General features: G+C 72.1%; 53 protein-coding genes and 1 pseudogene (1 of these 54 only partly in view). 29 read left to right on the top strand and 25 right to left on the bottom strand.

All coding sequences use genetic code 11. The annotated features are described in order from the left end of the window. The 14 genes from ACIQU6_RS14000 to ACIQU6_RS13935 all read left to right on the top strand — a co-directional run. Positions 1 to 161, top strand: partial view of a hypothetical protein gene (locus tag ACIQU6_RS14000; RefSeq protein WP_403481851.1) — the end only. It extends 1192 nt beyond the left edge of the window; 161 of the gene's 1353 nt are visible here — the last part of the coding sequence; its start codon lies off the left edge, out of view; the stop codon is at positions 159 to 161. A 122-nt stretch (positions 162 to 283) separates the two neighbouring features. Further along, positions 284 to 1003 carry a Flp pilus assembly protein CpaB gene (cpaB, locus tag ACIQU6_RS13995; protein ID WP_403481850.1) on the top strand — a complete coding sequence of 240 codons (720 nt, stop codon included), beginning with the start codon at positions 284 to 286 and terminating at the stop codon, positions 1001 to 1003. 13 nt (positions 1004 to 1016) lie between these two features. Then, positions 1017 to 2459 carry a CpaE family protein gene (locus ACIQU6_RS13990; protein WP_403481849.1) on the top strand — a complete coding sequence of 481 codons (1443 nt, stop codon included), beginning with the start codon at positions 1017 to 1019 and terminating at the stop codon, positions 2457 to 2459. A 3-nt stretch (positions 2460 to 2462) separates the two neighbouring features. After that, a complete protein-coding gene (locus tag ACIQU6_RS13985; protein ID WP_403481848.1) occupies positions 2463 to 2885 on the top strand; it encodes a TadE family protein in 423 nt (140 codons plus the stop codon). Next, entirely contained in the window at positions 2882 to 3325 is a 444-nt protein-coding gene (locus ACIQU6_RS13980; RefSeq protein ID WP_403481847.1) for a TadE family protein, read from the top strand. The genes ACIQU6_RS13985 and ACIQU6_RS13980 overlap by 4 nt, the downstream gene beginning before the upstream one ends. Beyond that, the gene (locus ACIQU6_RS13975) at positions 3322 to 4662 is read left to right on the top strand and encodes a CpaF family protein (RefSeq protein ID WP_403481846.1); all 1341 of its coding nucleotides are present in this window, start codon (positions 3322 to 3324) and stop codon (positions 4660 to 4662) included. Before ACIQU6_RS13980 ends, ACIQU6_RS13975 begins: the two co-directional genes overlap by 4 nt. Then, positions 4659 to 5606 (top strand): type II secretion system F family protein, encoded by a 948-nt coding sequence (locus tag ACIQU6_RS13970; RefSeq protein WP_403481845.1) that lies wholly within the window; start codon positions 4659 to 4661, stop codon positions 5604 to 5606. Before ACIQU6_RS13975 ends, ACIQU6_RS13970 begins: the two co-directional genes overlap by 4 nt. 72 nt (positions 5607 to 5678) lie before the next feature. Beyond that, the gene (locus ACIQU6_RS13965; protein ID WP_403481844.1) at positions 5679 to 6572 is read left to right on the top strand and encodes a DUF5936 domain-containing protein; all 894 of its coding nucleotides are present in this window, start codon (positions 5679 to 5681) and stop codon (positions 6570 to 6572) included. Between the two features lie 421 nt (positions 6573 to 6993). Then, positions 6994 to 7161: a hypothetical protein gene (locus tag ACIQU6_RS13960; RefSeq protein ID WP_274913598.1), complete on the top strand. Its 168-nt coding sequence runs from the start codon at positions 6994 to 6996 to the stop codon at positions 7159 to 7161. Positions 7162 to 7178: 17 nt separating this feature from the next. After that, positions 7179 to 7862 carry a pilus assembly protein TadG-related protein gene (locus tag ACIQU6_RS13955; RefSeq protein ID WP_403481843.1) on the top strand — a complete coding sequence of 228 codons (684 nt, stop codon included), beginning with the start codon at positions 7179 to 7181 and terminating at the stop codon, positions 7860 to 7862. An 88-nt stretch (positions 7863 to 7950) separates the two neighbouring features. Next, positions 7951 to 8535 carry a hypothetical protein gene (locus tag ACIQU6_RS13950; protein WP_403481842.1) on the top strand — a complete coding sequence of 195 codons (585 nt, stop codon included), beginning with the start codon at positions 7951 to 7953 and terminating at the stop codon, positions 8533 to 8535. A 10-nt stretch (positions 8536 to 8545) separates the two neighbouring features. Continuing rightward, on the top strand, positions 8546 to 9148 hold the full coding sequence (locus tag ACIQU6_RS13945) for an OmpA family protein (RefSeq protein WP_403481841.1): 603 nt from the start codon (positions 8546 to 8548) through the stop codon (positions 9146 to 9148). Between the two features lie 93 nt (positions 9149 to 9241). Next, entirely contained in the window at positions 9242 to 9826 is a 585-nt protein-coding gene (locus tag ACIQU6_RS13940; protein ID WP_403481840.1) for a TetR/AcrR family transcriptional regulator, read from the top strand. 193 nt (positions 9827 to 10019) lie between these two features. Further along, positions 10020 to 11228: a Cmx/CmrA family chloramphenicol efflux MFS transporter gene (locus ACIQU6_RS13935; protein WP_403481839.1), complete on the top strand. Its 1209-nt coding sequence runs from the start codon at positions 10020 to 10022 to the stop codon at positions 11226 to 11228. A gap of 30 nt (positions 11229 to 11258) precedes the next feature. Here the strand turns inward: ACIQU6_RS13935 and ACIQU6_RS13930 are convergent, their stop codons facing one another. Then, positions 11259 to 11645, bottom strand: a complete 387-nt coding sequence (locus ACIQU6_RS13930) for a DUF192 domain-containing protein (RefSeq protein WP_403481838.1) — start codon at positions 11643 to 11645, stop codon at positions 11259 to 11261. Between the two features lie 40 nt (positions 11646 to 11685). Between ACIQU6_RS13930 and ACIQU6_RS13925 the strand changes: the two genes are divergently transcribed. Next, on the top strand, positions 11686 to 12423 hold the full coding sequence (locus ACIQU6_RS13925) for a prepilin peptidase (RefSeq protein WP_403481837.1): 738 nt from the start codon (positions 11686 to 11688) through the stop codon (positions 12421 to 12423). A gap of 339 nt (positions 12424 to 12762) precedes the next feature. Here ACIQU6_RS13925 and mgrA read toward each other — a convergent pair whose 3' ends face one another. Further along, the gene (gene mgrA, locus ACIQU6_RS13920; protein ID WP_403481836.1) at positions 12763 to 13797 is read right to left on the bottom strand and encodes an L-glyceraldehyde 3-phosphate reductase; all 1035 of its coding nucleotides are present in this window, start codon (positions 13795 to 13797) and stop codon (positions 12763 to 12765) included. 138 nt (positions 13798 to 13935) lie between these two features. Here mgrA and ACIQU6_RS13915 point away from each other — a divergent pair, with 138 nt between their 5' ends. The 4 genes from ACIQU6_RS13915 (at position 13936) to ACIQU6_RS13900 (ending at position 19593) form a co-directional block, all read left to right on the top strand. Further along, complete coding sequence (locus tag ACIQU6_RS13915; protein ID WP_403481835.1) at positions 13936 to 14715, top strand: isoprenyl transferase; 780 nt, start codon at positions 13936 to 13938, stop codon at positions 14713 to 14715. A 704-nt stretch (positions 14716 to 15419) separates the two neighbouring features. Then, positions 15420 to 16757: a PhoH family protein gene (locus tag ACIQU6_RS13910; protein WP_376564548.1), complete on the top strand. Its 1338-nt coding sequence runs from the start codon at positions 15420 to 15422 to the stop codon at positions 16755 to 16757. 409 nt (positions 16758 to 17166) lie between these two features. Further along, entirely contained in the window at positions 17167 to 17862 is a 696-nt protein-coding gene (locus ACIQU6_RS13905; RefSeq protein WP_403481834.1) for a transglycosylase SLT domain-containing protein, read from the top strand. Between the two features lie 126 nt (positions 17863 to 17988). Then, positions 17989 to 19593 carry an AI-2E family transporter gene (locus ACIQU6_RS13900; RefSeq protein ID WP_403481833.1) on the top strand — a complete coding sequence of 535 codons (1605 nt, stop codon included), beginning with the start codon at positions 17989 to 17991 and terminating at the stop codon, positions 19591 to 19593. 132 nt (positions 19594 to 19725) lie between these two features. Here ACIQU6_RS13900 and ACIQU6_RS13895 read toward each other — a convergent pair whose 3' ends face one another. Further along, positions 19726 to 20259: an alkyl hydroperoxide reductase gene (locus ACIQU6_RS13895; RefSeq protein ID WP_383420386.1), complete on the bottom strand. Its 534-nt coding sequence runs from the start codon at positions 20257 to 20259 to the stop codon at positions 19726 to 19728. A gap of 5 nt (positions 20260 to 20264) precedes the next feature. Further along, positions 20265 to 20819, bottom strand: a complete 555-nt coding sequence (locus ACIQU6_RS13890; RefSeq protein ID WP_274913583.1) for a peroxiredoxin — start codon at positions 20817 to 20819, stop codon at positions 20265 to 20267. 140 nt (positions 20820 to 20959) lie between these two features. Here ACIQU6_RS13890 and ACIQU6_RS13885 point away from each other — a divergent pair, with 140 nt between their 5' ends. Continuing rightward, positions 20960 to 21919 carry a LysR substrate-binding domain-containing protein gene (locus ACIQU6_RS13885; RefSeq protein ID WP_403481832.1) on the top strand — a complete coding sequence of 320 codons (960 nt, stop codon included), beginning with the start codon at positions 20960 to 20962 and terminating at the stop codon, positions 21917 to 21919. A gap of 224 nt (positions 21920 to 22143) precedes the next feature. On the opposite strand, the gene ACIQU6_RS13880 is transcribed toward ACIQU6_RS13885, so the two are convergent. The 7 genes from ACIQU6_RS13880 to ACIQU6_RS13850 form a co-directional block, all read right to left on the bottom strand. Beyond that, entirely contained in the window at positions 22144 to 24561 is a 2418-nt protein-coding gene (locus tag ACIQU6_RS13880) for an FtsX-like permease family protein (RefSeq protein ID WP_403481831.1), read from the bottom strand. After that, positions 24558 to 25244, bottom strand: a complete 687-nt coding sequence (locus ACIQU6_RS13875) for an ABC transporter ATP-binding protein (protein ID WP_403481830.1) — start codon at positions 25242 to 25244, stop codon at positions 24558 to 24560. The genes ACIQU6_RS13880 and ACIQU6_RS13875 overlap by 4 nt, the downstream gene beginning before the upstream one ends. Beyond that, positions 25241 to 25762 (bottom strand): PadR family transcriptional regulator, encoded by a 522-nt coding sequence (locus ACIQU6_RS13870; protein ID WP_403481829.1) that lies wholly within the window; start codon positions 25760 to 25762, stop codon positions 25241 to 25243. Before ACIQU6_RS13870 ends, ACIQU6_RS13875 begins: the two co-directional genes overlap by 4 nt. 144 nt (positions 25763 to 25906) lie before the next feature. After that, the gene (locus tag ACIQU6_RS13865) at positions 25907 to 28279 is read right to left on the bottom strand and encodes an FtsX-like permease family protein (protein ID WP_403481828.1); all 2373 of its coding nucleotides are present in this window, start codon (positions 28277 to 28279) and stop codon (positions 25907 to 25909) included. Then, entirely contained in the window at positions 28276 to 28962 is a 687-nt protein-coding gene (locus ACIQU6_RS13860) for an ABC transporter ATP-binding protein (RefSeq protein WP_403481827.1), read from the bottom strand. The genes ACIQU6_RS13865 and ACIQU6_RS13860 overlap by 4 nt, the downstream gene beginning before the upstream one ends. Before the next feature lie 169 nt (positions 28963 to 29131). Continuing rightward, positions 29132 to 29422, bottom strand: a complete 291-nt coding sequence (locus tag ACIQU6_RS13855) for a hypothetical protein (RefSeq protein WP_403481826.1) — start codon at positions 29420 to 29422, stop codon at positions 29132 to 29134. Then, positions 29419 to 30369, bottom strand: a complete 951-nt coding sequence (locus ACIQU6_RS13850) for an SPFH domain-containing protein (RefSeq protein WP_403481825.1) — start codon at positions 30367 to 30369, stop codon at positions 29419 to 29421. The genes ACIQU6_RS13855 and ACIQU6_RS13850 overlap by 4 nt, the downstream gene beginning before the upstream one ends. A gap of 274 nt (positions 30370 to 30643) precedes the next feature. Here ACIQU6_RS13850 and ACIQU6_RS13845 point away from each other — a divergent pair, with 274 nt between their 5' ends. Further along, a complete protein-coding gene (locus ACIQU6_RS13845) occupies positions 30644 to 32953 on the top strand; it encodes a transglycosylase domain-containing protein (protein ID WP_403481824.1) in 2310 nt (769 codons plus the stop codon). Positions 32954 to 33026: 73 nt separating this feature from the next. Here ACIQU6_RS13845 and ACIQU6_RS13840 read toward each other — a convergent pair whose 3' ends face one another. The 5 genes from ACIQU6_RS13840 to ACIQU6_RS13820 all read right to left on the bottom strand — a co-directional run bounded on the left by ACIQU6_RS13840 (position 33027) and on the right by ACIQU6_RS13820 (position 40443). Further along, positions 33027 to 34490, bottom strand: a complete 1464-nt coding sequence (locus ACIQU6_RS13840) for a catalase (RefSeq protein ID WP_403481823.1) — start codon at positions 34488 to 34490, stop codon at positions 33027 to 33029. Between the two features lie 239 nt (positions 34491 to 34729). Beyond that, positions 34730 to 37240 (bottom strand): SpoIIE family protein phosphatase, encoded by a 2511-nt coding sequence (locus ACIQU6_RS13835; RefSeq protein ID WP_403481822.1) that lies wholly within the window; start codon positions 37238 to 37240, stop codon positions 34730 to 34732. Positions 37241 to 37327: 87 nt separating this feature from the next. Then, a complete protein-coding gene (locus ACIQU6_RS13830) occupies positions 37328 to 38011 on the bottom strand; it encodes a class I SAM-dependent DNA methyltransferase (protein WP_403481821.1) in 684 nt (227 codons plus the stop codon). 243 nt (positions 38012 to 38254) lie between these two features. Continuing rightward, positions 38255 to 38992, bottom strand: coding sequence for a DUF402 domain-containing protein (locus ACIQU6_RS13825; protein WP_403481820.1), 738 nt, complete (start codon positions 38990 to 38992; stop codon positions 38255 to 38257). A 56-nt stretch (positions 38993 to 39048) separates the two neighbouring features. Next, the gene (locus ACIQU6_RS13820) at positions 39049 to 40443 is read right to left on the bottom strand and encodes a class II fumarate hydratase (RefSeq protein WP_403481819.1); all 1395 of its coding nucleotides are present in this window, start codon (positions 40441 to 40443) and stop codon (positions 39049 to 39051) included. A gap of 493 nt (positions 40444 to 40936) precedes the next feature. Between ACIQU6_RS13820 and ACIQU6_RS13815 the strand changes: the two genes are divergently transcribed. Continuing rightward, on the top strand, positions 40937 to 41140 hold the full coding sequence (locus ACIQU6_RS13815; RefSeq protein WP_403481818.1) for a hypothetical protein: 204 nt from the start codon (positions 40937 to 40939) through the stop codon (positions 41138 to 41140). A 699-nt stretch (positions 41141 to 41839) separates the two neighbouring features. Here the strand turns inward: ACIQU6_RS13815 and ACIQU6_RS13810 are convergent. After that, positions 41840 to 43516 (bottom strand): fumarate hydratase, encoded by a 1677-nt coding sequence (locus ACIQU6_RS13810; protein WP_403481817.1) that lies wholly within the window; start codon positions 43514 to 43516, stop codon positions 41840 to 41842. Positions 43517 to 43683: 167 nt separating this feature from the next. On the opposite strand from ACIQU6_RS13810, the gene ACIQU6_RS13805 reads away from it, so the two are divergent. Both ACIQU6_RS13805 and ACIQU6_RS13800 read left to right on the top strand, forming a co-directional pair. Beyond that, positions 43684 to 44595: a DUF1707 domain-containing protein gene (locus tag ACIQU6_RS13805; protein ID WP_403481816.1), complete on the top strand. Its 912-nt coding sequence runs from the start codon at positions 43684 to 43686 to the stop codon at positions 44593 to 44595. Positions 44596 to 44790: 195 nt separating this feature from the next. Beyond that, on the top strand, positions 44791 to 45153 hold the full coding sequence (locus ACIQU6_RS13800; RefSeq protein ID WP_274913561.1) for a WhiB family transcriptional regulator: 363 nt from the start codon (positions 44791 to 44793) through the stop codon (positions 45151 to 45153). A gap of 106 nt (positions 45154 to 45259) precedes the next feature. Here ACIQU6_RS13800 and glpX read toward each other — a convergent pair whose 3' ends face one another. Beyond that, positions 45260 to 46291 (bottom strand): class II fructose-bisphosphatase, encoded by a 1032-nt coding sequence (glpX, locus tag ACIQU6_RS13795; RefSeq protein WP_274913559.1) that lies wholly within the window; start codon positions 46289 to 46291, stop codon positions 45260 to 45262. Between the two features lie 228 nt (positions 46292 to 46519). On the opposite strand from glpX, the gene ACIQU6_RS13790 reads away from it, so the two are divergent. Beyond that, complete coding sequence (locus tag ACIQU6_RS13790) at positions 46520 to 47056, top strand: DUF4245 domain-containing protein (RefSeq protein ID WP_403481923.1); 537 nt, start codon at positions 46520 to 46522, stop codon at positions 47054 to 47056. A gap of 109 nt (positions 47057 to 47165) precedes the next feature. Here ACIQU6_RS13790 and ACIQU6_RS13785 read toward each other — a convergent pair whose 3' ends face one another. From ACIQU6_RS13785 to ACIQU6_RS13770, 4 genes are all read right to left on the bottom strand, one after another. Continuing rightward, positions 47166 to 47759, bottom strand: coding sequence for a malonic semialdehyde reductase (locus ACIQU6_RS13785; protein WP_403481815.1), 594 nt, complete (start codon positions 47757 to 47759; stop codon positions 47166 to 47168). A 228-nt stretch (positions 47760 to 47987) separates the two neighbouring features. Beyond that, positions 47988 to 48248, bottom strand: a complete 261-nt coding sequence (locus ACIQU6_RS13780; protein WP_403481814.1) for an exodeoxyribonuclease VII small subunit — start codon at positions 48246 to 48248, stop codon at positions 47988 to 47990. Positions 48249 to 48258: 10 nt separating this feature from the next. Continuing rightward, positions 48259 to 49515, bottom strand: a complete 1257-nt coding sequence (gene xseA / locus ACIQU6_RS13775; RefSeq protein WP_403481813.1) for an exodeoxyribonuclease VII large subunit — start codon at positions 49513 to 49515, stop codon at positions 48259 to 48261. 60 nt (positions 49516 to 49575) lie between these two features. Continuing rightward, a complete protein-coding gene (locus tag ACIQU6_RS13770) occupies positions 49576 to 50964 on the bottom strand; it encodes an APC family permease (RefSeq protein ID WP_403481812.1) in 1389 nt (462 codons plus the stop codon). Between the two features lie 71 nt (positions 50965 to 51035). Here ACIQU6_RS13770 and ACIQU6_RS13765 point away from each other — a divergent pair, with 71 nt between their 5' ends. Both ACIQU6_RS13765 and ppgK read left to right on the top strand, forming a co-directional pair. Beyond that, on the top strand, positions 51036 to 52037 hold the full coding sequence (locus tag ACIQU6_RS13765) for a 4-hydroxy-3-methylbut-2-enyl diphosphate reductase (RefSeq protein ID WP_403481811.1): 1002 nt from the start codon (positions 51036 to 51038) through the stop codon (positions 52035 to 52037). A 66-nt stretch (positions 52038 to 52103) separates the two neighbouring features. Continuing rightward, positions 52104 to 53030, top strand: a complete 927-nt coding sequence (gene ppgK, locus ACIQU6_RS13760; RefSeq protein WP_403481810.1) for a polyphosphate--glucose phosphotransferase — start codon at positions 52104 to 52106, stop codon at positions 53028 to 53030. Between the two features lie 10 nt (positions 53031 to 53040). Here the strand turns inward: ppgK and ACIQU6_RS13755 are convergent. Next, positions 53041 to 53493 (bottom strand): annotated as a pseudogene (locus tag ACIQU6_RS13755) (DUF6542 domain-containing protein); the annotation flags it as partial. A 542-nt stretch (positions 53494 to 54035) separates the two neighbouring features. On the opposite strand from ACIQU6_RS13755, the gene ychF reads away from it, so the two are divergent. Continuing rightward, positions 54036 to 55124: a redox-regulated ATPase YchF gene (gene ychF, locus ACIQU6_RS13750; protein WP_403481809.1), complete on the top strand. Its 1089-nt coding sequence runs from the start codon at positions 54036 to 54038 to the stop codon at positions 55122 to 55124. A 299-nt stretch (positions 55125 to 55423) separates the two neighbouring features. On the opposite strand, the gene ACIQU6_RS13745 is transcribed toward ychF, so the two are convergent. Further along, entirely contained in the window at positions 55424 to 55642 is a 219-nt protein-coding gene (locus tag ACIQU6_RS13745) for a hypothetical protein (protein ID WP_403481808.1), read from the bottom strand. Positions 55643 to 55731: 89 nt separating this feature from the next. After that, positions 55732 to 55914, bottom strand: a complete 183-nt coding sequence (locus ACIQU6_RS13740; protein ID WP_403481807.1) for a hypothetical protein — start codon at positions 55912 to 55914, stop codon at positions 55732 to 55734. Between the two features lie 238 nt (positions 55915 to 56152). Between ACIQU6_RS13740 and ACIQU6_RS13735 the strand changes: the two genes are divergently transcribed. Continuing rightward, positions 56153 to 56520, top strand: a 368-nt coding sequence (locus ACIQU6_RS13735; protein WP_403481922.1) for a transposase, incomplete at its 3' end; no start/stop codon positions are given.

Genomic DNA, 56520 nt, shown 5'->3' with positions numbered 1-56520 from the left:
TCGACGTCCGCGGACCGGCGTTCGCGCCCGGCGGCGTCCCCCGCCCGGCCGGCCTCCCGCCCGTCGGCCCGCGCGGCCTGCCCGGCCACCCGGACGTGCCCGGCCACCCCGACCTGCGCCCCCGGCCCGGCGGCGCGCGGACGGCGGCCCCCGTGCGCTGACCCGGTCGACCCCCGAGCCCCCTCGACGCCCCCGGAGCGGGCGGGCCCCGCAGCCCCGCCCGCTCCCGTTCCGCACCCCACCCCGACCGCCCCGCCCCCGTCCCGATCGAGGTCCCCCACCCATGAACTCACGCCAGCGCCGCGGAGTGATCCTGCTGCTCCTGTCCGTCCTCTGTGCGGTCGGCGCCTTCATCGGCGTGCTGTCGGTGATCCGGAACGTCGAGTCCAAGGTCGGGCCGGAGAAGACCGCCTACCGGCTCAAAACGGATGTGGCGGCCTATAAAACGCTGGATCCGGGGCAGTTCGAAGAGGTGAAGATCCCGCAGCGGTGGCTGCCGCCCACCGCCGTGACCCATCTCGACGCGGTCAGCGGCAAGATCGCGGTCACCCCGCTGAAGAAGGGCTCGCTGCTCCAGGACGACATGATCGTCGACCGGCCGGCACTCCAGCCCGGCCAGCAGGAGATCGCCATCATGATCGACGCCGCCACCGGTGTGGCCGGCAAGATCAACCCCGGCTCCCGGGTGAACATCTACGCCACCTTCGACGGCCGCCGCCCCGAGGACAAGCCGGTCTCCAAGGTCATCGTGGCCGGCGCCCAGGTCATCGACGTCGGCAGGCTGACGCCCCTGGAGGCCAAGGACCCCGGCAGCACCTCCGCGACCAGCCGCCAGCCCGGCCAGGCCGTCCCGATCACCTTCGCGCTCGACACCCAGGACGCCCAACGGGTCGCCTACGCCGAGTCGTTCGCCTCCCACGTGCGGCTCGCCCTGCTCGCCCCCGGCACCCAGACCACCATCCCGCCCGGCGAGCGCACCTACACCCTCGACGGCGACAAGTGACCCGGAGGCCCAGGTGACCATCCGCATCCTCCCGGCAGTCGGCGACCCGGAAGCCGCCCGGGCCCTGACCGCCCTCCTCGGCCAACTCCCCGACGCCGAACCGGCGCCCGCCGTCCCCGACTCCACCGCCCTGTTGTCCGTCCTCGCCGGCGCCGCCGCACCGGGCGCTGCCCCGCCGCCGGCCCCCAACGGGCCCGCGCCGGCCGGGCCGGCCGCCGCCGTCCAGGCGCTGCCCGAAGTCGTCCTGGTCCACGAGCGGATCGGCCCGCTGCCCGCCCTGGAGCTGATCCGCGAGGTGGCGCTCCGCTTCCCCGCCGTCGGCGTCGTCCTGATCACCGCCGACGCCGGCCCGGCCCTGTTCTCCGCCGCGATGGACGCCGGCGCCCGCGGCATCGTCGGACTGCCGCTGGGCCAGGAGGAGTTGGCCGCCCGGGTGCGGGCCGCCGCCCAATGGGCCACCGGCGTGCGCGTCCACCTAGGGGGGAACCCGGACGCGCTGCCCGCGCCCGCCGGCACGCTCGTCACCGTCACCGGCGCCAAGGGCGGCGTCGGCACCACCGTCACCGCCGTCCACCTGGCCCTCGCCGCCCGGGCCGCCGGTCGCCGGGTCGCCCTGGTCGACCTCGACCTCCAGTCCGGCGACGTCGGCTCCTACCTGGACGTCCAGTTCCGCCGCTCTGTCGTCGACCTCGCCGGCATCCAGGACCTCTCCGCCCGGGTCCTCAACGACGCGGTGCACGCCCACCACACCGGCCTGGGGCTGCTGTTGGCGCCCGAGGAGGGCGAGCGCGGCGAGGAGGTCGACGACCGGGCCGCCCGCCAGATCCTCACCGCGCTGCGCTCCCGCTACGACGTGGTGATCGCCGACTGCGGCTCCCAGATGCAGTCCGCCAACGCCGCCGCCGTCGAACTCGCCGACACCGCCCTGCTGGTGACCACCCCCGACGTGGTCTGCGTGCGCGCCGCCAAACGGCAGGTCCGGCTCTGGGACCGGCTGCGGATCCGCAAGGCCGAGGACACCACCACCGTCGTCAACCGCCTCACCCGCCACACCGAGATCCAGCCGTCGCTGGTCGCCAAGGCCACCGGCACCCGCGTCGCCCGCACCCCGGTCCCGGCCGCCTTCAAGGAACTCCAACCCTGTGTCGACGCCGGCCGGATGCAGGACCTCGACGCCCGCTCCACCGTCAAGGCCGCCCTGTGGGCGCTCGCCGGCGAACTGGGCCTGTCCGGTGCGCCGGCCGAGCCCCCGCCCCGCGGCGGCCACCGCGCCCGCCCGATGCTCACCGGGCGCAAGCGCAAGGCCCTCACCACCGGGGCGGCTACCGGACCCGGGACGGTTCAGGGTCCGACCCCGACCCCACCCCCGGGCTCCGGCGCCCCCGCCGCCGGCCGGTTCGGCGCCCCCGCGGCCCCCGGCCCGTACGACCCGGCCGCCCCTTACGAGGAGGGCTGAGCGATGCGGCGTCCCGCACGGCCCGGCCGGACGCCGGGCGACCGCGGCCGCGACGGCGGTCGCGACCGCGGCCAGGTCACGGTCGAGTTCCTCGGGCTGCTCCCGCTTATCCTCGGCGTCCTCGTGCTGCTCTGGCAGTGCGCCCTGGTCGGCTACACCTACGTGCTGGCCGCGCACGCCGCCGACCGGGGCGCCCGGGCCGCCACCGCCACCGAGGCCGGCGGCCCCGGCGCCTGCACCACCGCCGTCACCCGCCAACTCCCGCGCGCCTGGCACGACGGCGCCAGTACCGCCTGCACCACCGAGGCGGGCCTGTGGAAGGCCACCGTGCACCTCAGGGTCCCGGTGCTCTTCCCCGGCGCCGGCGCCTTCCCGTGGACGGTCACCGGCACCGCCGGAGCCGCCGAGGAGGCACCCGCCCCATGACCCGTCGAACCCCCACCCGCCCCCGGGCGCGCGACCGCGGCTCCGCCTCCCTGGAGTTCCTCGGCGTCCTCCCGATCCTCCTGCTCGTCGCCCTCGCCGTCGTCCAACTGGGCCTGGCCGCCTACGCCGTCCAACAGGCCGGCACCGCCGCCCGGGCCGCCGCCCGCACCGCCGCCATGGACTCCGTCGACCAGCGGACCGACCCGGCGTCCGCGGGCCGGGCCGCGATCAGCGGGTGGGTCGCCGACCGCGCCGCCATCACCGTCGGCGGCTCCGGCGACACCGTCAGCGCCACCGCCACCGTCCACATCCCCTCGATCCTCCCCGGCGCCGACTTCGGCTCCGCACGCCGCAGCGCCACCATGCCCCGCCCCGAGACATCAGCCCTCGGAGCGTCGGCGCAGTCTCCGCGAACAGCACCAGGAGCGCCTCCGCGATGAGCCTCAAAGCCCGCATCGTCGCACCCGAACCGGCCGGCGAGGACCGCCAGGACGGCCACCTCGTCGCCGTCTACCGCGCCAAGCTGCTGGAGGAGATCGACCTCGCGGAGATGTCCGCGCTGACCGCCGCCGAGCGCCGCTCCCGGCTGGAGCGCGTCCTGGGCCACCTCATCAGCCGCGAGGGCCCGGTCCTGTCCACCGCCGAACGCGCCCAGCTCATCCGCCGGGTCGTCGACGAGGCCCTCGGCCTCGGCGTCCTCGAACCGCTCCTGGAGGACGCCTCGGTCACCGAGATCATGGTCAACGGCCCCGACCGGGTCTACGTCGAACGGCACGGCCGGGTCGAGCCGGTCCCCGTCCGCTTCGCCTCCCACGAGCAGCTCATGCAGACCATCGAGCGGATCGTCTCCACCGTCAACCGCCGCGTGGACGAGTCCCATCCGATGGTCGACGCCCGCCTCCCCACCGGCGAGCGCGTCAACGTCATCATCCCGCCGCTGGCCCTCGACGGCGCCACCCTCACCATCCGCCGGTTCCCCCGCGCCTACACCCTCGGCGAACTCATCGGCATCGGCACCCTCGACGAGCAGTTGCTGATGCTGCTGGCGGGGCTGGTGCGGGCGAGGTTCAACGTGGTGGTCTCCGGTGCCACCGGCGCCGGCAAGACCACCCTCCTCAACGCCCTCTCCGGGCTGATCCCCGACGGCGAGCGCATCATCACCGTCGAGGACGCCGCCGAGCTCCAGCTCCAGCAGAGCCACGTCATCCGCCTCGAATCCCGCCCGCCCAACGTCGAGGGCAAGGGCCGGATCACCATCCGCGACCTGGTCCGCAACTCCCTGCGGATGCGCCCCGACCGGATCATCGTCGGGGAGGTCCGCGGCGGCGAGACGCTCGACATGCTCCAGGCGATGTCCACCGGCCACGACGGCTCGCTGGCCACCGTCCACGCCAACAGCGCCGAGGACGCCCTGATGCGCCTCCAGACCCTCGCCTCCATGTCCGACGTCGCCATCCCCTTCGAGGCGCTCCGCGACCAGATCAACAGCGCCGTCGACTGCCTGGTCCAACTCACCCGGCACGCCGACGGCACCCGCCGGGTCAGCGAGGTCGCCCTGCTGGACTCCCGCGGCCACCAGGACTACCGCCTGGTCACCGTCGGCCGTTTCGAGGCCGAACCGATGGGCGCCGACCGCGTCGTGCACGGCGCCTTCCGCTACTTCCCGCTGCCCCGCCGGGTCGCCGAACGCCTCTTCATGGCCGGCGAACCGGTCCCGCCCGCCTACGGCGTGGCCACCACCGACGACCAACTCGCCACCCGGAAGGCCACGTCATGACCGGCGGGAACCTCCTCGCCCTGCTCGCCCTCGCCGCCACCCTCGCGTGCGGCGCGCTCGCCGTCGCGGGCGTCCGCGCCTACGCCTCCGGGCGCGCCCAGCACCAGGCCATCGTCGACCGGCTCGACGACACCGGCGCCCTCCCCACCCCCGGCCGGCGCCGCCGCTTCCCCTCCGTCGACCGCACCCTGCGCACCACCCGCTTCGGCCGCCGTCTGGAACTCCGGCTGGCCGCCACCGGGTTGGACGTCACCCCCGGCGAGTTCTTCGTCGCCATGGTCGCCGCGGTGATCGGCCTGTGGGTGGCCGCCCAGGCGGTCCTCGCGCCGTTCTTCGGGCCGATCGCCGCCGTCATCGCCGTCTGGGCCGCGTTCGCCTTCCTCAACTGGCAGCGGCAGAAGCGGATCGAGAGGTTCATCAACCAACTCCCCGAACTCTCCCGCATCCTCGCCAACGCCACCCAGGCCGGCCTCGCCCTGCGCACCGCCCTGGCCATGGCCGCCGAGGAGCTGGAGGCCCCGGCCGGCGAGGAGCTGTCCAAGGTCGCCGGCAAACTGGCCGTCGGCCACTCCGTCGACGAGGCCCTCGGCGAGCTCGCCGAACGCCTCCCCTCCCGCGAACTGGTCGTCCTGGTCACCACGTTGGTCCTCGCCAACCGCGCCGGCGGCACCGTCGTCGGCTCGCTGCGCAACCTCACCAGGACCCTGGAGGAGCGCAAGGAGACCCGCCGCGAGGTCCGCACCCAGCTCTCCCAGGTGCAGGTCACCGCCTACGTCGTCCCGCTGCTCGGCATCGGCACCCTGCTGCTGATGAACCGCATCGCCCCCGGCGCCATCGACCGGATGACCTCCTCCTTCCTCGGCCAACTCGCCGTCGTGGCGGCCTTCGTCCTCTACGGGCTCGGCTTCTTCCTCATCCGCCGGCTCTCCAAGATCGACGTCTAGCACGACGCCCGGGCGGGCCCCCGGGCCCGCCGGAGACCGCCCCGACGTCCAGGTACAGGTGATCGGTAACCCATGGCAATCGCAATCGTGCTGGCCCTCGCCCTCGCCCTGTCGGTCGTCGGCGTCGCGTGCGGCATCGCCCTCTACCGCCGCGAGGCCCGCCTCCCGCCCGACCTCACGCTGTCCCTGGAGGTCGGCGCCACCCGGACCACCGCCGTCGGCTCCGCCGTCGACCGCACCGGCATGCGCTACGCCCCGCTCGTGCTGCGGCTGATGGGCGACAGGCGGGTGGCGAAGGTCCGCCGCCGGATCGACCTGGCGGGCAACCCCGCCGGCCTCACCGTCGACCGCTACGCCGCCCGCCGCGCCGTCTACGGCGCCCTGGGGTTCTTCGGCGCGCTGGTGATGTTCCTCAGGGGGCAGCCGCTCCTCGGCGTCCTGATGGTCCTCTTCGGCCTCTTCTGGACGGAAGTGGGCATCTGGGCCGCCATCCGGCAACGCAAGGACACCATCGAGCGCACCCTTCCGGACTTTCTCGACGTGCTGGCCGTCGTGGTGAGCGCCGGACTCGGCTTCCGCCAGGCCCTGGACCGGGTCGCCGAGAAGTACGAGGGCCCCTGGGCCGACGAACTCCGCATCACCCTGCGCCAGATGGACATGGGCGTCAGCCGCCGCACCGCCTTCGAGGAACTGCGCAAACGCAACGACTCCGAACAGGTCGCCCAGTTCGTCACCGCCCTCCAGCAGGGCGAGGAACTCGGCGCGCCGATCGTCGAGACGCTGATCCAGATCGCCAACGACATGCGCCGCACCGACGCCCAGAACGCCCGCCGCCGGGCCGCCCGCGCGGTCCCCAAGGCCACCATGGTCGTCACCACGTTCATGGTCCCGGCCACGATGATCCTGCTCATCGCCGGCTTCTTCCTCGGCTCCGGCACCGACTTCGGCTCCCTGATGGGCAGATGACCCCGGGGCCTCGGCGCGCCTCCGGCCCGGACCGCCGGCGCCGCCCGGCCGGATGCGACCGGTCCAAGTCCCGGCAATCCCGCCAACGCCTTCGCAGGCGCAACGAGTTGTGCCACAGTGGGTGCGCCGACCGGCCCGCCGCACCGCACCGCGGCCGACGGTCGGACCGCATGGGCAGGCCGCCCCCGCAAGGGGCGGCGATCCGGGGGGAGTCGGAAGGGGCGGGCGGTGGTCGAGATGGCGTGCGATGGCCGAAACGCGGTGCCCGATCCCTCGTTGGTGGTTTCGGATGAGGTTCGGAATCCCTGTTCCGGGAAGGCCGTTCCGGCGTACTTTTCTCGTGTCCCGCGCGCGGACGGGCGCACCACGGGGACCAACCGGCCGGACCAGAGCGGAACGGCGGCCCACGGAGGGGAAGACCATGGCGAAGCGGATCGTGCGGAACGACGATCGGGGACAGACCTCGATCGAGTACCTCGGCATCATCGCGGTGGTCGTGGCGATCGTCCTGGTCCTGTCGACCACGGACTTCGGCAGCCAGATCGCCAACGCGATCGCCAACAAGATCTCCGACGTCGTCGGGATCTGACCCCCCACACCCCGCCCGTGCCGGCCCCCACCGTCACGCGCCGCCACCGGCGCGATGCCGGGCAGACCCTGCCGATCTACCTCGTCGCGATCGGCGGCCTGCTCTTCCTCGCGCTCGCCTTCTTCGCCGTCGGCCAGGCGGCCGCCACCCGCAACGGCGCCCAGACCGCCGCCGACGCGGCCGCCCTCGCCGCCGGCCAGAAGTACCGCGACGAGCTGCGCAAGGGCGTCCTCGCCGGGCTGCGCGACGGCACCGACGCCACCGACCCGGCCGCCTGGGCGGCGCTCCTGGACGGCCGCGGCGCGCCCTCCGACACCGCCTGCCGGAGCGCCACCTGGTTCGCCGGGCGCAACGACGCCGCGGTGACGTCCTGCACCCCGGACTCCTGGCCGACCTCCTTCGCGGTCACCGTCACCTCCCGCCACGCCGTGGGCGATTCGGTCATCCCCGGTACCGGACGCACCCACGCCGCGGCCCGGGCGACGGCGATCGTCACCCCCCGCTGCACCCTCGCCCCGCCCGACGGCACCCCCTCGCCCCACCCCACCCCCACCCCCACCACGGGGTCCGGCGACGGCAAGGACCACGCGCCCGCACCGCACACCCTCACCTGCGACGGCAAGGGCTTCCCGCTCGACCTCGACCACCTCCCGGAACTCCCCCCGGCCGCCGCCCTGTTCTCCGTACGCCTGGCCCGGTGACCCCCACCCCCTCCCGGCCACCGCACCCCACCGGACCCGCCGCCCCCCGACCGACCTTCCGACCCCTCTCACCGAAGGAACGCATCCAATGAGCATTCGGCGCACCACGAAGGCCGCCAGGGGAGCGGCGGTCACGGCGAGCGCGGTCGGCCTGGCCCTCCTGGTGGCCGGCTGCGGAGGCGGCGACGGCGGGGCCCCCGCACCGGACCACGACAAACCCGCGGCCCACAGCGCCACCCCCGACGGCAACGACCCCGGCACCCCCGCCGCCGACGCCGACAAGGTCATCGGCGAGATGAAGGGCCCCGACGGCGTCGACGTCACCCTGCACTCCGCCACCCGCGACTCCGGCGGCTTCGTCACCGTCGAGGGCACCGTCACCAACCACGGCACCCGCGCCTTCAACGCCATCGACTGGCGCTCCAACGAGACCGAGCTGAAGTCCCGTTCGTCCATCTCCGGCGCCACCCTCGTCGACGAGGCCGGCAAGAAGCGCTACCTGGTGCTCCGCGACACCAACGGCGAATGCCTCTGCACGACGGGCCTGAGCGGACTGCTGCCGGGCCAGAGCCGGCCCCTCTTCGCGCAGTTCCCGGCCCCGCCCGCCAAGGTGACCGAGGTCGACTTCCAGTTGCCCACCATGGCGCCGGTCGCCGTCAAGATCACCGATTGAGCCGCCCGCGATGACCGCTTCCCGAACGGCCGCCACGGCCACCGCCGCACTGCTGCTGACCGTCGCCCTCACCGCCCCCGCCGCCCACGCCGACCCGCCGGGCATCACCGAGGACACCTCCGCGCCGGTCCACATCGACCCCACCAACCCCCGGCTGCGGATGGTGCAGGGCGCCAAGCTGGCCCCGCCCAAGGTCCTCAACATCAAGTCCATCGTGGAGACCGACGACGGCTCCGAGCGCCGCCAGGACACCAACGACAACGTCACCTTCGCGCTCCAGGCCGAGGTGCTCTTCGGCAAGGACAGCGCCGCGCTCTCCACCGACGCGCTGGGCCGGATCAGCGCCATCGCCGACGAGGTCCGCAAGCAGCACGCCACCACCCTCAAGGTCTTCGGCTTCACCGACAACCTCGGCTCCACCGCGCACGGCCTGGTCCTCTCCAAGCAGCGCGCCAACGCCGTCCAACACGAACTCGCCGTCGACCTCGGCTCGTCGGTCGGCTTCCAGACCCGCGGCTACGGCGAGCAGTACCCGATCGCCGACAACAGCACCGAGGCCGGCCGCCGCAAGAACCGCCGCGTCGAGGTCAGCTTCCCCCGCAACGGCGGCTGACCGGACCCCACCACCCGCCCACGGAACCGGTACCGCACCGGACCGGACCGACAGTATTGGACTGAGCGATCCAATAAGTGTTAGCGTTCTCCCATGGCCCGACCCAGGAAGTTCGACGAGGGGCGGGCGGTCGACGCCGCGATGGAGGCGTTCTGGGCCGCCGGCTACGAAGCCACCTCCACCCAGGACCTGTGCGAGGCCACCGGTCTGGGGCGCAGCAGCATCTACAACACCTTCAAGAGCAAGCACGACCTCTTCGAGCGCGCCCTGTCCCGCTACATGGAGCGCAAGAACGCCGAGCTCACCGAGCTCCTCGACGACGACACCCGCACCGCCCGCCAGCGGCTCCGCGCCCTCCTTCAGCGCATCATCGACGAGGAGTTCACCCACCACGCCGACGGCCGCGGCTGCCTCGTCGTCAACACCGCCGTCGAGGTCTCCGCCCACGACCCCTCGGTGGCCACCACCCTCGAACGGGACTACGGCGTCCGCCTGGAGGCGATCCGCGCGGTGATCGAATCCGGCCAGCGCGACGGCGACATCGCCCCCGACAAGGACGCCCGCACCCTCGCCCACCTCCTGATCGCCGCCGTCGGCGGCCTCCGCGTCTCGGCCCGCGCCGGCGTCGACCGTCCCGCTCTGGAGCGTGTCGCCGACGCCACCCTCACGGCGTTCTAGGCCGCCGGCTCGGCGACTCAACTCCGCACCGCCGGACCGCGGTTGGCGGCGCGCCTCATTCCGCCCGCATTTTGAACTGATCCATCCAAAACGTGCCGCGACAAGACCCCGCAGACAACACCACGGACACCCGCCGGCGGTCCCCGGCAGCCGCGGGTGTCACCAGGCATCCCTCAAGGAAACCCAGGAACCCATGCCCCTCGCCGTCCATCTGCTCGGCCTGGCGATCTTCGCCCAGGGCACCTCCGAGTTCATGCTCTCCGGCCTGCTCCCCAACATCGCCACCGACCTCGGCGTCTCCATCCCCGACGCCGGCCTCCTGGTCTCCGCGTTCGCCGTCGGCATGGTCCTCGGCGCCCCCGCGCTCGCCGTCGCCACCCTCCGCGTCCCGCGCCGCACCGCCCTCATCGCCTTCCAACTGGCCTTCGTCGCCGGCCATGTGATCGGCGCCCTCGCCCCCGGCTACGGCGTCCTGTTCGCCACCCGCGTCGTCAGCGCCGTCGCCTACGCCGGCTTCTGGGCCGTGGCCGCCGCCACCGCCGTCACCCTCGCCCCGCCCGAGGCCAGGGGCCGCGCGCTCTCCGTCGTCGGCACCGGCCTCACCCTCGCCACCGTCGTCGGCGTGCCCGCCGGCACGGTCCTCAGCCAACACGCCGGCTGGCGCGCCGCGTTCTGGGCGGTCGCCGGCCTCACCGTCCTCAGCGCGCTCTCCCTCCTCGCCGTCCTCCCCGCCACCCGCACCGCCCCCGCCGCCACCCCAACACCCGCCATCCGCACCGAGTTGACCGGCCTGGCCCGCCCCCGACTCTGGCTCTCCTACCTCATCACCGCACTGACCTTCGGCGCGGGTGTGGTCACCTTCAGCTACCTCGCCCCGCTCCTCACCGAGGTCACCGGACTGCCCGCCGCCTGGGTCCCGGTCGTCCTCTCCCTCTACGGCGTCGGCGGCCTCGTCGGCGTCACCGTCGGCGGCCGCTACGCCGACACCGCACCCCTGCGCACCCTCGCCCTGGGCGCCGCCGTCCTCACCCTCGCCTCCGCCGCCCTGGCCCTCACCGCCGCCCAACTCCCCGCCACCGTCGCCCTGGTCGTCGTCCTCGGCTTCACCGCCTACGTCACCAACCCGGTCCTCCAGTCCCGGGTCTTCCGCCTCGCCCCCGACGCCCCCACCCTCGTCCCCGCCGTCAACACCTCGGCCTTCAACGTCGGCATCACCCTCACCCCCATGCTCGGCGGCCTCACCATCAACGCCGGCCTCGGCCTCCCCTCCGTGGCCTGGGTAGGCGCCGTCACCGGCCTCCTCGCCCTCCTGGCCACCGCCTACGCCGCAACCCTCCAACGCCCCACCCGCATCCCACCCCCCACTTCCACGCCCCCCACCCCCACCCCGGTCGACGCCTAAGAGCCGCCCACCCACCCCCCAACCCTCCCCTCACCCACCTGTGTTGACGTCCCCCACCCCGTTCCGCCCCAGCTCCCGCACCCGAACCCGCACACCCCGCCGAACCCCCCACCGCGCCAACGCCCCGGCCTCCGCCTCCACCACGTGCCGGGCCCGCCACCGCGGACGCCCCAGCCGCCCGGGCCGCAGGGTGCACACGTCCACCACCACCAACTCCCGGTCCAGATACGCCACATCGATCGCGAACCGCATCCCGAACGTGTGCACCCCGCTCGCCGGCGTCAGCAACAACGCCCCCACGATCCCGTCCCGGCCCAACAGCCCCCGCGTCCGCGCCCGGTACGACGCCGCGACCTCCACCGGAACCTCGACGCCCGCGACCGCCAGAACCCCTCGCCCGTCCACCCAACTCCCCATGCCCGCCGTTGTATCAACCGCCGCGCCCTAGGGTCGACCCGTGTCCGTCACCCTGATAACCCTCGCCGCCGCCTACGGAGCCGCCACCGGACTCCTCCTCCCGCGCCCCGCCCACCGGCTCTCCGTGGCACCCGACGAGGACTGGCGCGCCCACTGCCCCGCCGGCCACGCCCTCACCGGCCCGGCCCGCGGCTGGCTGGGCCCCGCCCACTGCCCCAACTGCCGGGCCCCGTACGGCCCTTCCGTGCTCCTCACGGCCGCGGCCACCGCCCTCGCCTGCGCCGCCCTGGCCACCGCCACCGGCCCCCGCCCCGAACTGGCCGCCTGGCTCCTGCTCGCCCCGGTAGCCGTCCTCCTGGTCCTCGTCGACCGCCGGGTCCGACGCCTCCCCGACGTCCTCACCCTGCCCCTGGCCGCGACCGCCGCCACCACCCTCGGCGCCGTCGGCGCCCTCACCGACACCCCCGACGCCTGGCTACGCGCCCTTCTGGCCGGCCCGACCCTGGCCGCCTGCTACCTGCTGCCCTCCCTCCTCAATCCCGCCGCCCTCGGCCTCGGCGACGTCAAGCTGGCGCTCGGCCTGGGGATAGCCCTCGGGTGGTACGGCTGGCCCACCCTGATCACCGGCGGCGCCGCCGGCATCCTGCTCGGCGCCCTCTACGCGGCCTTCCTCCTCCTGGTCCGCCGCGTCGACCGCCGCACGACCATGCCCCTGGGCCCCTTCATGATCACCGGAGCCTTCTGCGCCCTCCTCCTGGCCGCTCCCGCGGCCCCCTGAAGCCCGCCACCCCACCCCGAGCCACGCCGGCAACCCCACGGTGCACGAACCACCCCTCCCGCGGGGTTATGGTGGAAGCCCCCCCCTCGGGCCGGTCCGTATCCCCCCCACGGACCGGCCCGCTTTTCTTCCCCCTCCCACGCTGCGGCCCCACCGGCTGTCGGCCACCCACGAGGCCGGACCCAGAAGCGACGCGCCGTGGCGGACAGCCCCTCCGGCCTCCACCCACCGAACAGATCCCGCGAGACGCAAGCCCCCACCGGCCGGAAGCGGAAACCGGGGCGACCCCGGCCGAGGCCGCCCCGGCGCTCGCTCAGCCCCGGCGGGTGCGGAGGCAGGTCAGCGGCGAGCCCAGATGTTCACGCCCTCGGTGGTTCGGGCGAGGGCGTCGAGCTCGGTCAGTTCGGCGTCGGTGATCGGGGGCGCGTCGAGGGCGGCGATGTTGGCCTCCAACTGGGCGACGCTGCTGGCGCCGATCAGGGCGGAGGTCATCCGGGGGTCGCGCAGGACCCAGTTCAGGGCGAGCTGGGCGAGCGACTGACCGCGGCGGGCCGCGATGTCGTTGAGGCCGCGGAGACGCCGGAGGACCTCGTCGGTGAGGAGGCCCGGGTCGAGGGACTTGCCCTGGGCGGCGCGGGAGTCCTGGGGGATGCCGTTGAGGTACTTGTCCGTGAGCATGCCCTGGGCGAGCGGGGCGAAGGCGATGCAGCCCATGCCCTCGTCGGCGAGCACGTCCAGCAGGCCGTCGTCCTCGATCCAACGGTTGATCATGGAGTAGGACGGCTGGTGGATCAGGGGGCGGATGCCCATCCCGCGCAGGATGCGCACCGCCTCGCGGGTCTGCTCCGCGTTGTAGGAGGAGACTCCGACGTAGAGCGCCTTGCCCTGTTGGACGGCGGACGCCAGGGCGCCCATCGTCTCCTCCAGCGGGGTGTCGGGATCGAAGCGGTGCGAGTAGAAGATATCGACGTAATCGACACCCATCCGCAGCAAGGAGGCGTCCAGCGACGAGAGCAGATATTTCCGGGAGCCCCATTCGCCGTAAGGGCCGGGGTGCATCAGATATCCGGCTTTTGTCGAGAGAATCAGCTCGTCGCGGTAGCCGCGGAAGTCCTGGGCGAAGATCTTTCCGAAGTTCAGCTCGGCGGACCCGGGCGGCGGGCCGTAGTTGTTGGCCAGATCGAAGTGGGTGACGCCCAGGTCGAGGGCGCGACGCAGAATGGCCCGCTGCGAGCTGAGGGTGCGATCGTCCCCGAAGTTGTGCCAGAGTCCGAGGGAGATGGCGGGGAGTTTGAGGCCGCTGCGGCCGGTGCGCCGGTACTCCATGGACGCATAGCGGGAATCCGCGGCGCGGTAGTCAGTGCCAGTGGTCATGAAGCTCTCCCTATCACGTACTTGTGACACACCGATTGGGCTGCTGAGACAGCCGAGAAGTAAAGTTGCCCCCTTAGGCGACGGGGCGATGGCCATCGGCACGGAGGGGCTGGACCACACATGCTGCGATCTTCCGGGATGCGCATCCCATATCCGCCGGCGCTGCGCGATCTCGTCTACCGGCTGTACGCACGCCGGGTGGAGGGTCGCCTGGACCACACCCAGGTGCCCAAGCACATCGGCGTCATCCTCGACGGCAACCGGCGCTGGGCCCGGGCCGACGGACTGTCGACCGAGCAGGGGCACCTGGCGGGCGCGGCCAAGATCGACGAACTGCTGGGCTGGTGCGCGGAGACCGGCGTGGAGGTCGTCACACTCTGGCTGCTGTCGACCGACAACCTCGACCGCCCGGAGTCCGAGCTGACCCCGCTGCTGGGGATCATCGAGAACACCGTGCGCAACCTCGCCGCGGACGGCCGCTGGCGGGTGCACCACGTCGGCAACCGCGACCTGCTGCCCGACGCGACCCAGCGGGTGCTCAAGGAGTCCGAGCAGGACACCCTCGACAACAAGGGCGTCCTCGTCAACGTCGCGATCGGCTACGGCGGTCGGCAGGAGATCGCGGACGCGGTGCGGTCGCTGCTGCTGGAGCACGCCGAACGCGGCACCAGCTTCGAGGAGCTGGCCGAGATCGTCGACATCGACCTGATCTCGGAGCACCTTTACACCCGCGGCCAGCCCGACCCGGACCTGGTGATCCGCACCAGCGGTGAGCAGCGGCTGTCGGGCTTCATGCTCTGGCAGAGCGCTCATTCGGAGTACTACTTCTGCGAGGTCTTCTGGCCGGCGTTCCGGAAGGTCGACTTCCTGCGGGCGCTGCGCGACTACGCGGCGCGCCATCGGCGCTTCGGCTTCTAGCGCCTCATTCCGGGCGATGGGGGCGGATTCCGGCTTCCGGTTTCCAGCCCCGTTCCGGCCCGGTTTCCGACCTCGATCTACGGGGCGCCCGAGGCCCGGCCCAACCCCGACTCCGGCCCCATCCTCGGGACGGCGCATGGGACTTGAAGTCCCGAGACCGATACCGGAAGGTCGAGTTCCGGCCAAGTCGAAGGGTGTGATCCGGTCATCTTTCGGGGCGGGTTCCGGCCACGGGTGGGCGGGGCGCGATGGCCTGGTAATCGTCGGGATTGTGGCGCGGTGCGCGCCCTCCGGATGCTGACGGCGCCTTTCCTGACGCCCTCTCCATGAGTTGTCCGCCCGGGGTGCCTCCGGGCGCCGCGCCGGCGCCCGTTGCGTGGGTCGTCCGCCTTTTCGCCGGTCAGCGGGTACCCGTAACCAAAGGTTCATCGAGCGTGTGTCATATGCCGTGGCATGGGGGCGGGGGTTGGAGGGAATATCCCTGGCAGGTCGGTGCCCGGAACGAACAAGCCATGGGCGCCGGTTCTCAGCGGACGGCATGGGGTCGTCCGCCCGGGAGGCCCTTTGCGCATCACGGACGATCGTGCGTACCGCACGGACGACGCGGAGGGCCGGCGTTCGGCCCGCGCAGCGCGGCCTGAACCCGGTCCTGTCCCCGGCGACGTCGTCGCACCCCGACCTCATCCGAGGGGGTTCGTCCACCCGTGGTGAACAGCAAGAAGCGCCGTGAGAGCGACCGGCGCACCTATGTCCTCGACACCAGCGTCCTGTTGGCGGATCCGGCTGCCATGTCCCGCTTCGACGAGCACGAGGTGGTGCTCCCGGTCGTCGTGGTCACGGAGCTGGAGGCCAAGCGGCACCATCCCGAACTCGGGTACTTCGCGCGGCAGGCGCTGCGCCGGCTGGACGCGTACCGGGTGGAGTACGGGCGCTTGGACGCCCCTCTCCCCATCGGGGAGCTCGGCGGGACACTCCGGGTCGAGCTCAACCACTCCGACCCGGGACTGCTGCCCGCCGCCTTCCTGAACGGGCACAGCCGGCTCGGCGACAACGACTCGCGGATCCTCGCGGTCGCCCGCAACCTCCAGGCCGAGGGGTACGACGTCACGGTCGTCTCCAAGGACCTGCCGATGCGCATCAAGGCGTCCTCGGTGGGGCTGGTGGCCGAGGAGTACCGCGCCGAGCTGGCGATCACCGACTCCGGCTGGACCGGCATGGCCGAACTCGCCCTGCCCGCCGAGCAGGTGGACGACCTGTTCGCCGCCGAGACCGCGCACATCGCGGGAGCGGAGGAACTGCCCGTCCATACCGGGCTGGTGCTCCAGTCCGAGCGCGGCAAGGCGCTGGGCCGGGTCACCCCGGAGGGCGGCGTCCGGCTGGTGCGCGGCGACCGGGAGGCGTTCGGGATCCACGGCCGCAGCGCCGAGCAGCGGATCGCGCTGGACCTGCTGCTCGACCCGGAGGTCGGCATCGTCTCGCTGGGCGGCCGGGCCGGAACGGGCAAGTCGGCGCTGGCGCTGTGCGCGGGCCTGGAGGCGGTGTTGGAGCGCCGTCAGCACAGCAAGGTGATGGTGTTCCGGCCGCTGTACGCGGTCGGCGGGCAGGAGCTGGGCTATCTGCCGGGCACCGAGGCGGAGAAGATGAGCCCCTGGGCGCAGGCCGTCTTCGACACGTTGTCCGCGGTGACGACCAAGGACGTCATCGAGGAGGTGGTGTCCCGCGGGATGTTGGAGGTGCTGCCGCTGACCCACATCCGCGGCCGGTCGCTGCACGACGCGTTCGTGATCGTGGACGAGGCCCAGTCGCTGGAGCGGAACGTGCTGTTGACCGTGTTGTCCCGGATCGGGGCCAACTCCCGGGTGGTGCTGACCCATGACGTCGCGCAGCGCGACAACCTCCGGGTCGGGCGGTACGACGGAGTGGTCGCCGTGGTCGAGAAGTTGAAGGGGCATCCGCTCTTCGCCCACGTCACGCTCAACCGCTCCGAGCGGTCGCCGATCGCCGCGCTGGTGACCGAAATGCTGGAGGACGGCAGGATCTGACCGGTTGTGAAACGGCGCGCCGCCCGGCGAAGCGAAGGAGCTTAGCCGGGCGGCGCTCGTGTGCGCTCGGATATCCGGAAATCCCCAGCAGCGAACGAGGTGTGAGCTTTCACACCCGGTAGGGAATTGCTTCCCGGCGTGCCGTTCGGGCAGAGTCTGGGTCCTGTCAGGCCCCGCATACGGCCCAGACACGCCCTCCGGGGCGCATGGATGACCCGAACTTCATAGCGAGTTGCCGTATGCCGCCCGAGCATCACGCGGACCCCCGAGGGGGACCCACCGGGCCAGTGCCTCCCGTGACCAGCCGGCGCCACCCGCTCAACAGGGGCCGGAACAAGGGGAGGCCAGCGCCAGGGGCACGATTGCGTCCGCGAGGTCACCTATGCGGGCGATGCTGGAAGGAAAGCGTGTGAGCCGGATCTCGGTCCGGGGATTCGCAGTGGCGTCCGCCACCGCGGTCACCACCGTCGGCGCCGTGGTCGGCGTCGCATCGGGCAGCCAGGCAGCGGTCAACAACACCGAGGCCACGGCAGCCGACGCGACGATCGCCGACATCCCCGCGGGCCAGCAGGCCCAGGTGCAGACGGCGTCGCTGACGCAGCAGGCAGACTCGGCGTCCACCCAGGCGGACACGGCGGCACTCAAGTCCGCGCAGGAGTCGGCCCGTAAGGCAGCCGCGGAGACCGCGCAGAGCAAGAAGGACGCCGCGGACAAGGCGAAGGCGGAGAAGGAGGCCAAGGAGCGCGAGAAGGCGCAGGCCGTCTCCCGTTCGGTCGTCCGCGATGCCACGGACTTCGTCGCCAAGGCTTCCTACACCGTCGCCGAGACCCAGGCGATGGCCCGCCAGATGATCGCGTCCGACCAGTTCCAGTGCTTCAGCAACATCGTGACGCGGGAGTCCGGTTGGAACTACCGCGCCACCAACGCCGGCTCCGGCGCCTACGGACTGGTGCAGGCCCTGCCGGGCTCGAAGATGTCCTCCGCGGGCTCCGACTGGCAGACCAACCCGGCCACCCAGATCAAGTGGGGCCTGAACTACATGAACAGCCGGTACGGCAGCCCCTGCGGTGCCTGGTCGTTCTGGCAGGCCAACAGCTGGTACTAGGCCGTCCCCGGGCCGTACCCCAGCGCCGAGAAACCCCCGAACGCGACGCGTCGGGGGTTTCGCGCGTCCGGGCCCAGGTAACGTCGTGACGTCAGATTGCGGTAGGGGCGGGGAAGAGGAAGCGACATGTCCAGATTGCCTCAGTGGGTCGGCGGCCTGGGCGCCGGCCTGACGCGGCTCTCGCAGCGGTTGGAGGAACAGCGCCGCCGCGCGGAGGCCGCGGCGGAGGCCGCCGAGCGGGAAGAGCTCGGGTACGCCGGGCACGTGGACCGGGACGTACTGCGCACCCCGGTGGCCGGCGCCTCGGCGGAGCACTCCGCGAGCGGTGACGCCCCGGGCGGGCGCACCACGACGGCCACGTGGCCGCCGGACGCGGCGCCGCCCGCGCCCGCCGCGCCCCCCAAGCCTCCCGCGGCCCCCATGACCGTTGTGGACGACGTCGACGGCGGGCGTGCGGGCGGCGGCGACGGGGTGCCGCGGCGGGAGGCGGAGGAGCCGGTGCCGGCCCCCGCCGCCGTCCGGTCGCCGGGTGCGGTCCCCGCACCGCCCGCCTACGCGCCGGCCGTTGCCGCCCGCCCGGACCCGGTGGCCGCGGTGCCCTGGGGCGTGCGGGTCGCGGCCGAGGCCGGCTGGCGACTGCTGGTGCTTGCCGGAACCGTCTGGGTGCTGGCGAAGGCGATCACCGCCGTCTCGTTGGTGGTGCTGTCCTTCGTCGCCGCGCTGCTGATCACGGCGCTGCTCCAGCCCACCGTGGCGTGGCTGCGCCGGCGCAACGTGCCGCGCGGGCTGGCCAGCGCGCTGACGTTCATCGCCGGCTTCGTGGTGATGGGCCTGGTCGGCTGGTTCGTCGTGTGGCAGGTCCAGGGCAACATCGACTCGGTGTCCAGCCGCATCCAGGAGGGCATCACCGAGCTCAAGGGCTGGCTGTTGAAGAGCCCGTTCCATGTGACCGAGAGCCAGATCAACCACATCGCCAAGAACCTCCAGGACGCGGTCGGTGCCAACACCGAGGCCATAACGTCCGCCGGGTTGGAGGGCGTCACGGTCGTCCTGGAGATGTTCACCGGCATCGTGCTGGCGATGTTCACCACGCTGTTCCTGCTCTACGACGGCCGGCGCATCTGGGAGTGGTTCCTCAAGCTGGTCCCGGCCGAGGCCCGTCCGGGGGTGGCCGGCGCCGGGCCGCGCGCCTGGCGGACGCTGACCGCGTACATCCGCGGCACGGTTCTGGTCGCCCTGATCGACGCCTTCTTCATCGGCATCGGGCTCTACTTCCTCGACGTGCCGCTGGCCGTCCCGCTCGCCGTCTTCGTCTTCCTCTTCGCCTTCATCCCGCTGATCGGCGCGGTGGTCTCGGGCGCGCTGGCGTGCGTGGTCGCGCTGGTCGCGGGGCACGACGGGGTCTTCACGGCGCTGTTGGTGCTGGCGGTGGTGCTGGCGGTGAACCAGATCGAGAGCCATGTGCTCCAGCCGTTCATCCTCGGCCGGGCGGTCCGGGTGCATCCGCTGGCGGTGATCCTCTCGGTCGCCGCGGGCAGCCTGATCGCCGGCATCGGCGGCGCGGTGGTGGCCGTCCCGCTGGTGGCCGTCACCAACACCGTCGTCGGCTATCTGCGGGCGTACTCGCAGGAGCAGGCGCTGCGGATGACGGTGCCGCCGCGCGGTGCGACCGCGATGGCGGTGGCCCCGACCCCGCCGCCGCGGCATCCCGAACACCCCTCGGACGACTAGGAGTCGACCCGAGGGGCCACGGCCCACGGCCCCCTGCACAAGACCCCCGCGGACACGAGGTCCGCGGGGGTCTTTGCGTCAGACGACCGGACGCCGGACGGCGCCCGCCTCGGCCGGCCTACGCGACGAGGGTCACTCGGCGAGGGCCGCCTCGGAGTCCAGGGTGGCGCCGACGGCCTGCAGGACGGCCGCGATCTTGACGGCCTCCTGGATCGTCTCGCGCTCGACACCGGCCTTGCGCAGCACCTGCTCGTGCGAGTCCAGGCACATGCCGCAGCCGTTGATGGCGGAGACGGCGAGCGACCACAGCTCGAAGTCGACCTTGTCCACGCCGGGGTTGCCGATGACGTTCATCCGCAGACCGGCGCGCAGGTTGCCGTACTCCGGGTCGGAGAGCAGGTGGCGCGTCCGGTAGAAGACGTTGTTCATCGCCATGATGGCGGCGGCCGACTTGGCGGCGGTGTACGCCTCGGCGGAGAGGTTGGCCTTCGCCTCCGGCTCCAGCTCGCGCAGCACCTTCGGCGAGCGCGAGGCGATCGCGCAGGCGAGCACCGTGCCCCAGAGCTGCTGCTGCGGCAGGTCCGAGTTGCCGATCACCGAACCGAGGTTCAGCTTCAGGTCCTTGGCGTAGTCCGGAACCGCGGACTTCAGGTCATCGAGGGACATGGGTGTCACTCACCAGCCAGCAGGGCGACCGGGTCCAGGGTGTCCTCGCCCTTGCTCCAGTTGCAGGGGCACAGCTCGTCGGTCTGCAGGGCGTCCAGGACCCGCAGGACCTCCTTGGGGTTACGGCCGACGGAGCCGGCGGTCACCATGGTGAACTGGATCTCGTTGTTCTGGTCGACGATGAAGACGGCGCGCTGCGCGAAGCCGTCCTCGCCCTCGATGCCCAGGGCGCGCATCAGCTCGTGCTTGGAGTCGGCCAGCATCGGGAAGGGCAGGTCGGTCAGGTCCGGGTGGTCCTTGCGCCAGGCGTGGTGCACGAACTCGGAGTCGCCGGAGAAGCCGAGGACCTGGGCGTCACGGTCGGCGAACTCGTCGTTCAGCTTGCCGAAGGCCGCGATCTCGGTCGGGCACACGAAGGTGAAGTCCTTGGGCCACGCGAAGACGATCTTCCACTTGCCCTCGTAGGTCTTGTGGTTGATCTGCTCGAACTCCGCGCCCTTCTCCAGCGAGACGCAGGCGGTCAGGTCGAACTCGGGGAACTTGTCACCGACAGTGAGCACGCGCTCTCCTTGTTGCAAGAAAGTCCCCTACGGGGTCTTTCTGGTCTTTCCTTGAGGCTTGGACGGGATCCACAGTGCCATAGGAGGCATTGATCAGGGAAATAGTTAGACTTGTGAATGTTGATCGGAGGTGGTTATCAGTGGCTTCTCCTGCGAGCCCCGGCGGACGGACCCGTCAGCCCAGCCTGGCCCAGCTGAGGGCCTTCGTCGCGGTCGCCGAGCACCTCCACTTCCGGGAGGCGGCGGCTGAGATCGGCATGAGCCAGCCCGCGCTCTCCGGCGCCGTCGCCGCGCTGGAGGAGACCCTGGGCGTGCAGCTCCTGGAGCGTACGACCCGCAAGGTGCTGCTCTCGCCGGCGGGGGAGCGGGTGGCGGCGCGCGCCCGTACGGTGCTGGACGCGGTCGGTGCGCTGCTGGAGGAGGCGGAGGCGGCCCGCGCGCCCTTCACCGGCGTGCTCCGGCTCGGCGTCATCCCCACCGTCGCCCCGTATCTGCTCCCCACCGTCCTGCGGCTGGTCCACGACACCTATCCCGACCTCGACCTCCAGGTCCACGAGGAGCAGACCGCCTCGCTCTTGGACGGCCTGGCGCACGGCCGGCTCGATCTGCTGCTGCTCGCGGTGCCGCTCGGCGCTCCCCAGGTCACCGAAATCCCCTTGTTCGACGAGGACTTCGTGCTGGTCGCGCCCCAGGACCACTGGCTCGGCGGCCGCGGCGACATCCCGCGCGCGGCGCTGAAGGAGCTCGATCTGCTGCTGCTGGACGAGGGGCACTGCCTGCGCGATCAGGCGCTGGACGTCTGCCGGGAGGCGGGCCGGGACGAGAACGCGCCGGTGACGACGAGCGCGGCCGGGCTCTCCACGCTGGTGCAGTTGGTGGCCGGCGGGCTGGGCGTAACGCTCCTGCCGCGTACGGCACTTCGGGTCGAGACCGCCCGCAACGACCTGCTGACGACGGGCTACTTCGCGGATCCGGCGCCCGCCCGGCGGATCGCCCTGGCGATGCGCAGCGGCTCGGCCCGACAGCCCGAATTCGAGGAGTTCGCAGGGGCGTTGCGGGGGGCCATGCGGGGGTTGCCGGTGCGGGTTGTGAGCGCTTGACGCCCTTACGGGTGGGCGGCTTCGAGGACCGCTGTGACGTCGAGTGTGACGTCGGCGTCGCCGGGGAGAGTGGCTTGCTCGCCCGGGGCGTAGCGGCGGTGTTGGCCGTGTTCGTTGGCGAGGGGGTTTTGCAGGACTCCTAGTGGCTGGTGTCGAGGGCCGTCATCGTAGGCAGAGGCGGCCGGTTCCGTCCCGTACGGGCAAGTTCATTCGATGGGCGACAGTCACTCCGTCCGCAACCCCTCCGGCCGCATCATGCGCCACAGGGGCGGCAGGCTCAGCGCGGTGACGAAGAGGATGACGGCGCCGCCGATGCCGACCATGCCGGCGACCACCGGCCAGTCGACGACCACCCCGGAGCCGATGATGCTGAGCAGCAGCGAGCCCAGGGACAGGCCGCAGGCGAGCGCCAGGCCCAGGCCGAGGGCGACCGGGAGGGCGGTCTGCCACAGCACGGACCAGCCGAGGGTGGCGCGGCGGGTGCCGTACGCGTCGAGGGTGGAGAGCAGCCGGCGGCGCTCGTAGAGCTGCTCGACGGTGGAGATGATCAGGCCCGCGCCGATCAGGAACAGGGTGACCACGGCGCCGATGAAGAGCGCGTTGCGGATGCCGTCGTACTGCCGGTCGTGCGGGTTGTCGAAGGAGGAGCCCTCGTACATCGTCGGGTTGATCCGGACCCCGGCGTTGCGGATGTGCTCGATCACGTCGGGGACGGTGCGGTCGAAGCGGACGACGATCTGCATGTTCGGTTTGACGAACTGGGCCGGGGAGAGGGCCGAGGGGGTCAGCAGGAGGTCGTAGAAGATGGGGCGGCCGTCGTTGACCGGGAGGAGCTTGGCGGCACGGGCGTCCGTCGGGACCGTCCAGGGGCTGGGGGTATGGCGCTGATCGTCGTCACTGCGCCGCTGGTTGAGGTCGAGGGTGGTGCCGGGGGCGGGGCCGCTCTCCTTGAGGGAGGCGCGCGCGTTGGCGTCGGTGAGGAAGACGTCGCCGTCCCGGCAGGACGGCAGCGCGGCCAGCTTGCGCAGCTCGGCGCAGTTGCCGACGGCGATGTTGGCGGGGAGGTCGCGGCTGGGGTCGTGGCCCGGAGTGGGCATCCGGCCGGCGTTGATGTCGATGACGCCGCGGGCGGCGGTGACCCCGGGGGTGGCGCGCAGCGCCGCGAGCGCCCGTTCGGTCTGAGGCCAGTTCTGGGCGCTGCCCCAGAAGCTGATCTGCGGCAGCCGCCCGGACTTGGCGTAGGCGGCGGCGAACCCGCCCTGCATGCCGGTCATCAGCATGTGGATGGCGATGGCTCCGGCCAGCGCCACGGTGATACCGCTGACCGCGCGGGTCGCCGGGCCGCTGCTGAGCTGGAGGCGGCGGACGGCCAACTGCCAGGGCACCGGGCCGCCGCGCAGCAGGCCGACGACCCGGTCGACCAGCCACGGCAGCAGCGCCGTGACGCCGAACAGCAGCAGCGTCGCGCCGACGGCCAACTGGGCGGTGTCCAACGGATCGTCGACCGGGCCCGGTTGGACGGCCATCGGGACCAGCAGCCCCGCGCCGACGAGCGGCAGCGCGACCCGCCACCACAGCCGGCGGCGGACCGGCGGGCGGTGGCGGACGATGCCCAGCGGTTCGACGGTGACGCCGCGCTGGGCGACGAGGGTGATCAGCACCGCGCAGGTCGGCACGGCGACGGCGATCAGCCCGGCGGCCAGCGGCGCGGGGGTGACGTCCGCGGGGAAGACGTTGATGTCCCACAGGGTGATGGCCGGGGCGAGTTGGCGGCCGGCGAGGAACAGCGCGGTGCCGCCCACCAGCCCCAGCAGCGAGCCGAGCAGCGCCTCGCCGGAGGCGATCCGGCGGGTGGTGCGGACGTCGGCGCCGACCAGGCGGAGGGCGGCCAGCCGGCGCTCCCGGCGTTCGTTGCCGAAGCGGACGGAGGTGCCGAGGAAGACCATCACCGGGGTCAGCAACGCCACGCAGGTCATGATCACCAGGACCAGGCCGGGCGCCGTCAGCGGCTGTGACTCCCAGTTCTTGCCGAAGTGGTCGATGCGGTAGCCGTCGGGTTCGCGGAGGGTGTCGCTGCCCGCGACGAAGGTCAGTTCCCGCGGGCCCTTGAGGCCCTCGTCGCCGATCACGCCGGCGATGCGGTAGGTGCTCAGGCGTTCGGCCAGCAGCGCGTTGCCGGGGTCGGCCAGCATCTCCTTCAGGGCCGGGGAGACCAGCATCCGGCCCGGTCCGGGGAGGCGGTCCATGCCGGGCAGCACCGGTGGGTGCGCGCCGTCCGGGCGGACCAGCCGGCCGCGGATCGCGGTGCCGTGGAAGGTGGTGTCCGCCGAGCTGTAGAGGACGGTGCGGTCGCTGCGCGCCGGTGAGTGCGCCTGGCCGAGGTTCTCGCGGGCCTTCTCCCGGCCGTGCCAGGCGTTCATCAGGGTCGGTGCGGAGGCGCTGCACAGCAGTACCGCCACGCCGAGCGCGACCCCGGCGGCGGTCAGGGCGGTGCGGATCCAGCCCTCCCGGCCGCCGCCGACCGCGAAGCGCATGCCCATGGCGAGATCGCGGGCCCAGGTGAGCGGGCCGGAGCGGGTGGTGGTGGGCACGCCAGCGATCCGCGTGCCGTCGGTGCCGGTCCGCGGGTGGAGCAGGGTCATACGGGGCCCGCCAGGTCCTTCACCCGGCCGTCGCGGACGACGATCTCCCGGTCGGAGTAGGCGGCGACCCGGGCCTCGTGGGTGACCAGCACCACGGCCGCGTTGGTGTCCCGGGCGGCGTCGGTGAGCAGACCCATGACGCGCTCGCCGTTGAGGGAGTCCAGGGCGCCGGTGGGCTCGTCGGCGAAGAGCACGCGGGGGGTGGTGGCGAGCGCGCGGGCGACCGCGACCCGCTGGCCCTGGCCGCCGGAGATCTCGCCGGGCCGCTGCCGGTCCACGCCCTCGACCTCCAGGCGTTCCAGCCAGTGGCGGGCCTGGCGTTCGGCCTCCTTGCGCTTGGTGCCGTTGAGGCGGAGCGGCAGGGCGACGTTCTCCAGGCAGGTCAACTCCGGTACGAGTTGGCCGAATTGGAAGACGAAGCCGAAGTCGGTGCGGCGCAGGGCGCTGCGCTGGGCGTCGCCGAGGTCGGTGAGGGTGTGCGGGCCGTAGCGGACGGTGCCGGAGTCCGGGCGGACGATGCCGGCGAGGCAGTGCAGCAGGGTCGACTTGCCGGAGCCGGAGGGGCCCATGACGGCGACGACCTCGCCGGGGTGGACGGAGAAGTCCACGCCGTCGAGCGCGGGCGTCGGCCCGTACGCCTTGCTGAGGCCCTCCGCGGCGAGCAGGGATCCCTCGGGCGTCATCTGACCGCCTCGGCCAGCTTGTCCAGTCGGGCGGCGGTCAGCTCCAGCCAGCGCAGGTCCGCCTCCAGGTGGAACAGCGCGTGGTCGCAGATCAGTTGGTCGGCGAGGTCGCCGGAGCGCTTGCGCTCGGTCAGGCCGCGCATCAGCCGCAGGTGCTCGGTGCGCTGGGTGTCGAGCAGTTCGGCCGCGTCCCGCTCGGTCAGCAGGGCCAGCACGACCTTGGTGTAGAGGGTCGACTGGAGGTACGGCTCGGGCTTCTCCGGTCGGGCCAACCACTGGGCGACGTCGGTGATCCCGGCGTCGGTGATGGCGTACCGCTTGCGCTCCGGGCCGGCCCCGGCCTCCACGCCGTCGACCTCGACCAGACCGTGCTTGAGCAGCCGGGACATGGTCGAGTAGACCTGCCCGTAGTGCAGCGGGCGGTCCTGCCCGAAGTGCTCGTCGAAGGCCCGCTTGAGGTCGTAGCCATGGCGGGGGCCGGACTCCAGAAGGCCCAGCAGCGTATGACCGATTGACATGCGGACCACCTTACTCGGGGGTGTATCGCTGGTGTATACGCACGAGGTATACCTCGGCGGGGAGGGACGGGGCGAGGGCCGGTGGACGGCGGTGCGGGGCGGCCGGCCGGATCGTCGCCGGCGGCCGCCCCGCACCGGGGGCGCTCACTCCGTGCGCAGCCCGTCGGGCCGCATCATCCGCCACAGCGGCGGCAGGCTGAGCGCCGTCACCAGCAGGACCAGCGCCGCCCCGGTGGCGACCGGCGCCCAGAGCACCGACCAGTCGAACGTGGTCTTCCCGGCCATCCGCAGCAGCGACAGGCCCAGCCCGCAGCCGCCGGCCAGCGCCAGGGCCAGCCCCAGGAGCACCGGGACCGCGGTCTGCCACAGCACCGACCAGGCCAGGGTGGCCCGCCGGGTGCCGAAGGCGACCAGGACGGACAGCAGCCGCCGGCGCTCGCGCAACTGCTCCAGCATCGTCACCAGCATGCTGGCGGCGATCAGCACCAGGGTCGCGGTGGAGGCGACCAGCAGCCAGGTGCGCACGCTGGTGAAGTGCGAGTCGCGCTCGACGTTCTGCAGCTCGTGGAGGGCCATCACCGGGTTGATCCGGGCCGCGGTGTTCCGGACGTGTTCGACGGCGTCCGGGACGGTCGGGTCGATCTTGAGTTGGACGAAGCCCCGCGGGTCCTCCAGCAGCTTGGCGTCCAGGGCGCCGGGGGTGACGAAGAGGCCGAAGGAGGACCGGCCCATCGCGTCCGTGCGGGAGTCGACCGTGCGGGCCGTCTTCGGGACGGTCCACAGTCGGGGCGCGACCGGCGGCCCCTGCTCGTTGTGCACGACGAGGTCCACCGTGGCGCCGGGCCGGGCGGTCTGGGTGAGGTAGTCGGTGTCGACCTGGCCGGTGTGGTCCCGGACGACGAAGACGTCGCCGTCCTCGCAGGAGCCCAGGCGGGCCATCTCGCCCAGGCTGGCGCAGTCGCCGTAGACGAGCTGGGTGATCGGGACGAACGGCTCGCCCTTGCGCTGCGGGCCGGGCCGGGACGCGTTGGTGTTGATGGTGGCGACGACGCCGCGGACGCCCTCGGTCTCCTTGAACAGCTTCTGCGCCGTGCGGATGGTGCCGATGTCGTGCGCGGGCAGCGACGCCTCCAACTGCGCCCGCGTCGGGTCCTGGCCGGTGATCTTCATGAAGTCGCCCTGCACGGCGGAGAAGAGCAGTTGGAGCGCGATCGCGCCGGCGACCGCGACGGTGATCCCGCTCACCGAGCGGGCGGCCGCGCCGGAGCTGAGCTGGAGCCGCCGCACCGCGAGCTGCCAGGGCACCGTCCCGCGCCGCAGGCGACCCACCACCGCGTCCACGGCCCAGGGCAGCATCAGCGTCACCCCGAGCAGGAACACCGCGGCGCCGCCGGCGACGAGGTACGGATTGACGCCGCTGCCGGGGCCGTTGAGCCTGCCGTTGGCGATCAGCAGCGCCACGCCGGCCAGCAGGAACGGCAGCCGCCACCACACCCGGCGCCGGCGGGCCGCGCCGCTGCGGACGACGCCCAGCGGCTCGATGGTCACCCGGCGCAGCGACAGCAGCGTGACGAGGACGGCGGCCAGCGGCACCGCGAGCGCGATCAGCGCGGTCAGCCACGGGGCCGGGGTCAGGTCGGAGGGGAAGGCGGAGACGTCCCAGACGGTGATCCCGGAGGCCAGTTGCCGGGCGCCCAGGAACAGTCCGGCCCCCACCAACAGGCCGCAGAGCGCCCCGAAGAGCGCCTCACCGGCCGCGGTTCGCCGGGTCATCCGGGCGTCCGCGCCGATCAGCCGCAGGGCGGCCAGCCGGCGGTCGCGCTGCTCCCCGCCGAACCGGACCGCGGTGCCGATGAAGATCGCCACCGGCATCAGCAGCACCACGAACGCCACGATGATCAGCGCCAGCAGCTTGGGGTCCAGCGGGTCGCTGGTGGAACGGGTGCCGAAGCCGGGGACCCGGTGGCCGCCGTTGACCTCGGTCAGGGTGTCGCTGCCGGCGTAGAAGGTGAGGTCGGCGGGGCCGACCAGGCCGCTCTGCGCGATCAGGCCGACGTCCTTGTACGGCAGCCGCTCGCGCAGCAGTGCGCCCTCCGGCGAGCGCAGCAGCGCGCGCAGCGCGGGGGAGACCACCATCTCGCCGGGCTCGGGCAGGGCGGCCACCCCCGGCGGGGCGGGCGCCTTCGGGCCGTCCGGGCGCAGGAGTTCGCCCTTGACGGCCCGGGTCCGGTACGTCGTGTGCACGTCGCCGACGAGCAGCGTGGACGCGCCCGGCCGCATGGTCCGTTCGGCGTCGGCCGGGGCCTGGGCCTCCCGGCGCTCGCTCCGCTCGGCGGCGATGGTCGGGATGGACGCCGCGGTGAGCAGCAGCGTCACACCCAGCCCCACGCCGACCGCGGTCAGCAGGGTGCGGATCCAGCCCTCGCGCCCGCCGCCGACCGCGAAGCGCATGCCCATGACGAGGTCCCGGGCCCAGGTGCGCGGCCCGCCCCCGGCGTTCGCCGTGTGGGTGCTCATGCCGCGCCCGCCATCTCCCGCGCGATGCCGTCCCGCACCACGACCTCGCGGTCGGCGTACGCGGCGACCCGGGCCTCGTGGGTGACCAGCACCACGGCCGCGTTGCTCTCCCGCGCGGCATCGGTCAACAGGCCCATGACCCGCTCGCCGTTGAGGGAGTCCAGTGCGCCGGTGGGCTCGTCGGCGAAGACCACCCGCGGCCGACCGGCGAGCGCGCGGGCCACCGCGACCCGCTGGCCCTGCCCGCCGGAGACCTCCCCGGGCCGCTTGCCCGCGACGCCTTCCACCTCCAGGCGCTCCAACCAGTGGTGGGCCTGGCGTTCGGCCTCCTTGCGCTTGGTGCCGTTGAGGCGGAGCGGCAGGGCGACGTTCTCCAGGCAGGTCAACTCCGGTACGAGTTGGCCGAATTGGAAGACGAAGCCGAAGTCGGTGCGGCGCAGGGCGCTGCGCCGGCCGTCGCTGAGGTCGGTCAGGGTGTGCGAGCCGTAGCGCACCGACCCGGAGTCGGGACGGATGATCCCGGCGAGGCAGTGCAGCAGGGTCGACTTCCCGGACCCGGAGGGGCCCATGACGGCGACGACCTCGCCGGAGTGGATGGAGAAGTCCGCGCCGTCGAGCGCGGGCGTCGGCCCGTACGCCTTGTGCAGCGCACGGGCTTCGAGCAGGGAACCGGCCGGGGTCATACGTGGGCCTCCGGAAGTGCGAACAGGGCATGACGAGGACCGACGCGTTCAGGGCAGCGCCGGCCCACGGGCATGCCTCGCACTCTACATGAGGTGTATACGCGCTATGTATAGACGCGGTGTTGAGCCCCTCCCGGAACCGTGTGGCGCCGCGCGGTGCCGTTCGCCGTCACGCGCCGCCCCCGTCCCGCTCCTCCTCCGGCTCTCGGCGCTTGGGTGGGCGGCCGCGGCGGGGGAGGCCGCCGGTGCCGCGGGGGAGGCGGCCGGCGTCGCCCAGGGCCTTGCGGAGCAGGAACTCGATCTGGGCGTTGGCGCTGCGGAGTTCGTCGTCGGCCCAGCGGGTGAGGGCGTCGTGGATCAGCGGATCCAGCCGCAGCAGCACCTGCTTGCGCTGCTGCGGCCGGCGGGCGGGGGGCCGTTCGCGCTCGGCGTCGGGCCCCTCGGTGGCGTCCGTGCTCACTGGTACAGCGAGCCCGTGTTCAGCACCGGCTGGGCGGCGCGGTCGCCGCACAGCACCACCATCAGATTGCTGACCATGGCGGCCTTGCGCTCCTCGTCCAGTTCGACGATGCCCTGCTCGTTGATGCGCTCCAGGGCCGACTCGACCATGCCCACCGCGCCCTCGACGATCTGCTGGCGGGCCGCGACGACCGCGCCGGCCTGCTGCCGCTGGAGCATCGCGGAGGCGATCTCCGGTGCGTAGGCGAGGTGGCTGAAGCGGGTCTCGATGATCTGCACGCCGGCGGCCTGGACGCGGGCGGTCAGCTCCACGGCCAGCTTCTCGGTGATCTCCTCGGCGTTGCCGCGCAGCGAGAGGCCGCCCTCGTCGTGGGCGTCGTAGGGGTACTCGATGGCGATGTGCCGGACCGCGGCCTCGGTCTGGGTGGCGACGAACTCCAGGAAGTCGTCGACCTCGAAGAGCGCCTGGGCGGTGTCCTCGACCTTCCAGACGACGATCGCGGCCAGCTCGATCGGGTTGCCGTACGCGTCGTTGACCTTGAGGACCGAGGTCTCGTGGTTGCGGACCCGGGTGGAGATCTTGCGGGCCGAGGTGAGCGGGTTGACCCACCGCAGGCCGTCGGTGCGGATGGTGCCGACGTACCGGCCGAAGAGCTGGATCACCCGGGCCTCGCCCGGCGCCACCATCTTCACGCCGGTCATGCAGAAGAACGAGCCAACAGTCAGCAGGATCCCGACGATCACCAGCGGGGCGGCGGCCGCGCCGTTGCCCTTGTTGCCCAGGATCCCGCCGACGGTGATCACGACGATGCCGAGGGCGACGCCCAGGACGGTCAGCAGCAGGGCCAGTCCGCCCGGGATGCTGTGCGCGGCCCGCTCGCGGACCTGCGGCTCGGGCATCTCCGGGGCGTCCCCGGCACCGTGCGGAGCGGGTGTCGTAGCGGTCATGTGGTCCCCGTTTCTCTTTCGACGGCGCGCGCCGCGGTGCGTGATGTGCACCGCAGTGCGTGCTTACGCTGCTCTAGCAAAGTGATAGCACTTTAACCTGCTGGCCTGCTGCGGTCCAGGGGGCCGCGGCTACTTCCCGGACGGTTGCGCTCGATTCCCGTGCTCTTTGTCACGTAGGGAAAAGCCTTGATCGATGAGTATTTGTTGTCAGATGCGGTGTTAGCTTCAACCGCTGAGTTATGCCGGGGGCGGAACGACTGGAGTTGCACGAGCGATGGGCCGAGCTGACGCGAGGCGGGCGGCGCAGAGCAGTGCCCGCCGGGCCGGAAAGAACGAGAAGAAGTCCGGCATACGCCGGCTCTTCACCTGGAAGAAGATCCTCGGCGCCTTCCTGGGCGTGTGCCTGCTGGGCATTCTGGGCTTCATCGGGCTGTACCTCTACGTGGGCGTCCCCGCCGGCAACAAGACCGCCCAGCTCCAGAGCAACGTCTTCAAGTACGCGGACGGCTCGGTCATGGCGCGGGCCGGCCAGATCAACCGCGAGACCGTCCCGCTCAGCAAGATCCCCAAGCCCGTCCAGCACACCTTCGTCGCCGCCGAGAACAAGACCTTCTACCAGGACTCCGGCGTCGACCTGAAGGGCACCCTGCGCGGCGTCATCAACACCCTGAGCGGCAAGGGCAAGCAGGGTGGTTCGACGATCACCCAGCAGTACGTCAAGAACTACTACCTGAGCCAAGAGCAGACGATCTCCCGCAAGCTCCAGGAGATCGTCATATCCCTCAAGGTGGACCAGAAGTTCTCCAAGGACGACATCCTCGCCGGCTACATCAACACCAGCTACTACGGCCGCGGCGCCTACGGCATCCAGGCCGCCGCCCAGGCGTACTACGGCGTGGACTCCGACAAGCTCACCGTCTCGCAGGGCGCCTACCTGGCCTCGCTGCTGCAGGCGCCCAACCAGTACGACTGGGCCATCGCCTCCGACGCCGGCAAGCAGCGCGTCCAGGAGCGTTGGGCGTACACGCTCAACAACATGGTCGAGATGAAGTGGCTCAGCCCGGAGGAGCGCGCCCAGCAGAAGTTCGACGTGCCCAAGCCGCCCAAGCCGCTGCCCGGCCTGACTGGCCAGGCCAGCTACATCGTCGACGCGGCCAAGAAGGAGCTCTTCGCCCAGGGCGTCGACCCGGGCGAGTTCGAGGCCGGCGGCTGGACCGTCACCCTCGGCATCGAGAAGGACCGGCAGAAGGACCTTGAGGCGTCGGTCAAGCGGAGGCTCCTCGACGACCTGAAGCCCGACCAGCGCTCGGTGGACCGCGACGCCCAGCTCGGCGCGGCCTCGGTGGACCCCAAGACCGGCCACGTCGTGGCGATGTACGGCGGCGCGGGTTACCCGAAGCACTACACCAACAACGCGACCCGCTCCGACTACCAGGCGGCCTCCACCTTCAAGCCGCTGGTCCTGGCCTCGGCGCTGCAGAACGGCGCGCAGACCCAGAACGGCGTCCCGATCACCCCGAACACGATCTACGACGGCGCCAACCGCCGCCCGGTCGTCGGCGGGACCAAGCCGTTCGCCCCGCCGAACGAGGACGAGCAGCCCTACGGCAAGATCAGCGTCCAGACGGCGACCAACAACTCCGTCAACGCCGTCTTCGCGCAGATGGGCGCCGACGTCGGCCTGGACCAGGTCAAGCAGACCGCGGTCCAACTCGGCCTGAACGTCCCCAAGTCCGAGGTGCAGCCCGCCATGGCCCTGGGCACCATGGGCGCCAGCCCGCTCCAGATGGCGGGCGCCTACGCCACCCTCGACAACCACGGCACCAAGGTCACCCCGACCATGGTCGTCAAGGCGGTGCACACCCAGAACGGCGTCGACAAGGAGGTCCCGCTCAAGGACCCGATCGGCGACGAGGTCCTCTCGCGCAAGACCGCCGACACCGTCACCTCCGTCCTGACCGGCGTGGTCGACGACGGCACCGCGTCGAGCGCGGTGAAGAACGCCTCCTACAAGGCGGCGGGCAAGACCGGCACCTCCGACGACAACAAGTCGGCCTGGTTCGTGGGCTACACGCCCAAGCTGGTCACCGCGGTCGGCATGTTCGGTGAGTCGCCCAGCGGCGGCAAGCAGGTCACCCTGAAGGGCACCGGAGGCGGCGGCCGGGTCAACGGCGGCGGCTACCCGGCGCGGGTGTGGGCGGACTACACCCAGTCCGCGATCGGCGACAGCGGCGGCGGCGACTTCGACCTGGAGACCAACATGGGCGCCGCGGTGCCGCCGCCCGTGCCCCCGACGCCGACCCACTCCGCGACGTCCACCCCGACCACGACCCCGACGCCGACCCACTCGCCGACGTCCACCCCGACCCCGGGCGGCTCCCCGTCGGACACCGCCGGCACCGGCCGCCCGAGCGGCCGGCCCACCCCGACCGACAGCGGCTCCGGCCCGCCGAACGGCGGCACCGGCGGCAACCCGGGCGGTAACACCGGCACCGGTGGCAACACCGGTACGGGCGGCAACAACGGCAACCCGGGCGGCACCACCAGTACCGGCGGCAACGGTCTGCCGGACCTCGGCAACTGACCCGCCCGGTCCCCGTCAGCATCGCGGCCCGCACCCCCAAGGGGTGCGGGCCGCGGCGCTGTTCGTGCGCGGATCAGCCGCCGTTGACCTTCTTGGCGACCCGGTCGCCGAGGTTCTTGTCGACGTTCCGCCAGTACTGGAGCGCCCGGTCCAGCACCGGCCGGCTCACCCCGCCCAGCAGGTGCCCGGCGATGTTGTTGACCAGCCGTTCGCGGGCCGCGTCGTCCAACACCTCGCGCACCAACGTGCCGGGCTGCCCGAAGTCGTCGTCGTCCCGGCGCAGCGTGTACGCCTCGCGCACCATCGCACCGCTGGACTCCCAGCCCGCCGGCTCCCCGTAGCGCCGGGTGTCGGCCGCCGGGCCGCCGTAGGAGTTCGGCGCGTACGGCCGGGCCGCCCGCGACGGGTCGAACCGCATCGGGCCGTCCTTGGCGTACGAATGGGCCGGCACGTGCGGGCGGTTGGGCGGCAACTGCGCGTAGTTCGGGCCGATCCGGTACCGGTGGGTGTCCGGGTACGAGAACAGCCGGCCGAGCAGCATCTTGTCCGGGGACGGGCCGATGCCCGGCACCATGTTGGACGGCTCGAACGCGGCCTGCTCGATGTGGATGAAGTAGTCCTCCGGGTTCCGGTTGAGCGTCATCCGGCCGACCTCGATCAGCGGGTAGTCGCCGTGCGGCCACACCTTGGTCAGGTCGAACGGGTTGAAGCGGTAGTCCGGGGCGTCGTCGAACGGCATGACCTGGACGTACAGCGTCCACGACGGGGCGTTGCCGCTCTCGATGGCGTCGTGCAGGTCCCGGCGGTGGTAGTCGCCGTCCTCGCCGGCCAGCCGGTCGGCGTCGGCCTGGGTGAGGAAGTCGATGCCCTGGTCGGTCTTGAAGTGGTACTTGATCCAGAACTTCTCGCCGCCGGCGTTGACCCACATGTAGGTGTGCGAGCCGTACCCGTTCATGTGTCGGTAGGTCTTGGGGATGCCGCGGTCGCCCATCAGCCAGGTGACCTGGTGGGCCGACTCCGGCGAGAGCGTCCAGAAGTCCCACTGCATGTCGTTGTCGCGCAGCCCGTTGTCCGGGCGGCGCTTCTGCGAGCGGATGAAGTCCTGGAACTTGATCGTGTCCCGTACGAAGAACACCGGGGTGTTGTTGCCCACCAGGTCGTAATTGCCCTGCTCCGTATAGAACTTGAGGGCGAAGCCGCGGGGGTCGCGCCAGGTGTCGGGGGAGCCCTGCTCGCCGGCGACGGTCGAGAAGCGGGCCAGCATCTCGGTTTCCTTGCCGGGCTGGAAGAGGTCCGCCTTGGTGAACTGGCTGACGTCGTTGGTGACCTTGAAGAAGCCGTAGGCGCCGCTGCCCTTGGCGTGCACCACCCGCTCGGGGACCCGCTCGCGGTTGAACTGGGCCATCTTCTCGATCAGATAGTGGTCCTGGAGCAGGATCGGACCGTCCGGGCTCACGGTCAGGGAGTGCTCGTCGCTCTCCACCGGGATGCCGACGTTGTTCGTGGTGGGCGGGACGTTCTGCGCGCTGCTACTCATTGGAGGAATGCCTCCCGTTCGATGACTGGCGGTGGGGTGGGTGGGCCCGGGGCCGTCAGTCCCTTCCGAGGGCGGCTGGTCCCGTTCGGTCCCTTTTGTCCCCCACCCAAGCAGTCAACGCCGCCGGCGGCACCTCGGCAAGGGGTCCCCGGCGTCCGGTCGAGTCCCGGACACGCCTACGGGGACCCCGCCCGGTCCGGACGCGGGTCCCCGTACGTGCGACGGCGCGGGGGGCGGCCTCAGTGGCGCGTCCCCGGCGGCATCGACAGCTCGAACCAGACCACCTTCCCCATGCTCAGCCGGGTCGCGCCCCAGCGCCGTGCCATCCGGTTGACCAGGTACAGCCCCCGGCCGCCCTCGTCGGACGGCCGGGCCTGCCGCAGCCGCGGCAACTGCGGCACGTCGTCGCCGACCTCGCAGCGCAGCACGTCGGTCCGCAGCAGCCGCAGCGTCACCGGCCGCTCCGCGTACCGCACCGCATTGGTCACCACCTCGCTGACCAGCAGCTCCAACTGGTCCGACAGCTCGTCCAGGCCCCAACGGGTCAGCGCCCGGCGGGCCAACCGGCGTGCCTGCCCGGCCGTCTGCGCCTTCGGGTCGAGGTACCAGTACGCGACGTCGCTGGGCGCGATCCCGTCGAAGCGGGCGGCCAGCAGCGCGATGTCGTCATCGCGGTCGCCCGGCCCGAGCATGTCCAGCACCTCGTCGCACAGCGGCTCCAGCGGCGGGGGATTGGGCCCGGTCAGCCGGGCCGTCTCGGCCAGCCGCTCGCGGAGCTGCTCGATGCCGGTCCACACGTCCCGGATGCGGGACTCCACCAGGCCGTCGGTGTAGAGCACCAGCGTCGCGCCCGCCGGGGCGTCCAGCTCCACCGCCTCGAAGTCCACCCCGCCGACGCCGATCGGCGCGCCCGGCGGCACCCGCAGCACCTCCGCGCGCCCGCCGCGGTGCAGCATCACCGGCGGCGGATGCCCGGCGTTGGCGACGATGATCCGGTGCGCCACCGGGTCGTAGACCGCGTACAGGCAGGTCGCCATCCGGTCCGAACCCAGCCGCTGGGCCTGCTCGTCGAGGTGGTGCAGCACCTCCTGCGGCGGCAGGTCCAGGCCGGCCAGGGTCTGCGCGGTGGTCCGGAGCTGCCCCATGATCGCGGCCGAGGTCATCGAGTGACCCATCACGTCGCCGACGACCAGCGCCACCCGGCTGCCCGGCAGCGGGATCGCGTCGTACCAGTCGCCGCCCACCCGGGCGGTCTCGGCGGCCGGCAGATAACGGCTGGCCAGCCGCACACCGGTGGGCTGCGGCAGCGAGTCCGGCAGCATGGTGCGCTGGAGCGCATCGGCGATGTACGCCTCGCGGCCGTAGAGCACCGCCTTGTCCACGCCCAGCGCGGTGTGCGTCGCCAACTGGGCCGCCACCAGCAGGTCGTCCGGATCGAACGCCGGCCGGTCCGGGCGGCGCAGGAAGACCGCCGCGCCGATCACCCGCCGGCGTCCGCGCAGCGGAGCCAGGATCACCCGGTGGCCGCCCGGCAGGCGGGTTTCCGGGCCCAGCAGCTCCGGCAGCGCGGTCCGCGCCGCCTGCGCCTCGCCGAACAGCGGCCGGACCCCGCGCAGCACCTCCGCCAGCGGCCCGCCCGCCCGCACCTCGGACAGCTCCGCGGCGCTGCCGCCCATCGCCGGCCCCAGATCCGGCTGCGCCGGCAGCACCGGCAGCCGCAGCCCGCCGGTGTCCGGCTCCTCCGGGATCCGGTCGGTACGGCGCAGCCGCAGCACCACCGGGCCGGTCGGCCGCTCGTCGCCCACCGGCAGCGGATCGCGCAGGTACACCAGGATCGCGTCGGCGAACGTCGGCACCGTCGCCCGGCACAGCCCCAGCACGATCTCGTCCAGGTCTATCCCGCGGGCGATCCGCCGGGTCGCCGCCCCGATGAACCGCAGTCGGTCGCCGCTGGCCTGCCGGGCCGCGGCCGACTCCCGGCCCTCGCCGCCCTCGCCGGGGTGCGCCGAGCGGGCCGGCGGCACCGCGGGCGGCTGCGGCGGCCCTGCCTGGGGCGGGAGTTGTGCGCCACCGGGCCCGCCGCCCCGTACGCCCGGGGGCTGGCCCGGCGGCGGCCCGCCCGCCGCCGACTCACCGCCGTGGTGTGCCCGGGACGCCGCGCCGCCCTCCCGCGGCCGCCCCACGCCCTCGCCGCCGGGCCGCGGTTGTGCGTGCCCCGGCTCCTCGTCCGGCTCGGGCGCCCCGGCGCGACCCAACGCGCCGTGCGTCACCGGCCGGCCCGCCCGGACCGCCGCGCGCTCCCCGTCCGGCACACCGCCCGGTCGTCCCTCAGCGGACATGGCCACCTCCCCGTACGTGTCGTACGAGCCCCCGTACGACCCGGCGCGTGCGCCGTAGGAACTGTCGCGGGACTCGCGGGCCGCACCGTACGCCCGCCCGCCGTCGCCGGCCGGGCCGTGGTCCGCGGTCGGTTCGGCGTCCCCCTGCCCGGCCGGCGGACCCGCGGAGGCCGTGGCGGCGCGCCGGCCGGCCGCGCCGGCCTCGAAGCCGGTGTCGTCGCCACCGCACACCGCGAACCCCGTACCCGGCCCCGGCTCGTGGCCGGCACCGACGGGCTGCTGGAGGGCGCTGCGCGGGTCGGGTACGCCGCCGAGCGGCGCCGTCCCGGCCGTCCCCGCGGGAGGGGACGCCGAGGACGCGGCGGTCGGGGCCGACTGCCGCGTTTCATGGGAGGTGGGGTGCTCCGTCACGCGTGGGGTTCCATCCGTCCGGGGCTGGCGCCGCCGCGCCGCGTCCGGTGCGCGCCGCCCGTGCGGCCGCGCCCGACGCGGTGCGTCTCAAGCGCGTCGCAGGTGCAGAAAGAGCTGGATTTCGGGTGGTACGTCCGTGCTCGCCGGGGCATACGCATACGAGTCCTCCCCGACGATGTCGAATCCCGCGTCGCGCACGACCCGGCGCAGGTCTTCCCGCAGATATCCGGATACCCGGATCGTGCTGCCGAGGAACGGAAGGGGGAAGTCGTCGATATCGGCCTCGACCATTGCCAGGGCCAACAGCCCGCCGGGGCGCAGGAGGTCGTGCAGCATGCCCAGCGCACAGGGGATTTCCGCCCGGGGCATCATCAACAACGAGAAATAGGCGGCGATTCCGTCGAAGGAGCCGGCGCCGCCCAGCCGGCCACCGCGCAGATCGGCGATGTCCAGCCGGTGGAATTCGGCGCCCGGGACGTTCTCCCGGGCCAGTTCGACCATCCCGGGGGAGAGGTCGATTCCCACGACCCGGTGGCCCGCGTCCGTGAGTTGACGGGCCGTCGGCAGGCCCGTCCCGCAGCCGGCGTCGAGGATCCGCGAAGCCGCCGGCAGTTCTCCGCTCAACCACGTGCCGGAGGCGATCTGGCCTTCCTTGTGTGGAAAGGCCGTCTCGTACTGATTGCCGATCGTGTCGAACGCCTCGGCCTGTCCGGCCCGGTCGAGCCCTAACCGGTTCAGACCCTCGTACGTGTCGTAGCTCGTCGCGCTCACGACCTCGCCCCTCCTGCGACCGCGGTCAAGTTCGTTTTCTCGTTCTGGAGTTGCGCCTGTGCAGTCTTGCGGAGGACGATCCTACGTTTGAAGGCCCAGGGCGCAGCAAGGGGGCTGACCACCGCTTCTCGTCCAGCGGGAACGCCGTGGGAAGCCAGTGGGAAACAGCTTCGCCCATAGGCGCACCTTTCCACCGTTCGCCCCCTTCACTCGCTTCATTCTCTTCTTTTCACGTTTGCTACCTCACGACAGCAAACGATCTGGCGGTCGATCCCAGTTCTCCGGAAGCACGGGAACCTCCCAGGCCGGATCGGGCCGCCAATCCTCCCAGCGGTCGGCGAACGGCCCGTCCCACGCCTCGATCTGTGCGACCGCGGCGCGTCCGGCGGAACTGACGCCGGCCGCCTGCGCGTCCGTCATCAACCCGTCCCGCCGCGCCTGCGCGAACTCGTCCTCGTCCCGCCACTCCCAGCGCCGGTCCGGATAGACACAGATGTCGAGGAAATGGTCGAGCGAGTCGATTCCGCCCGACCAACGGCGGCGCGGCTCCTCCAGATTGACGTACCAATTCTTGAAGTGCCAGCCGCTCTCCCAGAACAGCCAGACCGACCAAGGGTCCCCGGGCCTGGCCAACTTCAGCACACCGGTGCCGAACCACTGGTCGCGCTGGGTACGGCGCGGTGTGGTGTAACGGGTGGCGAGCGGCTCGCGGTGCACCGGCGTGCCGTCGGCGAGCACCGGCTTGATGCACGAGGTGCCCGGCGCCATCCACACCGCGAGCAACTCCTCGGTGTCCTGCACGACGGTCACCGGACGGCAGATGTGGAACCGGCGGGGGTCGGCGTTGTCGCGGTAGCGCCACAGGACGTGCTCGCCGGGCGCCCAACGGCCCCCGCCCGCAACCCGTTCACCCGCTCCGCCCGTCGGTCCGGGCGCACCGCCCGTCCCGCCCTCCGCCGTCTCCACCGTGTCCGCTGTCATGCGCAGATCTTAGGGGCGTCGCGTTACGTGCGCGGTGACATGCGCCGCACCGGTGGTTACGGATGGGTCATGCGCAACACATCGAGCGCCTCGTCGAGCTGCTGGACCGTCAGCAGTCCGCGCTCGACATAACCGCCCTCGACGACCACCTCGCGGATCGTCCGCCGCTCCGCCAGCGACTGCTTGGCGACCTTCGCCGCCTCCTCGTAACCGAGGTACTTGTTCAACGGCGTGACCACCGACGGGGACGACTCGGCGTATTCGCGGGCCCGCGCCACATTCGCGGTGATGCCGTCCACCGTCCGGTCGGCCAGCAGCCGCGACACATTGGTGAGCAGCCGCACCGACTCCAGTACATTCCGCGCGATCACCGGCAGCATCACATTGAGTTCGAAATTTCCGGACGCCCCGGCCGCCGCCACCGTCGCGTCATTTCCGGTGACCTGCGCGGCGACCATCAACACCGCCTCCGGAATCACCGGATTGACCTTCCCCGGCATGATCGACGAACCGGGCTGGAGATCCGGCAGGTTGATCTCGGCGAGCCCCGTCCGCGGCCCCGACGCCATCCACCGCAGGTCGTTGGCGATTTTCGTCAGCCCCACCGCGATGGTCCGCAACTGGCCGCTGGTCTCGACGATTCCGTCCCGCGCACCCTGCGCCTCGAAGTGGTCGCGCGCCTCGGTCAACGGCAGCCCGGTCGCCCGCGCCACCTCGGCGATCACCGCCGCCGAGAATCCCGGCGGGGTGTTGATCCCCGTCCCCACCGCCGTTCCGCCGAGCGGCAGTTCGGCCAATCGCGGCAACGACGCGCGCAAGCGCTCCACGCCGTACCGCACCTGCGCCGCATAACCGCCGAACTCCTGGCCCAGCGTCACCGGCGTGGCATCCATCAAATGCGTCCGCCCCGACTTCACCACCTCGGCGAATTCCGCCGCCTTGCGCTCCAGCGCCGTCGCCAGATGCTCCAACGCCGGAATCAGGTCACGGAGCACGGCCGAGGTCGCCGCGATGTGAATCGACGACGGGAACACGTCGTTCGACGACTGGCTCGCATTGACGTGGTCATTGGGGTGCACCGCCCGCCCCAGCCGCTCGCTGGCGAGGGTCGCGATCACCTCGTTGGCGTTCATGTTCGACGACGTCCCCGATCCCGTCTGGAACACGTCCACCGGGAAGTCCTCGTCCCACCGCCCCTCGGCCACCTCCGCGGCCGCCTCCGCGATGGCCCCCGCGAGGTCCTTGCCCAGCACCCCCAGCTCGCCGTTGACCTTGGCGGCCGCCCCCTTGATCCGCGCCAACGCCTCGATGTGCGCCCGCTCCAGCCGCTGCCCGGAGATCGGGAAGTTCTCCACCGCCCGCTGGGTCTGGGCCCGCCACTTGGCGTGCGCGGGAACCCGCACCTCGCCCATAGAGTCGTGCTCGATCCTGTATGCGCTGTTTTCGCTCATGCCTATGACAGTGCCCGCGAGGACGGATCTGTTCCCGGCCGTCGGTGGATGTCACCTGCCTGCGCCGTCACCCCTCGTGCCGACCGGGGGCACGCGGACGAGACGCCTCCGTTTTTGCCCTCCCCTTCGGCGGCCACCCGCCCGGCCGCCCCGACGGCCGCACCAACTTCCCCCGCATCACGGCGGCTTCACCGCTCACCCGCTCTCGCTCCCACCCGGCGACCCGACGGGCGACGCCACCGCCGCTCTGCGCCGACCCCCTGCCCCGAGCGGCGAGGGAGACCCAACCCCCTTGGCCATGGCCTCACTTCCCATTCTTACGTCTGTAGGACTCAGCTCTCACTCCTTCCCAAGGTTACGGCTCAGGGTAACGATGGGAACACGGAACGTATCAATCGCGGAAAGTTAAGGCGATCCCACGACGGAACCAGGGGAGCCGCCCTCGCACCTAACAGGACAGCGCCAACACCCCCCACCGAACAGGAGCGTCACCATGGCCACGAGCGTCGGCCACACATCATCGGGCTCGCGATCCCGGCAGTCGCTGATGACCCTGCGCGTCTACACCACGACCCGCGACGGCGTCGTCGTCCAGGAGCGCGCCCAGGTCCACGTCGTCGTCGGCGACCGCTTCGACCTGTACGGCCTCACCCAGGCGTGGCCCCCGTGCGCCTGCCCCCGCCACCGGGGGCGTTAGGGCGGGTGGGCGAGGACGCCGCTGCCGGGCCGGGCGGGCGCATCCCGCCTCCGGGCCCTCGTCGGGTGCCCCGTGAGTTCCCCGGAGGCCCGGAGCATCGATGTCTGACGATTCGCCAGGACATCCTGACCGCACGGGAGTTCCGGAGCGCCGACTTCGACGCCGCCCGCCTGCTGCGTCGTCGTGTCGAACCCGCATGCCCTTGCCTTGTGCCTGCGCGGCGCCGGTGGGGTGGTTCCCTTTGCGGCACGGTTCACTTCGCGCTCCGCCGGCGAAAGCCGACGGTGACGCGCCCGTCGGGTTCCGGCTCCGATGCCGGGGTGCCTTGTCGACCTGTCGCCGAACGGGGGGAGGGCCCGTCGGGAGCCGTCGGGTCGGCCCTACGGCGTGCGCGCGTGACCGGCGGCCCGATGTGCCGGTGGTGGAAGCGCAAGGGGGCGGCGAGGGCGTGGGGCGGCGGCGAGGCCAACTCCGCCAGGAGCGCGCGGTTTTGCGCGCATGCCTCCTGGTCGTTCGCGCGGTGGTGAAGAGGTCGACCCCGGAACGGGCCGTGCTCCGCCGGGAATTGCCGAAGAGTTCACGGCCGCCACCCACGCGCGGTGGGCGACGGCCGTGAACGGTACCGTCCGTTCGGAGCACCGGAGGCCCGGTACTCCGAGCCCCGGGAACTCCGGCTCTCCGGAACGGAATTGACGGGAGCTACGAGCCCTGGCGGACCGGGATCGAGGTGAAGGTCGGGGTCGTCGGGGCCGGGTCGGTGAAGAAGTCATTGCCCTTGTCGTCGACGACGATGAAGGCGGGGAAGTCCTCGACCTCGATCTTCCAGACGGCCTCCATGCCGAGCTCCTCGTATTCGAGGACCTCGACCTTCTTGATGCAGTCCTGCGCGAGACGGGCCGCGGGGCCGCCGATGGAGCCCAGGTAGAAGCCGCCGTGCGCGGCGCAGGCGTCGGTGACCTGCTGGGAGCGGTTGCCCTTGGCGAGCATGACCTTGGAGCCGCCGGCGGCCTGGAACTGCGCGACGTAGGCGTCCATCCGGCCGGCCGTGGTCGGGCCGAACGAGCCGGAGGCGTAGCCCTCGGGGGTCTTGGCCGGGCCGGCGTAGTAGACCGGGTGGTCCTTGAGGTACTGCGGCATCTCCTCGCCCGCGTCCAGCCGTTCCTTGATCTTGGCGTGGGCGATGTCGCGGGCCACGACCAGGGTGCCGGTGAGGGAGAGGCGGGTCTTGACCGGGTGCCGGGTCAGCTCGGCGAGGACCTCGTCCATCGGGCGGTTGAGGTCGACGGCGACCGCGTCGAGGTCGGGGCCGGCGCCCTTGGTGAGGTCCTCGTCGGTGGTGTCGGGGAGGAAGCGGGCCGGGTCGGTCTCCAGCTGCTCCAGGAAGACACCCTCGGCGGTGATCTTGGCGACGGCCTGGCGGTCGGCGGAGCAGGACACCGCGATGGCGACCGGGCAGGACGCGCCGTGCCGGGGCAGGCGGACCACGCGGACGTCGTGGCAGAAGTACTTGCCGCCGAACTGGGCGCCGATCCCGATCTTCTGGGTGAGCTCGAAGACCTTGTCCTCCAGCTCCTTGTCGCGGAAGCCGTGGCCGGTCGGGGAGCCCTCGGTGGGCAGCTCGTCCAGGTAGTGCGCGGACGCGTACTTGGCGGTCTTGAGGGCGTACTCGGCGGAGGTGCCGCCGACGACGATCGCGAGGTGGTACGGCGGGCAGGCGGCCGTGCCCAGCGAACGGATCTTCTGCTCCAGGAACTTCATCATGGACGCCTCGTTGAGGACGGCCTTGGTCTCCTGGAAGAGGAAGGACTTGTTGGCGCTGCCGCCGCCCTTGGCCATGAAGAGGAACTTGTACGCGCCGCCGTCGGTGGCGTACAGCTCGATCTGCGCCGGGAGGTTGGAGCCGGTGTTCTTCTCGTCCCACATGGTCAGCGGCGCCATCTGCGAGTAGCGCAGGTTGAGCTGGGTGTAGGCGTCGTAGATGCCGCGGGAGAGGGCCTCCTCGTCGCCGCCCTGGGTCAGCACGTTCTGGCCGCGCTTGCCCATGACGATCGCGGTGCCGGTGTCCTGGCACATCGGCAGCACGCCGGCCGCGGCGATGTTGGCGTTCTTCAGCAGGTCCAGCGCGACGAAGCGGTCGTTGGCGCTGGCCTCCGGGTCGTCCAGGATCTTGCGGAGCTGGGCGAGGTGGGCCGGGCGCAGGTAGTGCGCAATGTCGTGCATCGCCTCGGCGGCGAGCTTGCGCAGCGCCTCCGGCTCGACCTTGAGGAACGTCCGGCCGTCCGCTTCGAAGGTGCTGACGCCCTCCGAAGTCACCAGACGGTAGGGGGTGTTGTCCTCGCCGGTGGGGAGCAGGTCGGTATAGGCGAATTCCGGCATGGGGGATATGTCCTTACTCGGAGGGGTGGTGGCTGGCTTCTACGGCAGCGCCCGACCAGCGTAGAACCCCGGCCCGGCGTCGCTGCTGTGAGGTAAGGCTCAGTCCGTGGGAGACGCGCCCGTGGATCCCCTAGTCGCGATCTATCGCGTTTCGGTACGCTGGGCGCGTGGACGCTTCAGGAAACGGGGGACGACCGGGCCCCGAGACCCCGCCCGGGCCGCTTGCGGAGCACGACCAGCAGGTGGTGAAACTGACCAAGGGCGAGGCGAAACCGCAGGCCAAGCCGGTCGCGGAGGCGGATATGCGGGCCTCGGACGCGGACCGCGACCGGATCGCGGAGATCCTGCGGGAGGCGCTCGCCGAGGGCCGGCTGGACGCCGAGGAGCACGCCGAGCGGATCGACGTGGTCTACCGCGCCAAGACCATGGGCGAGTTGGAGCCCGTCGTCCGGGACCTCCCCGGTGTCGGCGGTCGCCCGCGGCCGGAGGAGGGGCCCCACGAGTACGGCCCGGCCCCCGCGGGCGCGGACCAGAACCTCGTCGCGATCTTCAGCGCGGCCGGCCGCAAGGGCCGTTGGCGCGTCCCGTCGCGGATCAACGCGGTCGCGGTCTTCGGCAGCGTGGAGATCGACCTGACCGAGGCGGTCTTCCCGCAGCAGCGCGTGCAGATCAACGTCACCTCCCTCTTCGGCAGCGTCGAGATCCGGGTGCCGGAGAACGTCACCCTGCGCAGCAACGGCTCCGGCGTCCTCGGCAGCTTCGAGGTCGAGACGCACGAGGCGGAGGACGGCGACGCCCCCGAGATCGACGTCAACGGCTTCGCGCTGCTGGGCAGCGTGGAGGCCAAGCCCAAGCGCGGTGCCTGGATCCGCGACCTGGGCAGCCGCCTCAGGGGCGACCGGCACGAGCGGATGGACGACTTGCGGGCGGAGCGGCACGAGCGGATGGACCAGCGCCGCGCCGAACGGCACGAGCGCATGGACCGGCGGCGGGCCGAACGGCACGAGCGGATGGACCAGTTGCGGGCGGAGCGCCACGAGCGGTGGTCCGAGCGCCGGGAGCGCCGCCGCCTCGGCTAGCCGTCGACTCGCTTGGCGACAAAGGGTGTTGGGGCCGCGCCGGCTTCTCCTCGATCGACACGGTGTGCATAAGCCCGCGTACAGCGGGTAGGGCTGGTGCATCGTCTCTCGTACGGCTGCGGGGTGCGAAAAGCCGTGCGCAGCGAGACGGTCAAGGGTGATTTCTCTCGCCGATGCCGTCGTCAGGAGTAGACCGTGCTGCTACCGCATCAGCCCCTGCAGGATGCCGCTGTCGTTCCGTCCCAGCGAGGGCACGCTCGCGACGACGCCGGTCCCTGGCATTCCGAGGCGGTGTGCCGCCGGGACGAGGCCGGGTTGTTCTTCGCCCCCTCCAAGGAGCCCACCGCCGCCCGGTTGGCCAGGGAAGAGGCCGCGAAGCGGGTCTGTGCCCGCTGTCCGGTGATGGTCGAGTGTCGGGAGCATGCCCTGCTCCAACCCGAGCCGTACGGCGTCTGGGGCGGGCTGACCGCCGCCGAGCGCCGGGTGGTGCTGACCCGGCGGCGGCGCCGGGAGGGCGAGCTCCAGCGCGCCGCCGCCCCGATGACCGCGGCCGGCTGACCGCAGCACGCCCCGTACGGCGGCCGCGACCGTACGCATCCCGCCCCCGCCGGAAAGTCCTTCCGACGGGGGCGAGTTGTGTGCGGGTCGGCTGCGGCCGCCGGGATCAGCTCGGGCGCTCGAAGTCGATCGAGCTGTAGGCGCGCAGCTTGGACAGCCGGTGCTGGGAGTCGATCTGGCGGATGGTGCCGGACTTGGAGCGCATGACCAGGGACTGGGTGTAGGCGGTCTCGGCGCGGTAGCGGACGCCGCGCAGCAGCTCGCCGTCGGTGATGCCGGTGGCGACGAAGAAGACGTTGTCGCCGCTGACCAGGTCCTCGATCTGGAGCACCCGGTCCAGGTCGTGGCCGGCGTCCAGGGCGCGCTGGCGCTCCTCGTCGTCCTTGGGCCACAACTTGCCCTGGAAGGTGCCGCCCAGGCACTTCAGCGCGCAGGCCGCGATGATGCCCTCGGGCGTCCCGCCGATGCCCAGCAGCAGGTCGATGCCGGTGCCCTCGCGGGCCGCCATGATGGCGCCGGCGACATCGCCGTCGGAGATGAACTTGATCCGCGCGCCGGCCTCCCGGACCTCCTTGACCAGGCCCTCGTGGCGCGGCCGGTCCAGGATGACCACGGTGACGTCCTCGACCGCGGACTTCTTCGCCTTGGCGATCCGCTTGATGTTCACCGCCACCGGGGCGGTGATGTCGACGAAGTCCGCCGCCTCCGGGCCGGTGGCCAGCTTGTCCATGTAGAAGACCGCGGAGGGGTCGAACATCGAGCCGCGCTCGGCGACCGCCATCACGGAGACCGCGTTGGCCATGCCCTTGGCGGTCAGCGTGGTGCCGTCCACCGGGTCCACGGCCACGTCGCACTCGGGGCCGGTGCCGTCGCCGACCCGCTCGCCGTTGTAGAGCATCGGGGCGTTGTCCTTCTCGCCCTCCCCGATGACCACGACGCCGTTCATGGAGACGGTGTGGATCAGGGCCCGCATGGCCTTGACCGCCGCGCCGTCCGCACCGTTCTTGTCCCCGCGGCCGACCCAGCGGCCCGAGGCCATGGCACCGGCCTCGGTCACCCGGACCAGCTCCAGGGCGAGGTTACGGTCCGGGGCCTCCGGACTGACCTCTAGTTGGGACGGCAGATGATGCTCGGTCATCGAGCGCACCTTTCTGTACGGCGACGGCCGGATTGATGAGGGTGCTCATGACTTTATCGGTACGTCGCGAAAATGAGCAGGGGGGCCTTCGCATGAGCAAGCCACTGGTCGGGTGACGCCCTCGGCGGGCGGGTGCCGGCCGCAGAACCGTTTGCCCAGGTGGGTGGTGTCCGAGGGGGCCGGGTCCGCTCGCCGACGGGCATAGGGGACCATAGGGACGTGGCTGGTATGCGAGGCAGGCAAAGAGTGACGGACATGGTTCTGTCGCTGGCGGTGATCGGGATCCTGGTCGGGGCGATCTACTTCTTCATCCCGCACGACGACAGTGCGACCGCGGAGAAGAACGCGGTCAAGACCGTCGACACCCGGGTCGAGATCATCACCGCCCGGCGCGCCGCCCCGTACCCGGTCGCGGCGCCCGAGGGCCTGCCGTCGTCCTGGCGGGCCACCTCGGTCTCGTACAAGGCGACCAGCGACGGCAAGGGCGGCGCCTGGCACCTGGGAATGCTCGACCCGGAGCAGCAGTACGCGGCCGTCGAGCAGAGCGACGCACCCGCGGCGCAGTTCATCAAGGACGTCACGCTCGGCGCGGAGAAGGTCGCCGGCCAGCAGGCCGTCGGCGACAAGAAGTGGGACCGCTACGAGGGCGACACCTACAAGGCGTTGGTCAACGAGCAGCCCGGGGTGACCACGGTCGTCACCGGCACCGCGCCCTACGGGCGGCTGGCCGAGCTGGCCGCGGCCCTGGTCGCCAAGAAGGGCTGAGCCACCCCGCCCCGCTCGCCCGAGGGGCAGTACGACGAGGCCGCCGCACCCGGGAGGGGTGCGGCGGCCTCGTCGTGTGCGGTGGCTATCGCGTCGGCCGGTGGTCGGCTCAGATGGTGGTCGCGGCCTCGTCGAAGGCCAGTCGCGGCGAGCGCGGGAAGAAGGCATCCGGGCCCGGCTTGCCGACGTTGATGACCAGGAAGGACTTCTGCTTGCCGTCGCCGAAGAACTCCTTGTCCACGGCGCCGAAGTCGAAGCCGGTCATCGGGCCGGCGGCCAGGCCGGCGGCGCGGATGCCGAGGATGAGGTAGCCGGCCTGGAGGGTGGCGTTCTGGGTGCCGGCGACCTCACGGACCGCGGCCTCCGAGAAGAAGCTGTCCTTGACGCCCGGGGCGTGCGGGAAGAGGCGCGGCAGCTTCTCGTGGAAGTCCAGGTCGACGGAGAGGATCACGGTCAGCGGCGCGGCCAGGGTCTTGGGGCCGTTGGCGCCCATGGCGTGCGCGACCAGGCGCTTGCGGGCGTCCTCGGAGCGGACCAGGGTGATCCGCAGCGGGGACTGGTTGAAGGCGGTCGGGGCGTACTTCACCAGGTCGTAGATGGCCTGGACCTGCTCGTCCGTGACCGGCTCGTCCGTGAACGTGTTGGCGGTCTGGGCCTCGCGGAAGAGGAGGTCCTGGGCGGCGGCGTCAAGGGCGAGAGTCATCAGCGGCACCTCGGGGCATCGGGTGTGTATGGGGGAGTTGCGCAGACCAGTGCTGTCTACGGGTACCACTGTAACCGAAGTAGATTAAGTTTCAACTAACGGATGGAAACTGTGAGGGGGTTCACAGGGCGGCAGTGGCCTTCCGGGATTCGGAATCTCACCCTTCGGGGAGCGCGGGGCCTCGGCCCCGGCTCCGACCCCGTCCGCTACCCCGCTACTCCCCGTCCGCTACTCCTGCTCCGCGTCGCCGTCGCCCTCCGACGCCTCGGCCAGCGCCGCGTCCAGCCGGGCCCGCGCGCCGTCCAACCAGCGGCGGCAGACCTTGGCCAGCTCCTCGCCGCGCTCCCAGAGGGCGAGCGACTCCTCCAGCGTCGTGCCACCCGCCTCCAGGCGGCGGACGACGTCGATCAGCTCGTCCCGTGCCTGCTCGTAACCGAGGGTGGAGTCCACCGACGCCATCCCGTCCACCGCGTCATCCGTCTTTGCCATGTCTCCCACCCTATGAGTCCGCCTTGTCCGCACCGGTCCGTCCGCCGTCGGCCTCCGGGATCGCGGAGACCCGCACCCGGAACGCGCCCTTAGCCACCCTGGCCCGCAACTCCTCGTCCACCGCCACCTCCGACGGCGCCCGCACCGCCGAGCCGTCCGGTCTCTGCAGCACCGCATAGCCGCGCTGGAGCGTCGCCTTGGGGGAGAGCGCCACCACCCGGGCCAGGGTGTGCGCCAGCTCCGAATCGGCGCGGTCCAGCAGATGCCCCAGCGTGCGCCGGCCGCGCTCCAACAGGGCGGTGACCTGCTCCTCGCGCTCCAGGACCATCCGCTGCGGGTGCTGTATCGACGGGCGGTGCAGCGCCGCCGCCAGGCCCCGCTCCTCGCGGTCCAGGAAGCCGCCGAGCGCCCGCCGGGCCCGCGCCCGCAACTGCTCGACCCGGGTCAGCTCCTCGCCCACGTCCGGCACCACCTTCTTCGCCGCGTCCGTCGGCGTCGAGGCGCGCAGGTCGGCCACCAGGTCCAGCAGCGGGCTGTCCGGTTCGTGGCCGATCGCGGAGACCACCGGCGTGCGCACCTCGGACACCGCCCGGACCAACTGCTCGTCGGAGAACGGCAGCAGGTCCTCCACGCTGCCGCCGCCGCGCGCCACGACGATCACGTCCACCTCGGGCAGCGCGTCCAACTCCCGCACCGCCGCGATCACCTGGGGCACCGCGTGCACCCCCTGCACCGGGACGTTGCGCACCTCGAAGCGGACCGCCGGCCAGCGGTGCCGGGCGTTCTCCAGCACATCGCGCTCGGCGGCGCTGGCCCGACCGCAGACCAGCCCGATCAGCTGCGGCAGGAACGGCAGCGGCCGCTTGCGCTCCGCCGCGAACAGCCCCTCCGCCGTCAGCGCCCGCTTCAACTGCTCCAGTCTGGCGAGGAGTTCACCCACCCCGACCGGTCGGATCTCGGCGGCCCGCAGCGAAAGCTGGCCACGCGGGGCGTACCACTCCGGCTTGGCGTGCACCACCACCCGGGCGCCCTCGCCCACCACCTCGGAGACCTTGTCGAAGACCTGGCGGTAGCACGTCACGCTGACCGAGATGTCGTACGACGGATCGCGCAGCGTCAGGAACACCACGCCCGCGCCCGGCCGCCGCGAGAGCTGGGTGATCTGCCCCTCGACCCACACCGCGCCGAGCCGGTCGATCCACCCGCCGATGAGCCGGGACACCTCGCCGACCGGGATCGGCGCTTCCGGAGACGTAGAGACAGCCATGTCAGTGAGCGTAGCGGCGGCCACTGACAGTGCCCGGCCGCGCCGGCCCGGCGCCCGCGCTCAGTCCCGCGTCGCGGCCGCCCGCCCCCGTCTCAGGTGCTGCACCACCAGCACCGCCAGACCCACCAACAGCCAGGCGCCGCCCACGATCTGCGCGGTCGGCGCGGCCTCCACGATCACCGCGACCACCACCGCGAGCCCCGCCAACGGCACCACCACGTGCCGCAACACGCTGGGCTCCGCCGCCTGTCGACGGACCCGGAACCAGCCGATCACCGAGGCGTGCAGCAGCGCGAACGCGGCCAGCGCGCCGACGTTCACGATCGACGAGAGGCGGTCCAGACCGTCGTCCCGACTGGCCGCCCAGACCGCCGCCACCAGCGTCACCACGGCCGCCCCCAGCAGCGCCCGGCGCGGCACCCCGCTGCCCGCGTCCACCTTCGACATCGCCCCCGGCAACCGCCGGTCCCGCGCCATCGCGAACAGCAGCCGGCCGGCCGCCGCCTGCCCCGCCAGCGCCGCGAACGCCGCCCCGATCGCCTTGCTCACCGCCACCAGGTCGTGCAGCCAGCCGCCCACCGCGGAGTCCACCGTCACGTAGAAGGCGGCGCCCTGCTCGCCCGGTTTGGCGGCCAGTTCGGCGGCGCTCATCGGGGCCAGCAGCGCCGCCAGATACGTCTGCACGGCGAACAGCACCCCGGCCACCACCAGGCACGTCACCACGGCCCTGGCCACCCGCTGCGAGCCCCCGGAAGCCTCCTCGGCAAAGGACGCGATCGCGTCGAAGCCCAGGTACGACAGCACCGCGATCGACACCGCCGCCAGCACCGCGCTCGTCGAGAAGCCGCCCTCGCCGGTCAGCGGCACCGTCCAGCCGCGCTGCGGCCCGTGCGCGGCCAGCGCCCACACCGCCGCCACCACGAAGACCACCAGCACCGCGATCTCCAGCGCCAGCACCGCGAACCCGACCACCGCCGCGACCCGCACGCCCCAGAGGTTCAGCAGCGTGGTCACCACCACCGCGAGCGCCGTCCAGACCCACTGGTGTACCTGCGGCACCAGCGCGTGCAGCGCGATCCCGGAGAAGAGATAGGCCACCGCCGGGATCAGCAGGTAGTCCAGCATCGCCATCCACCCGGCGACGAACCCGGCGCCCTCGCCCAGCCCGACCCGCGCGTAGGTGTAGACCGACCCGGCCCGCGGCGCGACCCGCACCATCTGGGCGTACGAGTACGCCGTGAACGCCATCGCCACCGTGGCGACCAGGTAGACCGCCGCGATCGCGCCGTGCGACGTCGCCTGGAGGGTGCCGAAGATCCCCACCGGCGCCATCGGGGCGATGAACAGCAGCCCGTAGACGACCAGGTCCCGGAACGACAGCGTCCGGCGCAGCGTTCCGGTGCCGCTGCGCCCCTCATCACCCACGGTCGCGCCGATGGTGCCCGGCATACCGCCTCCTCTTGCTCCCCACCAGTCTGGGCCACCGCCGGGACCGACCCGTGTCGGGGCGCGGCCTTACGATGGGACCCATGTCTGCTACTCCCGGTCCGCAGCCCAGCCGCAAGGTCCTCCTCGCCGCCCCCCGCGGCTATTGCGCGGGCGTGGACCGCGCCGTGATCGCCGTCGAGAAAGCCCTTGAGCAGTACGGCGCCCCGGTCTACGTGCGCCACGAGATCGTGCACAACAAGTACGTGGTGAAGACCCTGGAGAAGAAGGGTGCGATCTTCGTCGAGGAGACGGAGGAGGTGCCCGAGGGGAACATCGTGATCTTCTCCGCGCACGGCGTCGCCCCCGTCGTCCACGAGGAGGCCCAGCGCGGCAAGCTGGCCACCATCGACGCGACCTGCCCGCTGGTCACCAAGGTCCACAAGGAGGCCGTGCGGTTCGCCAAGGAGGACTACGACATCCTCCTGATCGGCCACGAGGGCCACGAGGAGGTCATCGGCACCTCCGGCGAGGCCCCCGAGCACATCACCCTCGTCGACGGCCCCAAGGACGTCGCCGGCGTCGAGGTCCGCGACCCGGACAAGGTCGTCTGGCTCTCCCAGACCACCCTCTCCGTCGACGAGACCATGGAGACCGTCGACGCCCTCAAGGGCCGCTTCCCCAACCTCCTCTCGCCCCCCAGCGACGACATCTGCTACGCCACCCAGAACCGCCAGCAGGCCGTCAAGCAGATGGGCGCCCAGGCCGACCTGGTGATCGTCGTCGGCTCCCGCAACTCCTCCAACTCCAAGCGCCTGGTCGAGGTCGCCCTCGGCGCCGGCGCCAAGGCGTCGTACCTCGTCGACTACGCCGAGGAGATCGACGAGAGCTGGCTTCAGGGCGTCGGCACGGTCGGTGTCACCTCCGGCGCCTCCGTCCCGGAGATCCTCGTCGACGGCGTCCTCCAGTGGCTCGCCCAGCGCGGCTACGAGGACGTCGAGACCATCACCGCCGCCGAGGAGTCCATCGCCTTCTCGCTGCCCAAGGAACTCCGCCGCGACCTGCGCGCCGAGGCCGAGGCGGCCGTCCAGGAGTGATCACCGCCGCCCGCCGTCTTCGTCATAGCGGGGGCGGCGGGCCAGGTCCGCGCCTAGCCTTTTCCCATGAAGGTCTTCGGTGTGGACATCGGCGGATCCGGCATCAAGGGCGCCCCGGTTGATCTGGAGCGCGGCGAACTGACCGAGGAGCGCCACAAGGTACTGACCCCGCACCCGGCCACGCCGGAGGCGGTCGCCGACTGCGTCAAGGAGGTCGTGGACCACTTCGGGTGGACCGGCCCGGTGGGCGCGACGTTCCCCGGCGTGGTCACCGGCGGGACCACCCGGACCGCCGCCAACGTCGACCAGCGCTGGATCGGCACCGACGCCGCCGCGCTGCTCACCGGCCGGCTCGCCGGCGGCTGCCCGGTCACCCTGCTCAACGACGCGGACGCGGCGGGCCTGGCCGAGATGCGGTTCGGCGCCGGCCGCGGCCGGTCCGGCACGGTCATCGTCCTCACCCTCGGCACCGGCATCGGCAGCGCCGTCTTCACCGACGGCCGGCTCGTCCCCAACACCGAGCTGGGCCACCTGGAACTCCACGGCCACGAGGCCGAGAAGCGCGCCTCCACCAAGGCCAAGGAGGACGAGGGGCTCACCTGGGAGCACTGGGCGCACCGGGTCCAGAAGTACCTCGCGCACGTGGAGATGCTCTTCTCGCCCGCGCTGTTCGTGATCGGCGGCGGGGTCAGCCGCAAGGCGTCGAAGTTCCTGCCGCTCATCGAGGGCATCCGGGCCGAGATCGTGCCGGCGCGGCTGCAGAACAACGCCGGGATCGTCGGCGCCGCGATGGCCGCGCACGCCCGCGCCGCCACCGGGGCGGCCGACGCCGCGGCCCCTACAGGCGCGCCACCTGCCGCGGACGGCTCCCCGACCGGGAGTGGCCCGGGCCCTGCGGCCCGGACCCGTCCGCCCCAGGGGCCGTCCCCCGCGGACCGGTCCCCGACTGCCGCTGTCGACTCACCGGTTGGCTGGCCCGACGCCGCGCGCTGAGCAACGCCCGGCGCACCAGCACCACCAGTGCGCACAGCAGCGTGCCGCCGTAGAGCCAGCCGGCGTTCAGCGCGAGCACGGTGAAGACGCCGACCAGCAGCCCGGTGAAGCCCGTCGGGCCGTGCTGCACCGGTACCGCGCCGACGGTGAAGGCGATCGGCAGCGCGACCGGCGCGGCGATCAGATCGCGCGGCCGCACCCACGCCCCGGCCGCCAGGCCGACCAGCAGGAAGCACACCCCGTACGCGGCCTGCGCCCCGCCCAACAGCCAGCGGTCCAGGAACCCGAGGGCCAACAGCGTGCAGGCGGCGAGCAGGCCACAGCCGAGGCCGGTGAGCTTGGCGGCCGGCAGCCGGCGGACCAGCCCGTCCACCGGGACGGGCGCCGGGCGTCGGGGGCCCGCCCGGTAGACGGCCGCGACCTCCTCGCCGTCCGGCGGCGGCCCCGCGGCCGGCCGCGGCATCCGTTCCTCCGCCCGCCCGGCCGACGGCCGGGTCGGCGCCCGGAACTCCGCCGGCGCCGGCCCGTAACCGCGGGTGGTGACCTCGGTGCCCGCGGGGACCGAGGCGTAGCCGGACGCCCGCATCGCGGACAGGAAGGCGTCGTCGGGATCGGGGGCCACGGCCTCCGCGGGACGCGGGAGCCGGGCGTCCTGCGCCGCCTCCGGGCCGCCGCTCGGCGGCCGGCCGTGCGGGGACATGCGCGCTTGGGGGTGCTCCACATGTGGGTCCACCCGCCAACGGTAGGCAGCGAGGTGGGATTAATAGGCCACAGGACACGCACTTTGACCTACCTTGGGGGGTGCGTTAGGCGGCCCGGGGCATGCCGAGGGAGCACGCGGCGCGACGCGCGCCCTCACGGGGACCGCTCCCGGCCCGCCCGGCACCGCGGGGCCCGCCCAGTAGACTGGTGGATCGGCCGTCCCGGCCCGGCCCGGTCCCACCGGCCCGGTCCCCGGGAAGCGGCCCGCCCCTCGCCCAACTCCAGCTCCGGGAAGTCGCCACCGTGTCGCTCACGATCGGAATCGTCGGTCTGCCCAACGTCGGCAAGTCGACCCTGTTCAACGCCCTGACCAAGAACGACGTGCTGGCGGCCAACTACCCGTTCGCCACCATCGAGCCGAACGTCGGTGTGGTCGGCGTCCCCGACCCGCGCCTGGCCAAGCTGGCCGAGATCTTCGGCTCCCAGCGGGTCCTCCCCGCCACCGTCGACTTCGTCGACATCGCGGGCATCGTCCGCGGCGCCTCCGAGGGCGAGGGCCTGGGCAACAAGTTCCTCGCCAACATCCGCGAGTCCGACGCGATCTGCCAGGTCATCCGCGCCTTCAAGGACGAGAACGTCGTCCACGTCGACGGCAAGGTCTCGCCCAAGGACGACATCGAGACGATCAACACCGAGCTGATCCTCGCCGACCTCCAGACCATCGAGAAGGTCCTGCCCCGCCTCCAGAAGGAGTCGCGGATCAAGAAGGACGTGGCCCCGAAGGTCAAGGCCGTCGAGGAGGCCAAGGCCATCCTGGAGGACGGCCGCACCCTCTTCTCCGCCGGCCTCGTCCAGGGCGCCGAGAACACCGAGCTGCTGCACGACCTCCACCTCCTCACCACCAAGCCGTTCCTCTACGTCTTCAACGTCGACGAGGACGAGCTCACCGACGAGGACTTCAAGAACGAGCAGCGCGCCCTGGTCGCCCCCGCCGAGGCGATCTTCCTCAACGCCAAGCTGGAGGCCGACCTCGCCGAGCTCGACGAGGAGGAGGCCCTGGAACTCCTCCAGTCCGTCGGCCAGGAGGAGCCGGGCCTGGCCACCCTCGCCCACGTCGGCTTCAGCACGCTCGGCCTGCAGACCTACCTGACCGCCGGCCCCAAGGAAACCCGCGCCTGGACGATCAAGAAGGGCGCCAGCGCCCCCGAGGCCGCCGGCGTCATCCACACCGACTTCCAGAAGGGCTTCATCAAGGCCGAGGTCATCTCCTTCGACGACCTGGTCGAGACCGGTTCGGTAGCCGAGGCCCGCTCCGCCGGCAAGGCCCGCATGGAAGGTAAGGAGTACGTGATGCAGGACGGGGACGTGGTGGAGTTCCGGTTCAACGTGTGACGCACGCCGTAGCGTTGATGTAGCGATCTGGCAAATGCGCAGGTCGGGCGGGGTCGACCCTGGATGGGGTCGGCCCCGTTGTCGTGCCCGGTGCTGGATCCGTGCTGGATCTTCTGACGGGTCGTCACCTGTCGTCATCGCTGGTATCCGTACCGGTGCTGGATCTGGGCTGGATGTGGCTGACGGTCTGTTCGCTGTATCGGGGTGCACTCGGCTGCGGATTTCGTCGCGGATGGGGCTGCGGTGGGCTGCGGTGGGGTGCGTTGGTGCCGTTGGCTATGGGCGGCCGATGCGGCGGCTCAAGGCTGGATCCACTCGCCGCGGCGGGCGGCCACCGCATACGACACGAGGTCGTCCCGCTCAACGCGCAGTTGTTCCCTGCCGGCAGCGCCGTACCGGGGGCGCAGCAGCCACACCGGCCGGCGGGTCTTCGCGCCCGCGATATCCGTGCACACCCACTGCGTGCCGGTCGCGACCGCGACGACGAGATCGCCGACCTCAGGATGCGTGTCGTTCACAGAGCATCCGCCTCGGTGAGCGTGGGTTCGGTGAGCGCAGCGTGGATCTCTTCGTCGGCTGCCCGGCGCAGCGCGCCGGACTCGGCCTGTCACGTCGGGTCGGACCCGACGAGCGGCACTACGAGAACGCAGACGCTGTCCAAGCAGCCCCGTGGGTATGCCTCCGGATCTGCCACCCTGCCGACGGCACCGGCGACGACGTCGTAGACGACAGTGCCCGGCGGATAAGTGACGACGTTCTGCTGGCCCTGAACGGTGCTGTATGTGGTCATCGCAGACTCGGTTCGCTCGCGTGGACTGGGGGTGGGTGCTGGGCGCCCACTCGCCTCAGGGGGAGAAGCCAGCGGGACGCCCTGCCGCCGGTGGTGCACCTGCCGGTGCGCTCTCGGGACGGATGACGGTTAGTCAACGCGCTGGAAGAGTGGTGGGGAGACTCCAAAAGGTGACTCCAACACGGAGTCAGGGCAAGGTCGTTAGCCTTAGCATCGGTTCACTCGCTACTCGGGGGAGCTGCAGGCGGCCTGCCGAGGATGGATCTGTTTCGAGGACGAGGCCGGATTCACCCGCAGGCCGCCGGTCGGACGTACCTGGGGACGACGCGGCACGACCCCGGTCGTGAAGGTGAACGGTCGCCGCTCCGGGAGGGTCTCTGTCGCCGGGCTGATCGCGATGCGTCCTGGCTCACGGACCCGGCTGTGTCACCGACTTCGGCTGCACACAGGGCGTAAGGGCGAGCGCCGCAGCCTGTCCGAGCACGACTACATCGACCTGATCGACGGGGTACACCAGCTGGTCCGGGCACCGATCGTGCTCGTCTGGGACCGGCTGAACACCCACGTCTCCCACGCCATGCGCAACCTGATCGACGCGCGTGACTG

The organism is Streptomyces sp. NPDC090442 (assembly GCF_044769405.1).
Classification (GTDB): Bacteria; Actinomycetota; Actinomycetes; order Streptomycetales; family Streptomycetaceae; genus Streptomyces.
Note: the sequence above shows the minus strand (reverse complement) of the source record. Positions and strands in the feature narration are given on the sequence as shown.

Bases quoted from the DNA above. Each gene is read 5' to 3' on its own strand.
- ACIQU6_RS13975 (WP_403481846.1), top strand. From the start codon at position 3,322: ATGAGCCTCAAAGCCCGCATCGTCGCACCCGAACCGGCCGGCGAGGAC.
- ACIQU6_RS13740 (WP_403481807.1), bottom strand. From the start codon at position 55,914: ATGACCACATACAGCACCGTTCAGGGCCAGCAGAACGTCGTCACTTAT.
- cpaB (WP_403481850.1), top strand. From the start codon at position 284: ATGAACTCACGCCAGCGCCGCGGAGTGATCCTGCTGCTCCTGTCCGTC.
- xseA (WP_403481813.1), bottom strand. From the start codon at position 49,515: ATGGCTGTCTCTACGTCTCCGGAAGCGCCGATCCCGGTCGGCGAGGTG.
- ACIQU6_RS13865 (WP_403481828.1), bottom strand. From the start codon at position 28,279: ATGAGCACCCACACGGCGAACGCCGGGGGCGGGCCGCGCACCTGGGCC.
- ACIQU6_RS13960 (WP_274913598.1), top strand. From the start codon at position 6,994: ATGGCGAAGCGGATCGTGCGGAACGACGATCGGGGACAGACCTCGATC.
- ACIQU6_RS13785 (WP_403481815.1), bottom strand. From the start codon at position 47,759: ATGACTCTCGCCCTTGACGCCGCCGCCCAGGACCTCCTCTTCCGCGAG.
- ACIQU6_RS13940 (WP_403481840.1), top strand. From the start codon at position 9,242: ATGGCCCGACCCAGGAAGTTCGACGAGGGGCGGGCGGTCGACGCCGCG.
- ACIQU6_RS13840 (WP_403481823.1), bottom strand. From the start codon at position 34,490: ATGAGTAGCAGCGCGCAGAACGTCCCGCCCACCACGAACAACGTCGGC.
- ACIQU6_RS13790 (WP_403481923.1), top strand. From the start codon at position 46,520: ATGCGAGGCAGGCAAAGAGTGACGGACATGGTTCTGTCGCTGGCGGTG.
- ACIQU6_RS13950 (WP_403481842.1), top strand. From the start codon at position 7,951: ATGAGCATTCGGCGCACCACGAAGGCCGCCAGGGGAGCGGCGGTCACG.
- ACIQU6_RS13810 (WP_403481817.1), bottom strand. From the start codon at position 43,516: ATGCCGGAATTCGCCTATACCGACCTGCTCCCCACCGGCGAGGACAAC.
- ACIQU6_RS13980 (WP_403481847.1), top strand. From the start codon at position 2,882: ATGACCCGTCGAACCCCCACCCGCCCCCGGGCGCGCGACCGCGGCTCC.
- ACIQU6_RS13895 (WP_383420386.1), bottom strand. From the start codon at position 20,259: ATGTCCCTCGATGACCTGAAGTCCGCGGTTCCGGACTACGCCAAGGAC.
- ACIQU6_RS13765 (WP_403481811.1), top strand. From the start codon at position 51,036: ATGGGACCCATGTCTGCTACTCCCGGTCCGCAGCCCAGCCGCAAGGTC.
- ACIQU6_RS13985 (WP_403481848.1), top strand. From the start codon at position 2,463: ATGCGGCGTCCCGCACGGCCCGGCCGGACGCCGGGCGACCGCGGCCGC.
- ACIQU6_RS13970 (WP_403481845.1), top strand. From the start codon at position 4,659: ATGACCGGCGGGAACCTCCTCGCCCTGCTCGCCCTCGCCGCCACCCTC.
- ACIQU6_RS13915 (WP_403481835.1), top strand. From the start codon at position 13,936: ATGCGCATCCCATATCCGCCGGCGCTGCGCGATCTCGTCTACCGGCTG.
- ACIQU6_RS13870 (WP_403481829.1), bottom strand. From the start codon at position 25,762: ATGTCAATCGGTCATACGCTGCTGGGCCTTCTGGAGTCCGGCCCCCGC.
- ACIQU6_RS13825 (WP_403481820.1), bottom strand. From the start codon at position 38,992: ATGACAGCGGACACGGTGGAGACGGCGGAGGGCGGGACGGGCGGTGCG.
- mgrA (WP_403481836.1), bottom strand. From the start codon at position 13,797: ATGACCACTGGCACTGACTACCGCGCCGCGGATTCCCGCTATGCGTCC.
- ACIQU6_RS13815 (WP_403481818.1), top strand. From the start codon at position 40,937: ATGGCCACGAGCGTCGGCCACACATCATCGGGCTCGCGATCCCGGCAG.
- ACIQU6_RS13930 (WP_403481838.1), bottom strand. From the start codon at position 11,645: ATGGGGAGTTGGGTGGACGGGCGAGGGGTTCTGGCGGTCGCGGGCGTC.
- ACIQU6_RS13850 (WP_403481825.1), bottom strand. From the start codon at position 30,369: ATGACCGCTACGACACCCGCTCCGCACGGTGCCGGGGACGCCCCGGAG.
- ACIQU6_RS13875 (WP_403481830.1), bottom strand. From the start codon at position 25,244: ATGACGCCCGAGGGATCCCTGCTCGCCGCGGAGGGCCTCAGCAAGGCG.
- ACIQU6_RS13780 (WP_403481814.1), bottom strand. From the start codon at position 48,248: ATGGCAAAGACGGATGACGCGGTGGACGGGATGGCGTCGGTGGACTCC.
- ACIQU6_RS13820 (WP_403481819.1), bottom strand. From the start codon at position 40,443: ATGAGCGAAAACAGCGCATACAGGATCGAGCACGACTCTATGGGCGAG.
- ACIQU6_RS13860 (WP_403481827.1), bottom strand. From the start codon at position 28,962: ATGACCCCGGCCGGTTCCCTGCTCGAAGCCCGTGCGCTGCACAAGGCG.
- ACIQU6_RS13845 (WP_403481824.1), top strand. From the start codon at position 30,644: ATGGGCCGAGCTGACGCGAGGCGGGCGGCGCAGAGCAGTGCCCGCCGG.
- ppgK (WP_403481810.1), top strand. From the start codon at position 52,104: ATGAAGGTCTTCGGTGTGGACATCGGCGGATCCGGCATCAAGGGCGCC.
- ACIQU6_RS13945 (WP_403481841.1), top strand. From the start codon at position 8,546: ATGACCGCTTCCCGAACGGCCGCCACGGCCACCGCCGCACTGCTGCTG.
- ACIQU6_RS13965 (WP_403481844.1), top strand. From the start codon at position 5,679: ATGGCAATCGCAATCGTGCTGGCCCTCGCCCTCGCCCTGTCGGTCGTC.
- ACIQU6_RS13900 (WP_403481833.1), top strand. From the start codon at position 17,989: ATGTCCAGATTGCCTCAGTGGGTCGGCGGCCTGGGCGCCGGCCTGACG.
- glpX (WP_274913559.1), bottom strand. From the start codon at position 46,291: ATGACCGAGCATCATCTGCCGTCCCAACTAGAGGTCAGTCCGGAGGCC.
- ACIQU6_RS13770 (WP_403481812.1), bottom strand. From the start codon at position 50,964: ATGCCGGGCACCATCGGCGCGACCGTGGGTGATGAGGGGCGCAGCGGC.
- ACIQU6_RS13935 (WP_403481839.1), top strand. From the start codon at position 10,020: ATGCCCCTCGCCGTCCATCTGCTCGGCCTGGCGATCTTCGCCCAGGGC.
- ACIQU6_RS13880 (WP_403481831.1), bottom strand. From the start codon at position 24,561: ATGACCCTGCTCCACCCGCGGACCGGCACCGACGGCACGCGGATCGCT.